Source organism: Halorubrum salipaludis, assembly GCF_002286985.1.
In the GTDB taxonomy this organism is placed as follows: Archaea; Halobacteriota; Halobacteria; order Halobacteriales; family Haloferacaceae; genus Halorubrum; species Halorubrum salipaludis.
This window is the reverse complement of the sequence record NZ_NSKC01000001.1, coordinates 392088-449758: the sequence shown is the minus strand read 5'-3', so window position 1 is coordinate 449758 and position 57671 is coordinate 392088. Positions and strand designations below refer to the sequence as shown.

Below are 57671 nucleotides of genomic sequence, written 5' to 3'. Positions count from 1 at the left end.
CACGCTCGACTTCTCGGGATCGATGCTGTACGACCAGTACGGCGGCGTGATCAGCGACGACGACATCACCGTCGACGGAACTACCTACGGCGAGACGACGAAGATCGACCTTGTCGAACTCGGCACCCGACAGTTCGTCGATTACCTCCAGACGCAGGGCGCCGACGTTCAGGTCGGCGTCGCCTACTTCGACGGCGAGGGGAGCGACGACTCGGTGCCGCGCACGGGTATCCTCGAACCGTTGACGACCAACCTCTCAGCAGTCGACACCGCGCTGTCGGACCTCCGGCAGAAGCTCGCGAACGTCGTGAGCGGCGGGGCGGGCTCGACGCCCTTCGACGGCGACGGGGACCCCGACCCGTACTCGAACGCAAACGGGATCGCGACGGGGACCTACATCAGCGAGGGCCTCGACGATGCCCAGACCGAGCTCGCGAACAACGGCCGCTCCAACGCCGAGAAGCGGAACATCGTCCTCTCGGACGGGGAGTCGTTCAACGGCGACGGCAGCACGCAGTACGCGCCGCCCGCGAGCGCGGCGGCCGACGCCCGCGCGGCGTCGCCGGCGCCCGCCACCGACGTGTACACGATCAACGTGAACGGGAGTGCCAGCGTGCTCCAGGCGATGGCCGGCCCGGCGGGCGGATCCGGCGGCGATCCGGTGTTCTTCAACGACGTCGACGACCCGCTCAACATCCCGACGGTGTTCGGAAACCTCGCCGCGCAGACGGTCGCGGAGAAGGTCATCATGGAGGACAGCCTCGGCAACGTCCTCGACGCGCTCGCCGACGGCAACGGTATCCCGCTCGACGGCAACCGCTCGACGATCTACGACGAGTTCGCGGACCCGGCGGACGACGCCGACCGCGAGGCGTTCCGCGGCGACGGCGTGATGCACTGCATCGCGCTCTCGTGGGAGCTCCCGTTCGACGTGGGCAACGAGATCCAGGGCGACACGCTCGGCTTCGATCTCGGGTTCTACACCGAACAGGAGCGGCACAACGACGGCTCCGGCCCGGATATCGCGGCCTGATCGCACGCTCGGGCGACCGCGATTCCCCCGGCGATCCCTCCCGGGAACGCTCGAGTAGGGACACCGAACCGCGGGGTACGCTCGGCGAACCGGCCGGGTAGGGCGCCCATACATACGGGCCGAGACGACGTGGGAAGCACATCGACGACACGGCCGTTCGGAGCCGCGAAGACGCACATGACACGCAAAGGACCGACAGAATCGACACTCACGCGGCGGGAGGCGCTCGCGGGCGCCGGAGCCCTCGGCTTCGCGACCCTCGGGGCCGCCTCCGGACGACCGACGGGAACCGACAGCTGGGGCGAATACTCCGACTACACGCTCGCGCAGTCGGACACCCCGTGGAACCTGCTCGTCGGGTGGCGGCGCACCGAAAACGGGGTCGTCGTCGGATCGAGCCCGACCGATTCGGAGGACGACGTCGAGGCGGCCGGGATCCGCATCGTCGACGTCGCCAACACGCTCCCGGGGGACAGCGGGACCGCGAGCGTCGGGCTCCGGCTCGACGACCCCGCGAACACGGCCCCGGACGGCGTCCGGGTGTGGCTCCGTCTCGTCCCGGACTTCGACGACGGAGACGCCGCGAGCGCCGCGCTCGCGGAGCGCATCACCCTCGACGTTCGGTACGACACCGGGCTGCTCGGAATCGGGGGCTGCGCCGGCGCCGAGGGCGACTTCGCCGGCTACGGCGAGTCGATCGCGTCCGGGACGCTCGCCTCGTTCGACGGCTCCGCGCTCGCGTCCGGCGTCGAGCTCAACCCCGGCCTCTTCGACAACGGCTGTCTCACGGCCGCCGAGCGCCGGTGTCTGGTGTTCTCGTGGGCCTTCAACGCCGCGGGCGGCAACGCCGGACAGGGGGGATCGGTCGACTTCGACGTGGCGTTCGCCGCGGACGACTGCGGGTCCGAGGGGAACCCCTTCGAGTTCGAGGCCGTCGACGGGGACGGGACCGGCGCCGACGGAACCGGTACCGACGGGACCGGCGCCGACGACACCCACACCGGAGGCGGCCGATGACCCGCGACCCGAGCGAGACGGGCCGGCCGAGCGGACTGAGCCGACGCCGCCTGCTCGCCGGTATCGGCGGCGTCGGCGCCGTGGGAACGGCGAGCGGCCTCGGAACGGGGGCGTACCTCACGGACCGCGAGACGTTCGCGAGCAACGGTTTCGGCGCCGGCGAGGTGGAACTGACGGTCGACGGAGCGCCGGCCGGCGGGACCGTCTCCCTCGGCGTCTCCGGGATCGACCGCGGGGAGTCGGGCCGCGAGGCGTTCGACGTGGGCGTGCGCGCGAACCCCGTCCGGGTCTGGCTCGCGACGGACTGTCCGGCCGTCGACGACGCCCTCGCGAACGCCCTCGAAGTCGAGTTCGTCGTCGACGGGGAGTCGGTGACGGGCGGCTACCGTCCCCTCGCCGACGCCGCTCGCGACCACGTCGCCGGCGGTCGTCTCGCGGAGGGGTGTCTCGATCCCACCGGCGCGGTGACGGTCGAGGTGTTCTGGCGCCTCCCGGTCGACGCGCCGGACGGGGTCGCCGGGGCGGCGACCGATCTGACGTTCCGGCTGCACGCCGAGCAGTGTCGCCACGTCTCCGAGGCCGACGCGGCGGGGTCGAACCCCTTCGCCGGACGGGTCTGTGAGGGCCCAGAGTGTGTCCCCTGCGAGGACGAGAACGGCGTCACGATCGGTTCGCTCACGCTGCGGTACCTCGGCGACGAGGAGGCATCCGTGGCCGCGGCGGCCGTCGGGGGCGGCGCCGGCGGGAAGGGAACCGGCGGGACCGTGATCTTCGCCGGCGAGGTCGGGCCGAACGAGACGTTCGTCCTCGAGGGGAGCGACTCGCCGACGAACGGCGACCCGAACTGGCTCGGCCCGAACGTCTACGTCGACGCCGCGATCGACGGGGATCCGGGCGACGCCACCGACGGCGTCAGGATCCACACCAGCTGTTCGGTCGCGCTCGCCCCCGGCGACGTCTACGGCGCCTTCGAGGTCGTCGCGGTGACGACCACGGACGGCGAGCCGGTCTGCGGCTCGGAGGAGAACTGATGACAAACCCACTCACATCACGGCGGACGAAACGCGCGGCGAACGTACTGGGCATCGTCCTGCTGATCGCGCTCGTCGCGCCGTTCGCGGCGTTCGCGGCCCCGGAGCTCGTCGGCGCGGACGAGAGCTTCGTCGTGCTCACGCCGAGCATGACCCCCGCGATCGCGCCGGGCGACGTGGTGATCGTGGCCGAGCGCGACCCGGCGTCGATCGCCGAGGGCGACGTGATCACGTTCGCTCGCGGCACGAGCGACGTGCCGGTGACCCACCGGGTGATCGGCGTCGTCGACGAGGGCGATTCCCTCGCCTTCGAGACGCAGGGCGACGCCAACGAGGGGCCGGATCCCGGGCTCGTGCCCGCGGCGAACCTCGTCGGCGCGGTGACGCTCACGATCCCGTACATCGGATACGTGGTTCAGTTCGCCGGCACGCGGGCCGGCTTCGCGGCGCTGGTGCTGCTTCCGTTCGGCCTGCTCGCGGTCACGGAGGTCTGGTCGATCGTCCGCGGCCACGACGGCTCGGAGTCCCCGGCCTCGCCGCCCTCGGCGACCGATGCTCCGCCCGCCGCGGAGCCCCCAGCGACCGATGCTCCGCCCGCCGCGGAGCCCCCAGCGACCGATGCTCCGCCCGCCGACCGCGTTCCCGCCGACGGAGCCGTCGCGTCCGGCGGGGCCGACTCCGGCGGCGTCTCCGTCGACGCGGTCGGCGGGGCGGCCGCGGTGCTCGCGGCGTTCGCCCCCTACGCCGTCGTCGTCGCGTTCCAGCTCCGCACCGCCGTCGCGGTCGCGGTCGCGGTGGGGGCATCGACGCTTCTGCTCGGCGCCCTCGCGGCGTGGGTCCCGGCCAGCGGCGTCCTCGACCGCGGCGTCCTCGACCGCGGCGGATCGCCCCCGGAATCGGACGACTGCGACGGTACAGACGAGACGGGTCGGGAGCCCTCGGCTCCGGTCGAGGAGCCCGAGTCGCCCCCCGACCATCCGCCGGCCGTGGTCGCCGAGGCACCCGGGACGCCGCCGGCGCAGCCGGACGGCGGCGGGGAGGTGGACTGATGGCCGTGAACCGCGGGGTCGTCGGCGCCGTCGCCCTCGCCGTGTTGGTGTGGGGCGTCGCGTTCGGCGGGGGGCTCACCGTCGCCGTGCTCACGTCGAGCGGCAACGTGACGGTGGCGTTCGAGGCCGCCGAGGAACTCACTCCGACCGACGACCTCGTCGCACCCGAGCCCCCGCCGAGCGACGGCCCGGCCGCCGCGACCGCGCCGATCGCGAACGGGACAAGCGACGCCGAACCGCCCGGGAACGGCTCGTCGCCACCGGGGAACGTCTCGTCGCCGGCGCCGCAAAACGAGTCGGTCCCGCCCGAGAGCGGTTCGCCCCCGAGCGAGAACGCGTCGGAACCGTCCGGGAACGCGTCGGAACCGTCCGGGAACGCGTCGGAACCATCCGGGAACGCGTCGGAACCGTCCGGGAACGCCTCGGAACCGTCCGGAAACGCGTCTGCCGCGGGCGCTCCGGGACCGAACGAGCCGGTCCACGCGGGAAACGCGACCGCCGGAGGCGCGCCGTCGCTCGGTGATAGCGACTCCGAGGCGCCGGGTGCCGACGTCCGTCGGTCCGTCGCCGCCGCCGCGATCCGCGGGTGAGAGGCGACGTGACCTCCTCGATCAGGCCGCGAGGGCCGGCGGAGAAGCGCGTCACGGAGCCGTCCGATCGCCCCTGTCGGCTCGGAGCCAAGCTCGCGGTGTTGCTGTCGCTGGCCGTGCTGCTCCTGTTCGCCCTGCTCGTCGGAACCGCCCGCGGGATCGCGTAGCGCGTCCGCGATTGTTTAGTGCCGGCCGGCCGAACCGCAGACCGTATGGTCGCGCTCGACGCGTTCGCGTTCGTCTTCGTCGCGGGGCTGATCACGGCGCTGGCGACGGGTGTCGGCGCGCTCCCCTTCTTCTTCTTCGACTCGATCAGCGACCGCGGCAACGTGGCGCTGTGGGGGTTCGCCTCCGGAATCATGCTGGCGGCGTCGCTGTTCGGGCTCGTCGACGAGGGGCTCGCCGAGGGGACGCCCGCGGAGATCGCGATCGGCATGGCCGCCGGCGTGGTTCTCGTCGTCCTCGCGCACGACGTGCTGATGGACGCCGAGATCGACCCGAAGGAGTACGAGGAGGCCGACTTCAAGAAGCTCGTCCTGATCCTCGGCGTGCTGACGGTCCACAGCTTCCCGGAGGGGATCGCAGTCGGCGTCTCCTTCGCGGACCTCGGACTGGAGGGCGGGACCCAGCTGCTCGGGTTCACGGTGCCGCTCCTAGCGGTGTTCATGACGGTCGCGATCTCAATCCACAACATCCCCGAGGGGACCGCGATCTCCATCCCCCTGCGGGCGATGGGCGTCTCGAAGTGGAAGATGGTGTGGTGGGCGGTGTTCTCCAGCCTCCCGCAGCCGATCGGCGCGGTCGCCGCGTTCGCGTTCGTCCGCTACGCCCGCGAGTTCCTCCCGTACGGCTTCGGCTTCGCGGCGGGCGCGATGATCTACCTCGTGCTCTCCGAGTTCGTCCCCGAGGCGCTCGACACCGGACGGGACCTCCCTCGCGGCGGGAAACCCGTGCTCGCCGGCGGGATCGCGCTCGGCGCGCTGCTGATGGTGCCGCTCAACTTCGTGTAGATCGGAACCGGAGTCGTTACGCGCCCCCGTCGAACGCGGTCGGGTTCACCGCGCCGGGCCCCTCGCCCACGTCGTAGCCGCGCCGGATCGCGGGCCCCATCCCGTCGACCGCGGCGGCGACCGCCTCGCGGAGGGGCTCGCCGCGCGCCAGCCGCGCGGCGATCGCGCTCGACAGCGCGCAGCCGGAGCCGTGGGTCGCGTCGGTCGCGACGCGGGGGTTCTCGAAACGGAGGGCGGTCGCCGAACCGGAGCCGTCCGATCCGCCGTCGCCTCCCCCCTCGCTCTCGACCACCAGCGTGTCGGTCACTGTCTCGCCGTCGCCGATGTGCCCCCCTTTCACGAGCGCGGCGTCGGCGCCTGCGGCGACCAGCTCCCGGCCCGCGCGCTCGGCGTCGGCCGGCGTCTCGACGGGGCCGTCGACCAGCACCGCTGCCTCGTCGGCGTTGGGCGTGACGAGCGTCGCCGCCTCGATCAGGCCGTCGTACGCCGCCTCCGCCTCGGGCGACAGCAGGCGGTCGCCACTGGCCGCGACCATCACCGGGTCGACGACGACCGGGGCGTCGACCGCCGCGAGCAGCCCCGTCACCGTCTCGACCGTCTCGGCCGTGGCGAGCATGCCGGTCTTGACCGCCCCCACGTCGAAGTCGTCGAAGACGGCGTCGCACTGGCTCGCGATGTGCGCCGGGGGCACCGCGTGCACGTCGCGGACGCCCCGGGTGTTCTGGGCGGTCGTCGCCGTTGCGACCGAGGTGCCGAAGACGCCGTGCGCGGTCATCGCCTTCAGGTCGGCCTGTATCCCCGCCCCGCCGCCGGCGTCGCTGCCGGCGATCGCGAGCGCGACGGGCGGTGACACGGGGTCTCGCGCGGATGCCATATCCAAATGGTACCACTCGGTTATCTTAAACCGTGGCGATCGCCGCCGCCGAACGGCCTTTGCCCCTCGCGGCCGAATCGGCGGTATGTCGAACACCGACGCCGCGGACGAACCGGACGCCGACCAGTCCGAGTCGATCACGATCTACTCCGACTACGTCTGTCCGTTCTGCTACCTCGGCCGGCAGTCGCTCGCGCGGTATCAGGAGACGCGCGATGAGCCGCTCGAGATCGACTGGCACCCCTTCGACCTCCGGGCGGGCAAGCGCGGCCCGGACGGCGAGATCGACCACGACGCGGACGACGGGAAAGACGAGGCGTACTACGAGCAGGCGCGCGAGAACGTCCGGCGGCTCCAGGAGGAGTACGACGCCGACATGGCACAGGAGCTCCGGACCGACGTGGACTCGCTCCCGGCGCAGATCGTCTCGGTGCACGTGCGAGAGACCGCGCCCGACGCGTGGCTCGCGTTCGACGAGGCCGTCTTCGCGGCGCTGTGGCAGGACGGCCGCGACATCGGCAACCGCGACGTGCTCGCCGACATCGCGGAGGACGTGGACGGGATCGACCCCGCGGTCGTCGACGAGGCGCTTGACGACGACGACCTCCGCGACCGCGTCACCGACCTGTTCACCGCGGCGAGCGAGCGCGGGGTCACCGGCGTCCCGACGTTCGCGTACGACGGCCACGCCGCGCGCGGCGCGGTGCCGCCGGAACAGATCCAGCGGCTCGTCGAAGCGTAATACCGCCGGTTTCGACCGCGGCGCGCCTCATTTCTCGGCGTCTCGGTCGCCGTCCCCCCCGTCGCCGACGACACCGGACCCGTCGCCTTCCCCCTCCTCGTCGACGAGCCGATACGACAGGTACACCGCGCCGAGCGCGAGCGCGGTCCCGCCGATCACGTCCGTGAGCCAGTGGATCCCGAGGTACATCGTCGCGATCACCACGCTGATCGCGAGCCACGCGGCGATCGGCGTCCACAGCGGGTACTCGCGGCGGGTCAGGACCGCGAACGTCCCGACGGTCACCGACAGCGACGTGTGCAGCGAGGGGAAGACGTTCGCGGGCTCGTTCACCTCCCCGGTCAGCGCCATGAACGCCGGGTTGTGGGTGAAAAGCAGCGACGTGACCATCTCGGGCATGACGTTGCGCGGGCCGTGCGCGAACACGATCGTGTAGATCACGAGGCCGATCGCGTAGTTGAGCGCGTACGCGACGATCAGCCGTTTCACCGTCGTCGTCCGCGGCAGGGCGAGGTACGCGAAGAACGGGAACGAGAGGAGGAATACGTACCCGTACACGTATATCGCGGAGAAGTACATCGTCAGCCGCGGCGAGGCGAACGTCGCCTGCACCCACGCGACGAAGTTCCCCTCCAGCGCGTAGATGGCCCACGTCAGCTGGAGCCCGAACAGCTCGGAGACCGTCTGGAGCGAGCTCCGACCGATCGCGCTCGCCAGCAGCACCACCACCAGCGCCGCGAGGGGCCGCCGGATCTCCCACAGTCGCTCGCGCAGGTCGTTCCAGAGCGCGTACAGCCGCCGCGGGCCGATGATGGCGACGCCCGCGACGAGGAGGGCGGAACCCACCCACAGCGCGAGCGACCCCGCGACCGACAGGAGCTGGCTCATGTGCTCGGCGCGAGCAGCCGCCCCTCGTCGTCGAATCGGTACCCGGCCTCGCGGAGCCGCTCGCGGGCCGTCTCGGCGTCCAGCGATCCGGACTCGCCGACGAACGGGTGGGTGGGGTCCGCTTCCCGGTCCCCCCACCGGAGGTCCGACGGCACCCACTCCGGGGTGGCGGCGAGCGGCGAGGCGGCGGGCTCGGCGTACCCGTCGAACGCGACGTCGACGAGGGTCCGCTTGTCGATCAGCGACGCGAGGACCCCGCGGAACCGCGGGTTCGACAGCGGCGCCCGCCGGGCGTTGTACCCGACGTGGTAGAACCCGCCGGACTCCCCCGTCACGAGCCGCGCGTCGGCCTCCCGCCCGATCCGCGGGACTGAGTCGGGGCCGAGGTTCGAGACGGTCGCGTCCGCGAGCCCGTCGCCGACCGCCTGCACCGCGGCGATGTCCGAGCCCATCACCTCGATCTCCAGCCGGCCGAACGCCGGCTTCCCGCGGAACCGCTCGGGGATCCCCGCCAGCGGGTCCGTCTCGTCGGCGTCCGCGCCGTCGGTCGACCCGCCGCCCGCGTCGCGCACGAGGAAGTGGTCCGGGTTGCGCTCGAAGGCGACCGACTCCTCCGGGGTCGCCTCGGCGAAGCGCACCGGGCCGCTCCCGACCGGGTCCTCGTTGTTCGTCACCACGGCCTCGGTCGTCTCCGCGTCGAACTCGATGCCGGCGATCGTCGCCACGTCGGTCCGCTCCTCCCAGACGTGCTTCGGCAGGATCGGGACCTGGAGCGCGCGCACGCCGACCGCGTCGTTGACGCCGTCGAGCGTCAGCCGGACCGTCCGGTCGTCGACGGCGGTCGCCGCCTCGACGGCGGAGACCCGACCGCGGAACGTCGGCGTCGGTACCGGCGACTCGGTGCCCCCCATCGCGGTGTCCCGGAGGAACTCGTAGGTGAACGCGACGTCTTCGGCGGTCACGGGCTCCCCGTCGTGCCAGTCGGCGTCCCGCAGCGAGACCTCGATCCCCGCGTCGCCGGTCCGCTCCCAGTCGGCGGCGAGCCAGGGGATCGCCTCCCCGCCGTCGACCAGCGCGAGCCGGTCGTACAGCAGGGAGGTGAACGTGCCGTAGCGCCGGTACTCGGCGGCGATCGGGTTCCAGTTCTGCGTGATGCGCTCGTCGGTCGTCACGAGCCGGAGGGTGTCGCCGTCGTCCGTCTCATCGTCCGTGAGCGGGTTGTCGTCGATCAGGTCCTCGTCGGTCTCGTTGCCGTCGATCGTCTCGTTGGCGTCGCCGTCGGCGGTTTCGTTCCCGGTCTCGCTCCCGTCCGCGTCGCCGCCCGCCGCGCCGACGCGCTCCAAGCCCAGCAGCCCGCCGACCGACAGCGGCTGGCGGTTCGTCCAGTTCTCGAAGCGGTCCTCGCGGACCGCCGTGAGCGGGTCGGGGAACGCCACGACGGTGAACGGCTGCAGCTCGGCGAGGGCCCGCTGGAGGTCCGCGGCCGCCTCGCGTCGCTCGTCGCCCTCGGTGCGGCGCTGGCTCGCGAGCAGGTCGTCGACGCCGTTGATGTCGGTGAACCCGAACGGGTTCTGCCACCCCGCCTCGGCGACGAACCGCGAGTGGGTGAACGCGTACATCGCGTCCGGGTCGAACGGCTCCGCCTCCCGGAACTGCCCGACGTACACGTCGAAGTTGTGGTTGATGAGCACCTTCCGCCGGAGGTCGGTGTGCCCGAGGGTGTTGATCCGGGCGTCGATCCCGACCGCGTTCAGGTTCTCAGCGAGGTGTCTCGCGATCCGGATCGCGTTGGGGTCCCTGTCGGCGGGCGGGGCGTTGATCTCCAGGGTCAGCTGCGAGGACCGGTCGCGGCCCGCGATGTTCCGCGTGCGGCCGAGACAGCCGGCGCTCAGGGCCGCGACTCCGACCCCCGCGAGCGTCTCCCGCCGGCTGATCTGCCGCGTCATGCGTTCGTCGACTCTTTCGCCCCTCGCGTATATCTCTTCTGTGGTGTCGCCGTCGGATCGAACCCCCGTATCTCCGTTAATTCGGTCGACTCACCCCCGCGAGCCGCTCAGATCACGTCTGCGAGCGGGAGCGCCAGCCCGACCGCCCACGCGGCCAGCCCCGCCGCGAGCACCGGGCGGTCGCCGGCGGCCCGTCCCAGCGCGACGACGCCGATCGCGGCGAGGAGGGCGACCCGGTGGACGAGGAGGTCGGGCGGCACCGCCACGCCGAGCGCCGCGAAGTCGATCACGAACCCCGCGCCCAGCCCGATAACGACCCCGAGCAGCGCCGCGCTCGGCTCCGAATCGGGGGCCCGCGCGACGACCAGCCCCGGGATCCCGACCGCGATGGCGAGGTACAGCGGGGCGGCGATGAGCTTCGGACCGACCCCCGGATACGCTGTCTCCAGCGCGACCCCCGCGACCCGGACCCCGACGATGACGGCCGCGAGCGCGGCGCCGAGCAGCGCGGCGTCCGCGTGTCGCCCCGCCTCCCGCCGGGCCCGACCCGCGAGCTCGACCGCCGCGGCCCGGGTCCGGCGCCGGAGCAGCGCGCCGGACAGCGTCGCCAGCGCCGCGAGCTCGATCACCGAGACCCAGCCGTCGCTCCACCCGCCCTCGATGCCGCGGTACTCGCGGCTGACCTCGGCGTCGACCCCGCCGCGGATGAACTCGTCTTCCAGCCTGACGGCGGGGGCGTCGATGCCCGGCACCGTGTGGCGGAGCCGGAACCAGTCGTAGTACTCCTCGTGGGCCTGCACCGCGGTGTAGGCGCCGTCCGGCGACTCGTACGCGCGGAGGTGGTCGCGCACGCCGAGGTACGCGCCGTCGTGGAGCTCGAACGTCTCCTCCAGCCAGACGCCGCCGTCCGGCCCCTCCACGTAGCTGTAGCGGTCGGAGCTGTGCGCGTCCGCCCAGTCGCGCTCGACGATCGCCCCCACCTGCTCGGCGTCGCTGGCGGTCGTCGCCGCCGCCTCCGCCTCCTCGGTCTCCTCCCAGTCCGCCCCGGACCGCCCCTCGATCGCCGCGCGCGTCGTCTCCGCGTCGGCGTGGAAGAGGACGTTGATCGCGAGCGTCCGGCCCGCCGGATCGGTGCTCCGGCTCGTGTACGGCCAGAGCCGGTACTCGCCCGCGACCTCGACGAGCGACGCCTCCTCGACCCCCGAGGGCGCCGGCTCCTCGACGGTCGGCGGCGGCGCCTCGTCGCCCGCCCCGGCGAAGAAGCCGGAGGCCGCGAGCCCGACGCCGACCGCGACGAGGAGCGCGACGACGATCGCCGTCCGTTTCATGGGTGGGCTGAAGACGCCGGGAGAGAAACGCCTTTGGGTGGATCCCGGGGTCCGTCGCGTCTTCTGGATCCGTCCGGTCCCCGGCTCCCCGCTCACCAGGTCTCGACGAACCCCTCCCGCACGTCCTCCGCGCACCCCTCGCAGTCGGGGTGCCCGGACTCGAAACACGACGGTCGTCCCTCGCCGTCGACGGCGACGGCCCGGCGCTCGGCGTGCCGGCGACAGACGATCCGGGCGCGCCCCTCGTCGTCGGTCGGGAGGTCGTACCGCGCCGCCCCCGCGCCGTCGCCCGCGGGATCGTCCTTCGCCTCGGCGTACGCCCGCTTGGCCTCCTCGAACTGCTTGCCCGCCTTGCGGAGCTGCTGGCGGATGACGCGTTCGAGTCGGTCGTCCATGGAGGCCGTACCGGCGCGTCGGATATAGGTCCGTTGGCGATGGGGAGATGATCGGGCCCGGAATGGCGGACCCGGCGTGAGACGTTTATAAGTGGTTGCCAGCGCGGTGAACGCCGCCAAAGCCCCAGCCGCTCGGCTGTACGTTGGTCTCGTTGTTCATAAACGGCCGATCGACGCGATCTCCTCCAAAGCCCCAGTCGCTCGGCTGTACGTTGGTCTCGTTGTTCATAAACGGCCGATCGACGCGATCTCCTCCAAAGCCCCAGCCGCTCGGCTGTACGTTGGTCTCGTTGTTCATAAACGGCCGATCGACACGAACTCCTCCAAAGCCCCAGTTGCTCGGCTGTACGTTGGTCTCGTTGTTCATAAACGGCCGATCGACGCGATCTCCTCCAAAGCCCCAGCCGCGAGGCGGGCGCACGTTCGCTGCGGTCCTCGGTCACTCGCTTCGCTCGTTCCCTGCGGTCCTTGCGTCACCTGCGCCCGCCTCGCGGCTGCCCCTTTGAGTCCCACCCGACCGCACGGCAACCGCACCTCGTACCTCCCCAGCCTCGTCGCTGGCGGCGACAGCCGCCAGCGACTCCCTCGTGCGGGCTGCTCGCGCCCTTATAAGGGCGCTCGCAGGCGCACGCCACCGCGCGTCTGTTTATAAGCGACCGTTGCGCCAAAACCCACGCCGTTTCGTGAGAGCACTTCACGTGGTATCGTTCCACTTGAAACAGCGCCCGCGCGTGGCTGACGCGCGTCAGACGCCGGGGCGATCGGTCAGCGTCCGGCGATCGGCGCGAATCGGAGATCCCGCGGTACGAGGGGTCATACGCGCCGTTTCGTTCACTTTCACCGCGGTTGCGGGATTTTTAATACCGTGAGGAACCAACCGTCGTACGCCTCCCATTGAAACACGACCGGAGGCGGAGACACCCCATGAGCGAACTGCGACAGGAAGCGGAAGCGATAGCGGAACAGTTCTCGGACCACCTAGACGTCGGCGCCGACGAGGTCGAGGAGCGACTGGAGAACCTCGTCAACGAGTACCGCGTCCCCCTCGACGAGGCGCGCCGGAGCGTCACCAACAGCTACCTCGAAGACGCCGGGATGGAGCGCGACGAGCTCGGCCGCGGCGGCAGCGAGTCCGTCCTGGTCAACGAGATCGACGAGGACGAACAGTGGGTCGACCTGCGCGTGGAACTGGTCGACCTCTGGGAGCCCCGCAGCGACTCGATCTCGCAGGTCGGGCTCTTAGGCGACGAGTCGGGCACGATCAAGTTCGTCGCCTTCGAGACCTCCGACCTCCCCGAACTGACGGAGGGGCAGGCGTACGAGCTCTCGAACGTCGTCACCGACGAGTACGAGGGGAGCTACTCGGTGAAGCTCAACCGGACGACGCAGATCACCGAGATCGACGAGGAGATCGAGGTCGGCGACAACGCCGACACCGTCGAGGGAGCCCTCGTGGATATCCAGTCCGGCTCCGGGCTCATCAAGCGCTGCCCCGAGGACGACTGCACGCGCGTCCTCCAGAACGGGCGCTGTTCGGAGCACGGGCAGGTCGAGGGCGAGTTCGACCTCCGGATCAAGGGCGTCCTCGACGACGGCGAGACCGTCACCGAGGTCATCTTCGACCGCGAGGCCACCGAGGAGCTCACCGGGATGGGCCTAGAGGAGGCCAAGGACATGGCGATGGACGCGCTCGACACCACCGTCGTCGCCGAGGAGATGGGCGACGACGTGCTCGGGCGGTACTACCGCGTCACCGGTCCCACCTTCGGCCGGTACGTCCTGGTCGACGAGATGGAGCGTCCCGGCGACGTCGACGTTGAAAGCGCGCTGATCGAAGCGAGGTCGATCTGAGATGAGTCAGAACCAGTCTACCCCCAGCCGAGAGGTCGCCCGGCGCGTGTTCGCGAGCGAGTTCAACGACGCCGGCTACACGTTCACCGAGTCCGACGACGAGCGCGCCCCCGTCTACGCGCTGTTACCGACGGGCGAGTCCTCGAACCGCGTGTTCTTCGTCGGCACCCTCACGGAGAAGGAGGACGTCGGCGAGGACGCCGAGTACTGGCGCGGCCGCATCGTCGACCCGACGGGCACGTTCTTCGTGTACGCCGGCCAGTACCAGCCCGAGGCCGCCTCCAAGCTCCGCGACCTGGAGCCGCCCGCTTACGTCGCAGTCGTGGGGAAGCCCCGGACGTACGAGACCGACGACGGCACCGTCCGGGTCTCCGTCCGCCCCGAGTCGATCACCGAGGTCGACGCCGTCACCCGCGACCGCTGGGTCGCCGAGACGGCCACGCGAACGATCGAACGCGTCGCCGCGTTCGACGACGAGGGCAACGAGTACGCGCGGATGGCCCGCGAGGAGTACGACCTCGACCCCGAGACGTACAAGGACGCCGCGCTGTCGGCCCTCGAGGACCTCGACGAGGGCGACGGCGACGAGCTCGCCGCCGACCCGGCGGACTCGCCGACCGACTCCCCCGCCGGAATCTGAGCGAATCCGTCCCGGTCAGCGACGGTCTCCCGCGGCCGATTTTTCCGAGCCGTCCGAGCCGGTTTCGTCCCCAGCGTCGGCTCCGCCGCCGACGGCCTCGACGCCAGTTATCTCGGCGCGCGCGCCGCCGTCGGGGCCGTTCGTCATCCGGAACGCCCAGCCGTGGGCCTCGACGACCGTGCGGACGATCGTCAGTCCGATTCCGGTGCCGTCGCGCCCCGATTCGTCACCGTCGGACCCGTCGCCGTCGCCGTCGAGCGCTTCCGCCTCGCTCACGTCTACCCCCACGCCGTCGTCGCTGACGGCGAACCCGCCGTCGATCGGGCTCACCGCGACCGCGCTCACCTCGTCGCCGCCGTGCTCGATCGCGTTGCGGAACAGGTTCTCGAAGACGTGCTGGAGCGTCCCCGGATCGGCCCGGATCGCTCCCTCGACGGTCACCGTCAGCGTCGCGTCGCCCGTCTCCACGTGCGACCACGCCGTCCGGGCCAGCGCGCCCAGGTCGACAGACTGCAGGTCGCCGATCGGTCGCCCCTCTCGCGCGAGCAACAGCAGCTGCGTGATGATCGTCTCCATCCGGTCGTGAGCCGCTCGAACCTTCTCGAGCGCGTCCGGCGGCCCGTCCCCCGTCTCGGCCAGCTCGAGGTAGCCCTGCGCGACGCCGAGGGGGTTCCGGAGGTCGTGCGAGACGGTCGCGGAAAACGCCTCCATCCGCTCGTTCTGCCGTTCGAGCTCGCGACGGCGCCGCTCTTGGACGGTCTCGTCCCGGAGGACGACCACCCAGCCGGCGCGGCGGCCGCCCCTGACGAGCGGCTCGACGAACGGGCGGTAGTACGCCGGCTCTCCCGCGGGCCCGGGCACCGCGAGGGGGTCACAGCTCCCTCCCGTGCCGTTCCGGCCGCCGCTTTCCCCCGCGTCGGTCGAGTCGTCGCCGGACTGCGTCTCGATCCGCGCGGCGTCGTCGAGCGAGAACCCGTCGAGCAGCGCCGACAGCCGCACGTCGCTCCCGGGCGACGCGCCGAGGCGGTCGAGGAACGCCCCGCCGCGCTCGTTCGCGTGGACGATCGCCCCGTCGTCGTCGAGGACGAGGAGAGGGTCCGGCGAGTACTTCATCGCGGTCACGTACGCCAGCGGCGGCAGGTCGAAGAGCCGGTACCGGCCGAGCAGCGCGGCGATCGCGACGGTCGAGACCGCGCCCGCGGTCGGGACGAGGTTCATCCGGTCGTCCACGAACGGCGGGACCTCGGCGGCCGTCCCCGCCGCCGCGACGAGCGGGGCCAGGAGCGCCACGCTGATGAGCGCCACCTGCGGGTAGTACGGCCGGCCGACCCGGCGCACCTCCCACACCGCGGTCCCGAGCCCCGCGAGCACGAACCCGAGGCTGTACAGCATGAAGAGGGCGAACCCCGGCCCGTCCTCGACCCGCAACACGACCGGATCGCCTTCGATCACCCGTACGCCCGCGACGACCGCGCCGCCCGGATCGGTGACGACGAGGGCGACGAAGACGGCCGGGACGAACAGGACACCGGCGACGGCCCGGAGGGACAGCCACCGCGTTCGGTCGGTGTACGCCGCGATGAACAGGAACATCAGCGCCGGCAACACCGCCGCCGGAACGTGGAGCGCGCGGTAGAACAGCAGCTTCGTCGCCGGGTCGACGTGTAACAGCTTCAACGCCGACAGCCCCGTCCACCCCGCGGCGGCGAACGCGATCCAGAACAGGAGCGCCACCGTCGGGTCGCGTCGACCGCCGCGGAACGTCGCCGCCGCGTACCCGGCGAGCGCGAAGGCGACGACCGCGGCGAACAGCATCGGTGTCGCGAGGACGGTGGCCTGCCAGCTCACTTCAGAACACTTGCCTCTACCAGCGCTCCGCTCGTACATAAAGGGGCCGTACGCGGGCGCAACGAGGCGCGAACGCGGCGATCAGTACGGTACGACCCCTGACGGTACGGCACCGTCTGACAAACGCTTAAGTGGTCCGGGAAACGAACGGTCCGATAATGGGCAACAAGAACAAGACGATCTCGTTCCGCGTCAACGAGGACGCGTTCGAGACGCTCCGCGACATCGCCGAGGAGCGAGACATCTCGCTGTCGGCGGTCTTCCGGGACTACGTGGATACGCTCGTTGCCCACGACGGTCAGGTCCGGGTCGTTCCGGAGGCGGAGCTCGACAGCATGGGTGAGAGCGGCGAGTCGTTCCCCCCGAAGATCGAGGTCCCGAAAAGCTTCGTCCGCGAACACGAGCGGCTGGAGCTCGAAGCCGATCACCTCCGCGAGCAGCTCGAAGAGCACAAACGCTACGTCAACTATCTCCGCGAGCAGTTGGAGGACGGCGACGAAGAGGTGATCCAGCTCGAGGACCTCGACGGCGAGCCCGACGAACCCTCCTTCCGACTCGGATAGTCGACGGCGCGTCGCTCCGCTCCTTTCTCTCCCTCTCCTCCCGCAGTCCCTTTTCCCCGCCAGCCGCGCCGCCGATCGCCGAGAAACCTACTCGATCGTTCGGTACTGTTCCGCGAAACGCCGATATTGGCGAAAATATTGCCGGTCGTGGGCTTGTTTGTTCAAAAACGTCCGATTCTATCCGGTTCTGATGGACGGTTTCTCACGCCTCCCATCGATTTCTGACTATAATAAACTATTTACGAAAACCATAATACCCGGGCGGCGAACCGTTCGTGTATGAAGAGGTGGGCTCGACCGTGAGCGTGTTTGACAGGGCGTACGACGATCCGGTCCGTGTACTCGACGAGGACGGCGAGGTCGTCGGCGATGTGCCCGACCTCGCCGACGAGGAGCTCGTCGGGATCTACCGGCACATGCGGCTGGCGCGGCACTTCGACGGGCGCGCCGTGAGCCTCCAGCGGCAGGGGCGAATGGGGACCTACCCGCCGCTGTCCGGGCAGGAGGGCGCACAGATCGGCTCCGCGACCGCGCTCGACGAGGGCGACTGGATGGTCCCCTCGTACCGCGAGCACGGCGCCGCCCTGGTCCGCGGGCTCCCCCTGAAACAGACCCTGCTCTACTGGATGGGCCACGAGGCGGGCAACGCGACGCCGGAGGACGTCAACGTGTTCCCGGTCGCGGTCCCCATCGCCTCGCAGGTCCCGCACGCGACCGGCGCGGCGTGGGCGTCGAAGCTCCGCGGCGAGAACGACGCGTTCCTCTGTTACTTCGGCGACGGCGCGACCAGCGAGGGCGACTTCCACGAGGGGGTCAACTTCGCGGGCGTGTTCGACACCCCGACGGTGTTCTTCTGTAACAACAACCAGTGGGCCATCTCCGTGCCGCGCGAGCGGCAGACCCGGAGCGCGACGCTGGCCCAGAAGGCGGAGGCGTACGGGATCGACGGCGTCCAGGTAGACGGGATGGACCCGCTGGCGGTGTACAGCGTCACGCGGGCGGCCGTCGAGAAGGCGCGCGACCCCGACGCGGACCGCCCGCGGCCGACGCTGATTGAGGCGGTCCAGTATCGGTTCGGCGCACACACGACCGCCGACGACCCGACCGTCTACCGCGACGACGACGAGGTCGAGCGGTGGAAGCGGAAGGACCCGATCCCCCGACTGGAGGCGTATCTCCGATCGGAGGGTATCCTCGACGACGAGCGCGTCGCCGAGATCGAGACGCTCGTCGAGACCCGGGTGGCGGAGGCCATCGAAGCGGCCGAGTCGGAGGCGCGCCCGAAGCCGGAAGAGATGTTCAAGCACGCGTACGCGGAGCTCCCGCCGGAGCTGGAGCGGCAGTACGAGGAGTTCGCGGCGTTCCGCGAAGCGCACGGCGACGAGGCGTTCCTGGAGGAGTAAATGAGCGAGACACAGAACCTCACCGTGGTACAGGCGGTCCGAGACGGATTGTACACCGAGATGCGCGAGGACGACGACGTCCTCGTGATGGGACAGGACGTGGGGAAGAACGGCGGCGTCTTCCGCGCGACCGAAGGGCTGTTCGACGAGTTCGGCGGCGACCGCGTCGTCGACACCCCGCTCGCGGAGTCGGGGATCGTCGGCTGTGCGGTCGGCATGGCCGCGATGGGCCTCAAGCCCGTCCCCGAGATCCAGTTCTCCGGGTTCATGTACCCCGGCTTCGACCAGATCGTCTCCCACATGGCCCGGTTCCGGACCCGAAGCCGGGGGCGGTTCAACCTCCCGATGACCCTCCGTGCCCCCTACGGCGGCGGGATCCGGGCGCCGGAGCACCACTCCGAGTCGAAGGAGGCGTTTTACGCCCACGAGGCCGGGCTGAAGGTCGTCATTCCCTCTACCCCGTACGACGCGAAGGGGCTGTTGGCGGCGTCGATCCGCGACCCCGACCCGGTGATCTTCCTCGAACCGAAGCTCATCTACCGGGCGTTCCGCGACGAGGTGCCCGAGGAGCCGTACACCGTCCCCATCGGCGAGGCGGCCACCCGCCGCGAGGGTGGCGACGTGGCGGTGTTCACCTACGGCGCCATGACGCGCCCGACGCTGGAGGCGGCCGAGACGCTCGCCGAGGAGGGGATCGAGTGCGAGGTCGTCGACCTCCGCACCGTCTCGCCGCTCGACCGCGAGGCGATCGTCGAGGCGTTCGAGGCCACCGGGCGCGCCGTCGTCGTCCACGAGGCCCCGAAGACCGGCGGGCTCGCCGGGGAGATCACGGCGATCATCCAGGAGGAGGCGCTGTTGTACCAGGAGGCGCCGGTGAAGCGCGTCACCGGCTTCGACGCGCCCTACCCGCTGTACGCCTTAGAGGACTATTACCTCCCGTCCGCGACCCGGATCGAGGAGGGTATCAGGGAGGCGGTGGAGTTCTGACCATGCCGGTCAAAGAGTTCAAACTGCCCGACGTGGGCGAAGGCGTCGCCGAGGGCGAGCTCGTCTCGTGGCTCGTCGCGCCCGGCGACCGCGTCGAGGAGGACCAGCCGGTCGCCGAGGTCGAGACCGACAAGGCGCTCGTCGAGGTCCCGTCGAGCTACGACGGGACCGTCGAGGAGCTGTTCGTCGAGGAGGGGGACGTCGTCCCCGTCGGCGACGTGATCATCTCGTTCCGCGTCGGGGAGGACGACGGAGACGCCGGAGGGGAGGCTGACGGCGCCGACGCGGCTCCGGGCGACGAGCCGAGGGGCGAGGCGGAAGGGTCGGAACCGGGCGCGGCTGACGCCGACCCCGACGCCGCCGACGGTGACTCCGAACCGGCCACCTCGTCCGGCCGAACCTTCGCGCCGCCCTCCGCCCGCCGGCTCGCACGCGAACTCGGCGTCGACATCGCGGCGGTCGACGGGAGCGGCCCCGGCGGCCGGATCAGCGAGGCCGACGTGCGGGCGCACGCCGAGGGCGGCGGAGGCGACGACGCGGGCGATTCCGGCTCCGACGAGGCGCCGGCGCCGACCCCGACCGACGTGGGATCCGGCGGCCGGAAATCCGCCGTGAAAAAGCGCGGCGAGGACGGCTCCGCGGGCTCCGCGTCGACTGCAGCGCCGTCTGCCGGAGCACCCGAACCAGCCGGCCGCGAGACGACGCTCGCGACGCCCGCGACTCGGAAGGTCGTCCGCGAGCTCGGCGTCGACATCGACGACGTGCCGACCGACGAGACCCGGGACGGCGAGGCGTTCGTCACCGGCGAGGACGTTCGCGCGTACGCCGAGGCGCTGGAGTCGGGGACGGCGGCCGACTCGGCCACCGAACCCGAACCGGTCGACGTCGACGCCGGCGGTGCCGCCGCGGGCTCCGCGACGGCAGGCGCCGGTGCGACGACCGGCACCGGTGTGACCGACGCCGATGCGACGACCGGTTCGGCTGACGAGACCGTCCCCTACCGCGGGGTGCGGCGCACCATCGGGAAGCAGATGGAGCGCTCAAAGTTCACCGCCCCGCACGTCACCCACCACGACACAGCCGAGGTCGATGCTCTCGTGGAAGCTCGCGAGGAGCTGAAGCCCCGGGCGGAGGAGGCGGGCGTGCGGCTCACCTACATGCCGTTCGTGATGAAGGCGATCGTCGCGGGGCTGAAGGAGTACCCGTACCTCAACAGCGAGCTCCGCGAGGACGACGAGGAGATCGTGTTGAAAAAGGAGTACAACCTCGGGATCGCCGTCGCGACCGACGCCGGGCTGATGGTGCCGGTCGTCGAGGACGTCGACGAGAAGGGGCTCTTCGAGCTGGCCGCGGAGGTCAGCGACCTCGCCGCCCGCGCCCGCGAGCGCAAGCTCAAGCCGGCGGAGATGAAGGGCGGCACGTTCTCGATCACCAACTTCGGCGCCATCGGCGGGGAGTACGCCACGCCGATCATCAACTACCCAGAGACCGCGATCTTGGGGCTGGGCGCCATCGAGGAGCGCCCCGTCGCCCGCGACGGCGCGGTCGTCGCGGCGCCGACCCTGCCGCTGTCGCTGTCGATCGACCACCGCGTGATCGACGGCGCGGTCGCGGCCGAGTTCGCGAACACCGTGATGGAACACCTTGAACACCCGCTGCTACTGTTGACTCAATAATGGTCGTCGGAGACGTCACAACCGGAACGGAGGTACTGGTGATCGGCGCGGGACCGGGCGGCTACGTCGCCGCCATCCGCGCCGCACAGGAGGGGCTCGACACGACCCTCGTCGAGAAGGACGCCTACGGAGGGGTCTGTCTCAACCGCGGCTGTATCCCCTCGAAGGCGCTGATCACGGGGTCTGGGCTCGCCCACGAGGCCGGCAACGCCGAGTCGATGGGGATCCACGCGGACCCCGCCGTCGACATGGGGAAGATGGTCGAGTGGAAGGACGGGGTCGTCGACCGGCTCACCGGCGGCGTCGAGAAGCTCTGTAAGGCCAACGGCGTCAACCTGATCGAGGGCGAGGCGTCGTTCGTCGACGAGCACACCGCCCGCGTCGCGCACGGCGGCGAGGGGCAAGGGTCCGAGTCGATCGAGTTCGAGCACGCGATCGTCGCGACCGGGTCGCGCCCGATCCAGATCCCCGGCTTCGAGTTCGCCGCGGACCACGTCTGGAGCTCCGCCGAGGCGCTCGACGCCGACACGGTCCCGGACCGGCTCGGGATCGTCGGCGGCGGGTACATCGGCATGGAGCTGGCGACCACGTACGCGAAGCTCGGCGCCGACGTGACGGTCGTCGAGATGCTCGACGACATCCTCGACCCCTACGAGGACGACGTGAAGCGGATCGTCCGCAAGCGCGCCGAGGAGCTGGGCGTCGAGTTCCACTTCGGCGAGGGCGCGAGCGAGTGGTCCGAGGGCGCCGACGGCGGCTATCTCCTCCACACGGAGACGGAGGAGGGAGAGGAGTCGACATACGGCGTCGACAAGATCCTCGTCGCGGTCGGGCGTCAGCCGGTCACGGACGGGCTCGACTTAGGGAACGCCGGGATCGAGACGGACGACCGCGGGTTCGTCGAGACGGACGACCGCACCCGCACCGCGGTCGACCATATTCACGCCGTCGGCGACGTGGCCGGCGACCCGATGCTCGCGCACGCGGCCTCGACGGAGGGGATCGTCGCCGCCGAGGTGATCGCGGGCGAGCCGGCCGCGATGGACCAGCAGGCGATCCCCGCGGCCGTCTTCACCGACCCCGAGATCGGGACGGTGGGGCTGACCGAGGAAGCGGCGGAAGCGGAGGGGTTCGAGCCCGCGGTCGGCGAGATGCCCTTCAACGCCTCCGGCCGCGCGATGACGACCGGCCACACCGAGGGGTTCGTCCGGATCGTCGCCGACGACGAGACCGGCTTCGTGCTCGGCGCGCAGATCGTCGGCCCGGAGGCTTCGGAGCTGATCGCCGAGGTCGCGCTCGCGATCGAGATGGGCGCGACGCTGGAGGACGTGGCGGCGACGGTCCACACCCACCCGACGCTCGCGGAGGCGGTGATGGAGGCCGCGGAGAACGCCCGCGGACAGGCGATTCACACGCTGAACCGGTAAGGCGGGGACCGGTCTCTGTCCGAGGGTCCGTCGGTTCAGTCTCCGCCCGCCGGAACTTTGTGACGCCGGTACGGACACGCTGTCACTGATCGTGTTCGACGAGGTTTTCGACCTGATCGCCGACGCCGTCCTCGGGTTCGTCCCGAACGTCGTCTTGGGCGCCCTGACGCTGCTCGTGGGTCTCGCGATGACCGCGATCGGGATCGCCACGGTGGGAGAGCCCGGACTGTGGGGGGAAGTGCTGACCGTCGTTGGTCTGTCGGCGGTCGTCGGCGTCCTGGCTCTCCGGTACCGATAGCGAGTCGCGTCGGTCGCGCTCGATTCGGACCCGACACTCGAAGGAGAATCCGGTGGTCACCCCAGAAACAGACGCGCCGGACCCTTTAGCCGACGCGCTGGCCGTCTAGGTCGACGCGCCGGACCGTTTACGCCGACGCGTCGTAGCCCGCCTCGCTCACCGCGCTCACCAAGGCGTCCGGGTCGGCGTCGCCCTCGACGGTCGCCGAGTCGCTCTCGCGGTCCGCGGTCGCGCTCTCGACGCCGTCGACGCCCTCCAGCGCCTCCGTGACGCTCTGTTCGCAGTGTCCACACGACATTCCCTCGACCGTGATCGTCCGGCTCATGACACGTACCGATACGGCGGGTAGATGTTTGTCGTTTTCTGCTTCGGGACTGCGGCTCGACGACCGCCTTGACTTTGGAATCCGAAGCGTCACGCCCAACCGTCTTATATATCCGGTGCGTACCGCGAGCCATGCGCGACCTCGACGAGACGGACTTGCAGATCCTGTCGCTGCTGGCCGACGACGCCCGCCGGGCGTTCAGCGAGATCGGCGAACGGGTGGGGCTCTCCGGGCCCGCGGTCTCGGACCGCGTCACGCGGCTACAGGAGGCCGGCATCATCGAGGGGTTCACGGTCGATGTCGACCGGACGAAGCTGCGCGCCGGGGTGCCGGTGCTGATCGACGTGGCGCTGCCGCCGAACCGCCCCGAGGCGCTCGACGCGGCGCGGGATCGGGTCCGGGACGCCGACGCGGTCGAGCACGTGTTCGTCACGGCCGAGGGCGACCTCCGGGTGTACGCCCGCGTGGAGGGTCGGAACGCGAGGGAGTGGGTGCAGGGATTGTTCGAGGGGGTCGCCGTCGACGACTACGCGGTCACCCTGGTCGACGAGTTCGAGTGGACGCCCTCGATCGAGGGCGTGGAGTTCGCGTTGACCTGCGCGGAGTGTTCCAACACCGTCGACAGCGAGGGCGAGACGGCGCGGATCGACGGCGAGGTGTACCACTTCTGCTGTTCCTCCTGCCTGTCGCGGTTTCGAGAGCGGTACCAGCGGTTGGAGGAAGGGGTATAATCTGACGGGCCAGTTGTTTATAAGCGGATTTTGTCGGTGACTACTGGCAAACCTCAGCCGCTCGCTTATAAATAGTCGATCGCGGATCGTCGACGAACGCCTCCAAAGCCCCAGTCGCGAAGCGGGCGCACACTCGGTGCGGTCCTCAGTCGCTCGCGGTGCTCGCTCCTTGCGGTCTTGCCGGCGGCGAAGCCGCCGGCTGTCAGAGGGACCTTCGGTCCCTCGCTACTTCCGTCGTCTGCGCCCGCTTCGCGACTGCCCCTTTGAGTCCCACCCCGCAACCACCCAGCCTCACGCCTCCCCAGCCTCGCGGTTCGCGCTCTGCGAGCGCTCACCGCGTCCAGCGAGGGACCGAAGGTCCCTCTGGCAGCCGGCGCGTAGCGCCGGCGACCTCGCGCGTGCTCCTCGCGCCCTTATCAGGGCGCTCGGAGGCACGCGCCACCGCATGACCCTTTTAAGTAATGTCGTCGATAATCCCGATTTCGCCTCACTCTCTTCCGACCGTGTCCATTACTTTCGAATCCAAGATTTCGACCCGATCGAACCCCCGATCGCGAAGCAGAAAACCGCCTAAGGGGGGAACCCGTAGTAGTACACATGCCAACGAGAACAGCCCATCTGAACGTCACGGGGATGTCCTGCGCCAACTGCTCGGCGACGATCGAGGACGCCCTCGACGGCCTCGACGGGGTGGTCTCGGCGAACGCCAACTACGCCACCGACGAGGGCTCCGTCGAGTACGACCCCGCGGAGGTGTCGCTCGGCGAGATCTACGCGGCGATCGAGTCGGCGGGCTACGGCGCCGTGAGCGAGAGCGTCACGGTCGCGATCACGGACATGTCCTGTGCGAACTGCGCGGAGACCAACGCGGAGGCCCTGGAGTCGACGCCCGGCGTGATCGAGGCGACGGTGAACTACGCGACCGACGAGGCGCAGGTCCAGTATAACCCCGCGGACGCCTCGCTCGGCGACCTCTACGACGCGATCGAGTCGGCGGGCTACTCGCCGGTTCGGGAGGGGAGCGGGAGCGGCGGTGAGGGGGACGGAGAGGGATCCGGGGACGGCGCCGGAGCGAGCGGGACGGGCGACGCCGGGCAGGACGCCCGCGACGCCGCCCGCGAGGAGGAGATCCGCAGACAGCTCCGACTGACCCTGTTCGGCGCGGTCCTCTCGCTGCCGCTGCTGGCGTTTATGACGGATCACCTGCTGTTCGGCGGCGAGGTGTTCCCCGAGACCGTCTTCGGCGTCCGGATCGGGTTGGTCCAGTTCCTGCTCGCGACGCCCGTGCAGGTCGTCCTCGGGCGCCCGTTCTACAGGAACTCCTACAAGGCGCTCGTGACGAACGGGCGCGCCAACATGGACGTGCTGATCGCGCTCGGCTCCACGACCGCGTACGTCTACTCGGTCGCGGCGCTGTCGGGCGCGATCGCCGGGAGCCTCTACTTCGACACGGCCGCGTTCATCCTCGTGTTCATCACGCTCGGCAACTACCTGGAGGCCCGCTCGAAGGGCCGGGCCGGCGAGGCGCTCCGGAAGCTGCTGGAGATGGAGGCGGACCGGGCCACCCTCGTCGAGGAGGACGGGACGGAGCGCGAGGTGCCCGTCGACGAGGTCGAAGTCGGCGACCGGATGAAGGTCCGCCCGGGCGAGAAGGTCCCGACCGACGGGGTCGTCGTCGACGGCCAGAGCGCGGTCGACGAGTCGATGGTGACCGGCGAGTCGGTCCCCGTCGAGAAGGGCGAGGGCGACGAGGTCGTCGGGGCGACGGTGAACGAGAACGGGGTGCTCGTGGTCGAGGCGACGAAGGTCGGCGCCGACACCGCGCTCCAGCAGATCGTCCGCACCGTGAAGGAGGCGCAGTCGCGCCAGCCCGACATCCAGAACCTCGCCGACCGCATCTCGGCGTACTTCGTCCCGGCGGTCATCGCCAACGCCCTGCTGTGGGGGACCGTCTGGTTCCTCTTCCCGGAGGCGCTCGCCGGGTTCGTGAACGCGCTCCCGCTGTGGGACCTCGTCGCCGGCGGTCCCGCGGTCGCCGGCGGGGCGGTCTCGGTCTCCGAGTTCGCGGTCGTCGTGTTCGCCTCCGCGGTGCTCATCGCCTGTCCCTGCGCGCTCGGGCTGGCGACGCCCGCCGCGACGATGGTCGGGACGACGATCGGCGCCGGACACGGGATCCTGTTCAAGGGCGGCGACGTGCTCGAACGCGCCAAGGACGTCGACACCGTCGTCTTCGACAAGACCGGGACCCTCACCGAGGGCGAGATGGAGCTGACCGACGTGGTCGCCTTCGACCGCGACGGCAACGTGATCCCGGACGACGACCCGGCCCCGGACGGGGGCACGGCGCAGCGGCGGGAGGGCGACGACGGCCTCATCGCCCCCGAAGCCGGCTCGGGTCCCGACCGCGACCCGGAGACGGAGGTGCTCCGGCTCGCCGCGGCCGCCGAGCGCGGGAGCGAACACCCCCTCGCCCGCGCCATCGTCGACGGGGCGCGCGAGCGCGGACTGGAGATCCCCGAGCCGGACGGCTTCGAGAACGTCCCCGGCCACGGGGTCCGCGCGACCGTCGGGTCGGACGGGCCCGACGGCGGCAGCGAGGTGCTGGTCGGCAACCGGAAGCTGCTGCGCGACAACGGGATCGATCCGTCTCCCGCCGCCGAAGAGATGGAACGCTTGGAGAGCGAGGGGAAGACGGCGATGCTCGTCGCCCGCGTGCCCGCCGGCGCGAACGAGGGCCGGCTCGTCGGGATCGTCGCCGACGCGGACACCGTGAAGCCGAGCGCGGCGGACGCCGTGGCGGCCCTCAAGGACCGCGGCATCGACGTGATGCTGATCACGGGCGACAACGAGCGCACCGCCCGCGCGGTCGCCGAGCGGGTCGGTATCGACCCCGCGAACGTCAGGGCCGAGGTCCTCCCCGAGGACAAGTCGGCGGCCGTCGAGTCGATCCAGGCCGACGGCCGGCAGGCGATGATGGTCGGCGACGGGGTCAATGACGCGCCCGCGCTCGCGGTCGCGTACGTCGGCACCGCCATCGGGAGCGGCACGGACGTGGCCATCGAGGCCGCGGACGTGACGCTGATGCGCGACGACCCGCTCGACGTGGCGAAGGCGATCCGGGTCTCGGACGCGACGCTCCAGAAGATCAAACAGAACCTCGTGTGGGCGCTCGGCTACAACACGCTGATGATCCCGCTCGCGTCGCTCGGGCTGCTCCAGCCCGCGCTGGCCGCGGGGGCGATGGCGCTGTCCAGCGTGAGCGTGCTCACCAACAGCCTGCTGTTCCGCCGGTACGACCCCGACCGCGACTACCGGCTGCTCGGTCGGCTGCGGTGAGCGAGGCGGCGGGCTCCGGTCGCAGTTCGTGTTCTCTCACGGCTCGCTTTCTCTCATGGTTTGCCCTTCGTCACGCGATACGCCTGACCGTCGTACCGGATCCGGGCCGTCTCGCCGTCGTCGACGATCCAGTCGGCCGTTCGCTCGTCCGTCCGGAGAACTACCCTATCGACGCCTTCCTCTACGAACGCGAGCAGATTTCGGTAGCCACGGTTCCGATATCGCATCACCTGTTCGGTGATGATCGGCCTCTCGGCCGTCTGTGCTCGCTCCAGTGTGAGGGTGGCTCGCTCTCCGTCGTCGTCGGCGGTCCGCCACCCGTCCGCGGTGACGGTCACCGAGATCCCGTCCGTCTCGCTCGTCGCGTCGTCGGTCGGCTCGACGGCGACCGGTGGCGCGTCGAACTCCACGAGGGCGGCGCTGTCCGAGGTCGCGTATCCGTATCCCGCGACGGCCGCGTAGCGGCCGCCACCGAGGTACGGGTAGCGATCCACGTCTCCGTCTTCGTCTCCGTCGTCCACCTCGCTGGTCGCGGCTGCCATCGTCCACGTCTCGCTCTCGCCCGCCGAGAGGTTGTAACAGATGCCGTCGTGGGCGCCCGGCCCGACGTGGAACCATCGATCGTCGTGTAGCTTGTAGAGGTTCCAGTGGCCGCAGCTGGTCGATTCCTCCGAGCGGTTGTGGTACGTGAACTCGACGCGAGCGGGTAGCTCCGCCGTCTCGGCGCTCGGACGGACGAATCCCCGAGCCGATTCGTCGGCCTCGTGGTACCACGTGACCCCGCCCTCGCCCGGCAGTTCCGGAACCGAGACGCCGTCGAACGCCGAGTCGATCGTCGGTTTCGGCTCTCCCTCCGGGTCTTCCTCCGGCTCGGACGACCCGGGGCCGGTCGATCCGTCCGTGGTGTTGCAGCCGCCGAGCACCCCGAGACCGGCCGACAGGCCAACGAGGAGGGAGCGTCGGCGCATGTCTCGTCCAGTCCGCCAGCGCGTGAAGGGTCTTGTGGGCCGATGGCTCGTAGGCGGCTCTGGGAGAGCGCGCTCGCCTGCCGGGAACACATTTAATATAGCGATATTTAGTTTATACTCATGGCTCGGCTGCACCTACGGGTCGACGGCGACGACCGCTTCGCCCGTCGGTTTCGGTCTCCTGAGCCGCGATCGACCGGCTTTTTCCCCGCCGCGCCGTCGGATCGGGTATGGCCGACGAGTTCGACCCCGAGAAGTTCGAGGACAAGTACGCGAACTACTTCAACGAGCTCCAGCGGGCGTACAAGAACGCGTTCAACCAGATGAACGACCGGTACGACTCGGAGCTGATCCACGGGATCGACCAGGCGGTGCTCAACGAGTCCGAGCCGTTCTACGAGGACGGCGAGTTCCGCGTCGAGCTCCCCGAGAACCCCCGAGAGCGCATCCGCGGCGTCGTCCCCGTCGACGACGAGACGTTCGAGGAGACGCTCGACGAGTACGTCGACCGGATCGAGACGGAACTGTACCGGACGCTCGGCGTCGACCGGCCGGAGTGAATAACCGGCGTTCGGTCCGCTTGCCCCGCTGACACGCCCGTTCTCCCGGCACGCGTCCCGCCGAACCAAAGGCATAAGCCGCCCGGACGCCAATTCGCGTGCATGAGCACGGAAACGACTGACGCGGACAACGACCTCCGCGAGCGGATCACGAACTTCCTGCGGCGCAACTTCCCGCAGATCCAGATGCACGGCGGGAGCGCCGCCATCAGCCACCTCGACCGCGAGAACGGCGAGGTCACGATCCAGCTCGGCGGCGCCTGCTCCGGCTGCGGTATCTCTCCGATGACGATCCAGGCGATCAAGTCCCGGATGGTCAAGGAGATCCCCGAGATCGAGACGGTCCACGCCGACACGGGCATGGACGCCGGCGCCGACGGCGACCTCGGCGGCACCAGCAGCGGCGGCATGTCCCCCTCCTTCCCCGGCGAGACGACCGACGACGGCGGCGACGACGAAGGCCCGCAGGCCCCGTTCTGAGCGGTTCGCTCGGTTCTCCCGAGATCGCGGTTCCGTTCTTTCGTTCTTTCCGTTCCGATAGCGATTCGCTCGGAATCTCTGAGTACAGTACGTCTCTCGCTGATTCTCTGATTGTGTGTCTGATCGGCTCGATCTGCGATTAAATCAAATAACGCTATATCAATTCGACTTCGCGGCGCGACTGAAGCCTTTTTGCCCCCGGCGGCCGTGGACGGTTCCTATGCACCATCGGGAAGTCGAGCCCACGGCGGAGTACGTCGCGCGGTTCGAGACGGGCGCCGACTGGCGCGAGGAGATCGAGGACCTCGCCCGCGCGGAGGACGTCGAGGCGGGCTGGTTCACGGCGCTCGGGGCCGTACAGGACGCGGAGGTGTGGTTCTACGACCAGGACGACACCGAGTACCGCTCGGTGACCTTCGACGAGCCGCTGGAGGTCGCGGCCTGCGTCGGCAACGTCTCGCTGCTCGACGGCAACGTGTTCGCGCACACGCACGTCGTGCTGTCGCGGCCGAGCGGGCAGGCGCTCGCGGGACACCTCGACTCCGCGACCGTCTGGGCCGGCGAGTGCCACCTGCGGGCGTTCGCGGAGCCGCTCGAACGCTCCCACGACGAGGCCACCGACCTCGACCTATGGCTCTGAGTCGGAGCGGGCGATGAGGCCCGACGACGAGCGCTACTTCGCGCGGATCGAGGACCGGCTGGACGAGGCGTGGGACGTGGCCGAGGCCGCCAAGCAGCAGGGCCACGACCCGAAACCCGAGATCGAGATCCCGATCGCCCGCGACATGGCCGACCGCGTCGAGAACATCCTCGGGATCGACGGGGTCGCGGAGCGCGTCCGCGAGCTGGAAGGCGAGATGTCCCGCGAGGAGGCGGCCTTAGAGCTCGTCACCGACTTCGTCGAGGGGACCGTCGGCGACTACGACTCCCGCGCCGGCAAGGTCGAGGGCGCGGTCCGGACCGCGGTCGCGCTCCTCACCGAGGGGGTCGTCGCCGCGCCGATCGAGGGGATCGACCGCGTGGAGCTGTTGGAGAACGACGACGGTACCGAGTTCGTCAACGTCTACTACGCCGGCCCGATCCGGTCGGCGGGCGGGACCGCGCAGGCGCTGTCCGTGCTCGTCGCCGACTACGCCCGGTCGCTGCTCGACATCGACGAGTACAAGCCGCGAGACGTGGAGGTCGAGCGCTACGCCGAGGAGATCGCCCTCTACGACAAGGAGACGGGGCTCCAGTACACGCCGAAGGACAAGGAGTCGAAGTTCATCGCCCAGCACATGCCCGTCATGCTCGACGGGGAGGCGACGGGCGACGAGGAGGTCTCCGGGTTCCGCGACCTGGAACGCGTCGACACCAACTCCGCGCGCGGCGGGATGTGTCTCGTCGCCGCCGAGGGGATCGCACTGAAGGCCCCGAAGATCCAGCGGTACACCCGCGACCTCGACGAGGTCGACTGGCCGTGGCTCCAGGACCTGATCGACGGGACGATCGGGAAGGACGGGGGCGGCGCGAGCGACGAGGACGCCGAGGGTGATGACGCGGAGGACGGCGGCGACGGCGACTCGGAGGGCGAGAGCACCGAGGGCGACGAAGACGGAGAGGACGACGCGGACGACGGGGCCGCCCCGGACTCGGACGCCACCGAACCCGACGGCCCCCTCCGCGCGAAGCCCTCCCAGAAGTTCCTCCGCGACCTGATCGCGGGCCGGCCCGTCTTCACCCACCCGAGCGAGGCGGGCGGGTTCCGGCTCCGGTACGGGCGCGCGCGCAACCACGGGTTCGCGACCGGCGGCGTCCACCCGGCGACGATGCACCTCGTCGACGACTTCCTCGCGGCGGGGACCCAGATCAAGACGGAGCGGCCCGGGAAGGCCCACGGCGTCGTCCCCGTCGACTCCATCGAGGGGCCGACGGTCCGGCTCGCGAACGGCGAGGTCCGGCGGATCGACGACCCGGAGGAGGCCAAAGAGATCCGGAACGGCGTCGAGAAGGTGCTCGATCTGGGCGAGTACCTCGTCAACTACGGCGAGTTCGTCGAGAACAACCACCCGCTCGCGCCCGCCTCGTACGTCTACGAGTGGTGGGTCCAGGAGTTCGAGGCGGCTGGCGCCGACGTGCAGGCCATGCGGGACGACCCGCACGTCGACTTGGAACACCCCGAAGTCGACGAGGCGCTCGCGTGGGCGCGCGAGTACGACTGCCCGCTCCACCCGGAGTACACCTACCTCTGGCACGACGTGTCCGTCGACGCCTTCGAGGCGCTCGCCGACGCGGTCGCCGCCGGCGACGTGGTCGAGGGCGTCCTCGCGATCGAACGCACCGAGGCGACGCAAGACGCGCTGGAGTCGCTGTTGGTCGAGCACGTCGCGACGCCCGACGCCCTCCGGATCCCCACGTGGCGCCCGCTCGCGCGGTCGCTCGGGGTCGACGACGGGCTCCGGAAGACGTGGGACGCGGGCGACCTCTCGCCGGCGGCCCGCGAGTGGGACGACGGCGGGAACGCGCTGAAGGCGGTCAACGAGGTCGCCCCTTTCGAGATACGGGAGCGCGCCCCCACGCGGATCGGCAACCGGATGGGCCGCCCGGAGAAGTCGGAGAGCCGCGACCTCTCGCCCGCGGTCCACACCCTCTTCCCGATCAACGAGGCCGGCGGCCCCCAGCGCGACGTGGCGGAGGCCGCCAGCGTCATGGACGACTCGGGCCACCGGGGGCGGCTGGAGCTGGAGGTCTCCGACCGCGTCTGTCCCGAGTGCGGCGAGCACACGTACCGGGCGCAGTGCCCGGACTGCGAGGTCCACACGGACCTCCACTACGAGTGCGGCGACTGCGGCACCGTCTGCGAGCCCGACGAGGCCGGCCGCGTCGAGTGCCCGCGCTGCGAGTGGGAGGTGACCGCGGCGACCTACCAAGAGGTCGACCTCAACGACGCGTACCGCTCCGCGCTGGAGAACGTCGGCGAGCGGGAGTCCGCCTTCGAGATCCTGAAGGGGGTCCAGGGGCTCACCTCGCGGAACAAGACCCCCGAGCCGATCGAGAAGGGCATCTTGCGCGCGAAGAACGGCGTCACGTCGTTCAAGGACGGCACCGTCAGGTACGACATGACCGACCTCCCCGTCACGTCGGTCCGCCCCGAGGAGCTCGACGTCACCGCCGACCACCTCCGGGAGATCGGCTACGAGACGGACATCGACGGCGAGCCGCTACGCCACGACGACCAGCTCGTGGAGCTCCGCGTGCAGGACATCGTCCTCTCCGACGGCGCCGCCGAGCACATGCTCAAGACCGCGGACTTCGTCGACGACCTCTTAGAGCAGTACTACGACCTCCCCCGCTTCTACGAGGTCAACGAGCGCGACGACCTCGTCGGGGAGCTCGTCTTCGGGATGGCCCCCCACACGAGCGCCGCAACTGTCGGGAGAGTGGTAGGATTCACCTCGGCGGCCGTCGGATACGCTCATCCGTACTTTCACGCCGCGAAACGGCGGAACTGCTTCCACCCGGAGACGAACGTGTGGTTCGAAGACGAAGCCGGGAAGTGGCACTACGACCCCATCGAGACGCTCGTCGAGGACCGCCTTAACGCCGAAACGGCTGACGAGGACGACTTCGGGACGCTCGTCCAGAGACTCGACGGTGACGTGTACGTGCCGTCCGTAACTGAAAGTGGCGAGGAAACGCTCCAACGAGTCGAAGCGGTCTCGAAGCATCCGTCGCCCGATCACCTCGTCCGCATCAAAACGAAGAGTGGGCAGGAGCTAACGGTGACACCTGACCACTCGATGCGTCGGTGGACCGGCGATGGAGTCGACCGCGTCTCGGCCCGAGAACTAACTACGGAAGACGCGCTCCCGGCGCCGAAACAGATACCGGTTGACGGGGAAACAGCGACGTTCGACCTGCTCGCGGAATTCCTCGACGCGGACGCCGTTCCGAACGACGACCTGATGATCCGAGGACTCGGTGAATCCGAGCTCAAGCGACTCCTCGACGACGCGACAGACGCCGAGAGCTATCTAAAGCCCGTTGCGGAACGCCTCGACGCCAGTCAGTCGACGGTGTACAACTGGGTGTCCCGCGACAGCATCCCGGCCGGAGTCCTCCTCGAACTGTACGACTACGACACCGTCGTCGAACGCGTTCCCACAGACGTGACCCTCGGAATCCGTCGCGACGGGGCCTCGGTTTCGCGCCAGTTCGAGGTCGACGAGGCCGTCGGCACGATGCTCGGATATTACGCTGCGGAAGGATTCACGCGGCGGGAAGCGGGCTCGTTCTATCAGACGACAATCTGTACCCCGGACGACGTGCCGCGCGACGAAATCATCGATGTCTTCGACGACGTGCTCGATGTCGAGGCGTTCGAGGAGAACGAGTGGAAGGTCACGGTCTCCAGTCGCCTCGTCGCGACGTTGTTCTCGGACGTTCTCGATGCCGGGAGTCGTGCGGAGACGAAACGCATCCCGGACTGTGTGCTTTCCGCACCGGATCCGGTTCTCCGAACGTTCCTCGCGGCGTACTTCTCCGGCGACGGAAGCACGTCCAGCGAACGCGTCGAGATCCGGGCAACCACCGTAAGCGACGACCTACAGTCTGACCTCGTCGCAGCGCTCAAGCGGTTCGGCATCGCTACGAAAGTATATCGCGAGGAACGTACCCCGCAGACGGGTGCAGTGGCCGAGTTCTACGACGATGAGCGCTCGTTCGATTCCTGGGTTCTCAAGGTCACGTCACAGAACGCCGTACGGTTCGCCGACCGAATTGGCTTCCATCTCGGCCGCAAGGACGAGACACTTACTGACGTGCTGGACCGTATCGACACTCGAACACAGCGACTCCTCGGTGACGGTGGTGACGTCTGGGTCGACGAAGTCGTCTCCGTTGAGACGGTCCAGTCCGACGTCGATCACACGTACTGCCTGACTGTCGATGAAACGAACACGCTCGTCGCGAACGACGTGTATTCCGGTCAGTGCGACGGTGACGAGGACTGTGTCATGCTTCTCATGGACGGTCTTCTCAACTTCTCGAAAACTTTCTTGCCGGACCAACGGGGCGGCCGCATGGACGCGCCCCTCGTGATGTCCTCGCGGATCGATCCGTCGGAGATCGACGACGAGGCGCACAACGTCGACATCGCGCGGGAGTACCCCCGCGAGTTCTACGACGCGACGCTGGAGATGGCCGATCCGGAGTCGGTCGAGGACCTGATCCAGATCGGCGAGGACACGCTCGGGACGGACGAGGAGTACCACGGGTTCGGCCACACCCACGACACGACGGACATCGCGATGGGGCCGGATCTCTCGGCGTACAAGACGCTCGGCGACATGATGGAGAAGATGGACGCCCAGCTGGAGCTGGCCCGGAAACTGCGCGCCGTCGACGAGACGGACGTGGCCGAGCGCGTGATCGAGTACCACTTCCTGCCGGACATCATCGGGAACCTCCGGGCGTTCTCGCGGCAGGAGACGCGCTGTCTCGACTGCGGCGAGAAGTACCGGCGGATGCCCCTCTCGGGCGACTGCCGCGAGTGCGGCGGGCGGGTGAACCTCACCGTCCACGAGGGCTCCGTCAACAAGTACGTCGACACGGCGATCGAGGTCGCCGACCGGTTCGGCTGCCGACCCTACACGAAACAGCGCCTGAAGGTGTTAGACCAGTCGCTGGAGTCGATCTTCGAGGACGACACCAACAAGCAGTCCGGCATCGCGGACTTCATGTGAGATCGGCGACGGCGTCCATTCCGCGCCTCTCTCCGGACGAATTTCTCTCTGTCCGACTCAGTCGTCCGCGCGCGCCGCCTCGACGACCCGCGTGAACTCGCGGGCCGTCTCGGTGATGGCCTCGTAGTCGCCGCGCTCGGCCGCGTCGTAGTCGACGAGGGCGCCGCCCGCGCCGACCGCGAACGCGCCGGCGTCGATGTAGTCCGCGGCGTTGTCGGGGCCGACGCCGCCGGTCGGCATCATCGGGATCTGCCCGAGCGGCCCCTTCATGGCGCCGAGGTGGTCCGGACCGACGGTCTTCGCGGGGAACACCTTCACGAAGTCGGCGCCGGCCTCGTAGCCGCGGACCGCCTCGGTCGGCGTCATCACGCCGGGCGCGCTGACGGCGCCGTAGCGGTTGCACGTCTCGATCACGTCCTCGTGGAGGCTCGGCGAGACGACGAACTCCGCGCCGGCCATCAGCGTCGTCCGGGCGGTCTCGCTGTCGAGGACCGTCCCCGTGCCGACGACGACCTCGTCGTCGAAGGCGCCGGCAACCTCGCCGATCTTCTCGGCCACGTCGGGCGTGTCGGCCGTGATCTCGACGGCGGTGACGCCGCCCTCGCGGAGTGCGTCCGCGATCTCGATGAGCTGGTCGGCCGGTACTCCGCGCAACACCGCGACGACGCCGCTGTCGACGATCCGCGAGAGCGTCTCGTTCATACGCACCCGTTTCCGAGCGACCACCTAAATACGCGCGGATGCCGACGAGCGTCGTCGGGTACGACCGGTTACGCTCCGCCGTTCGGCCTCCGATCGTGCGACCGATCGACACGAAAACGGCGGCGATCGCGGGTCGATCCGGTCGAAACGGCCGAGACGAAACACTACCCTTTTGACCCTGCTTTCGGTAACAAGCGGTATAATGGGCCGACGCAAGAAGATCGTTCAAGAGTGCGAGCGGCTGATGGACAGCCCGGAGAACATCCGGAACATCGCCATCGCCGCCCACGTCGACCACGGCAAGACGACGCTCTCCGACAACCTGCTGGCCGGTGCCGGCATGATCTCCCAGGACACCGCGGGCGAGCAGCTCGCGATGGACACGAAGGAGGACGAGCAGGAGCGGGGGATCACCATCGATGCGGCAAACGTCTCGATGACCCACGAGTACGAGGACACCAACCACCTCATCAACCTCATCGACACCCCGGGCCACGTGGACTTCGGGGGCGACGTCACCCGCGCGATGCGCGCGGTCGACGGCGCGCTGGTGGTCGTCGACGCCGTCGAGGGCGCGATGCCGCAGACGGAGACGGTGCTCCGGCAGGCGCTCCGCGAGGGCGTGAAGCCGGCGCTGTTCATCAACAAGGTCGACCGCCTCATCTCCGAGCTCCAGGAGGGGCCCCAGGAGATGCAGGAGCGACTGATGTCGGTCATCGCCGACGTCAACGAGCTCATCCGCGGGATGGCCGAGAACATGGACGACATCCCCGAGGACTGGACGGTCTCCGTCGAGGACGGCACCGTCGGGTTCGGGTCCGCGCTGTACAAGTGGGGCGTCTCGATGCCCTCGATGCAGCGGACCGGGATGGACTTCGGCGACATCATGGAGCTCGAACAGAACGACAAGCGCGAGGAGCTCCACGAGCGGACGCCGCTCTCGGACGTCGTGCTCGACATGGTCTGCGAGCACTTCCCGAACCCGGTCGACGCCCAGCCCCGCCGTGTCCCGCGCATCTGGCGCGGCGACGCGGACTCCGAGCTGGCCGAGGGGATGCAGCTCGTCGACGAGGACGGCGAGGTCGTCTTCATGGTCACCGACATCTCCATGGACCCGCACGCGGGCGAGATCGCGACGGGTCGCGTCTTCTCCGGCACGCTGGAGAAGGGCCAGGAGCTGTACGTCTCCGGCACCGCGGGCAAGAACCGCATCCAGAGCGTCGGGCTCTTCATGGGGTCCGAGCGCGAGGAAGTGGATCGCGTCCCGGCGGGGAACATCGCGTCGGTCACCGGCCTGCGTGACGCCATCGCCGGCTCCACCGTCTCCTCCGTGGAGATGACGCCGTTCGAGTCGATCGAGCACATCTCCGAGCCGGTCATCACGAAGTCCGTCGAGGCGCAGAACATGGACGACCTGCCGAAGCTCATCGAGACGCTCCAGCAGGTCGCCAAGGAGGACCCGACGATCCAGATCGAGATCAACGAGGACACGGGCGAGCACCTCATCAGCGGGCAGGGCGAGCTCCACCTCGAAGTGATCACCCAGCGGATCCGCGACAACCAGGGCATCCCGGTCATCACCGGCGAGCCGATCGTGGTCTTCCGCGAGCAGCCCCAGGAGTCCTCCCGCGAGGTCGAGGGGCAGTCGCCGAACCGCCACAACAAGTTCTACATCACCGTCGAGCCGATGGACCAAGAGATCGTCGACGCCATCCAGCTCGGCGAGGTCTCGATGGACATGCCCGAGCTCGAGCGCCGCGAGGCGCTCCAGGAGGCCGGCATGGACAAGGACACCTCCCAGAACGTCGAGCACATCCACCGGACCAACATCCTCATCGACGACACGAAGGGGATCCAGCACCTCAACGAGACGATGGAACTCGTCTTGGAGGGGCTCCAAGAGGCGCTCGACGACGGGCCGCTCGCCGCCGAGCCGGTCCAGGGGTCGCTGTTCCGGCTCCACGACGCGAAGCTCCACGAGGACACCATCCACCGCGGTCCCGCGCAGGTCATCCCCGCGGTCCGCGACGCGGTCCACCGCTCGCTGATCGACGGCGAGGTCCGCCTGCTTGAGCCGATCCAGGACGTCCGGATCGACGTGCCCTCGGAGCACATGGGCGCCGCCTCCGGCGAGATCCAGGGTCGCCGCGGTCGCGTCGACGACATGTACCAGGAGGGCGACCTCATGGTCGTCGAGGGCATCGCGCCCGTCGAGGAGATGATCGGGTTCTCCTCCGACATCCGCTCGGCCACCGAGGGCCGCGCCTCGTGGAACACCGAGAACGCGGGCTTCCGCGTGCTCGTCGACAACCTCCAGCGCGAGAAGATCATGGAGATCCGCGAGCGCAAGGGCATGAAGCTGGAACTGCCGCAGTCGATCGACTACTTCTAAGTCGACGACGCGGTCCGCGATCCGCTGCGGATTGACGCCCTCCGTTTTTCTCTCCGTTCGTCGCCGAGGTCTTCGCCGAGTTCCGTCTCCGGCGTCCGTGATCTGCCCTTCCGTGCACCGAGTTCACACGGTCGGAAGCGAGGCAACGCCTGCCATCGCCGAAGGCTTATACCGGATCCCCCGACACCTTTCGGGTATGCAGACGGGCACGACTCCCGCTCGGCGCACCGCGACGGAGCCAGCAAGCGACCGCTCCGCGCCGCCGACAGGACCGTGCCGGACCGCGTCGCCGACGGGATCCGGCAAACCGTCGCTCGCCGCGACGGCGACCGTATCCGAGGAGCCGGAACTCTTCGACGCGGGGGTGGCGGCGTGAGCGACGGCCGCGACGGCGTCCCCGAGGAGACGGCGGACGGCGAGGACGCGACCGCCGACGGCGGGCACGCCGCGACCACGCCCTCGACGCACACGGTGCGGCTCGAACTCGTCGACGAGCCCGGGCAGCTGCTCGCCGCGCTCCATCCGATCGCCGAGAACGGGGGGAACCTCCTCTCGATCTACCACGAGCGCGGGAACAAGACGCCCCGCGGTCGGATCCCGGTCGAGGTCGACTTCGAGGCGACACAGGAGCGATTCGAGGGGATCGTCGAGGCGCTCCGGAGCGAGGGCGTGAACGTGATGCAGGCGGGCACGGAGCGGTACGCCGAGGAGGTGACCATCCTCCTCTTCGGTCACCTCATCGACACCGACCTCTCCGACACGCTCTCGCAGATCGAGGCGTGCGAGTCCGCCTCGGTCGCCGACGTGTCCCTGGCGGCGCCGCAGGGGACCGAGGAGGTGTCGAGCGCGCGGCTTCGCCTGGAGGCGCGCGCCGGCGAGACGGAGGCGGCGCTGACCGCGGTCCGCGAGCTGGCGGCCGAGAAGGACCTGCGTCTGGTCGAGCCGCTCACGGGGGTGGAGGCGTGAGACTCGCCGTCGTCGGCGCTGGCGCGGTCGGGCGCTCGGTCGTCGACCTCGCGGGCGAGTACGGCCACGAGGTCGTCGCGGTCGCGGACTCGTCGAGCGCGGTCGTCGCGGACGGGACCGACGGCCGGGACGCCGGCGTCGACCCGGACGCGGTGGTGGCCCGCAAGGCCGAGCGGGGGATCGTCGGCGACGGCGACCCCGCGGACGCGCTGGCGGCCGACTACGACGCGCTGGTGGAGGCGACGCCCACGACGCTTGGCGACGCCGAGCCCGGGTTCTCGCACGTCCGGACCGCGCTGGAGCGCGACCGCCACGCCGTCCTGGCGAACAAGGGGCCGGTCGCGGAGCGGTTCGGCGACCTGCGGGCGCTCGTGAACGACAGCGACGGCGAGATCAGGTTCGAGGCCACGGTCGGCGGCGCGATCCCCGCGGTGTCGACGGTGGAGGACATCGAGCCGGGACACGTCACCGCGGTCCGGGGCGTGCTCAACGGGACGGCGAACTTCATCCTCACGCGGATGGCCGCCGAGGGGCTCGACTACGAGCACGTGCTCGCGGAGGCGCAGGACCTCGGCGTCGCCGAGGCCGACCCCTCCTTCGACGTGGACGGCACCGACGCGGCGCTCAAGTGCGTCATCCTCGCGAACGTGCTCTCCTTCGGCGCGGCCGACGACCCGGCCGACGCCCGGGAGTTCACCCTCGACGATGCCGACGTCTCCGGGATCCGCGACGTACCCGGCTCGGCGCTCCGGCTCGCCGCGGAGGACGGCCGGACGGTCCGGCTCATCGGCGAGGCGACGGGCGAGACGGTCCGGGTCGCGCCGCGGCTCGTCCCCGAGAACGGGACGCTCGCGGTCTCCGGGACCCAGAACATCGTCCAGATCGAGACCACCCACGCCGGTCGGCTCAACATCTCGGGGCGGGGCGCCGGCGGCCCCGAGACCGCGAGCGCGGTGCTCGGGGACGTGGGCCGGCTGGAGTAGGTCAGTCGTCTCGAACCGCACCACCGGAGCACGGGACGCGACCCGGGTCGTGCGACGCGCTGGCGTGCCCCGCGTTGTCGAGAATCGCCCGACCGCGTCGCGATCGTCTGTGGGCCGTATCGAAACCGTTTTAGTGGAATCTACCGAAACTTACTCACAGAGCGCCTTAGCGCGTGATTACCCCATGAGTGACAAACCGCACCAGAACCTGGCCATTATCGGCCACGTCGACCACGGCAAGAGTACGCTCGTGGGTCGCCTCCTCTTCGAGACGGGGAGCGTCCCCGAGCACGTAATCGAGCAGCACCGCGAGGAAGCCGAAGAGAAGGGCAAGGGCGGCTTCGAGTTCGCCTACGTGATGGACAACCTCGCCGAGGAGCGCGAGCGCGGCGTCACGATCGACATCGCCCACCAGGAGTTCGACACCGACGAGTACTACTTCACCATCGTCGACTGTCCGGGCCACCGTGACTTCGTGAAGAACATGATCACGGGCGCCTCGCAGGCCGACAACGCGGTGCTCGTCGTCGCGGCCGACGACGGCGTCGCGCCCCAGACCCGAGAGCACGTCTTCTTGGCCCGCACGCTGGGTATCGACGAGCTCATCATCGCGGTCAACAAGATGGACGTCGTCGACCACGACGAGTCCAAGTTCAACCAGGTCGTCGACGAGGTCAAGGACCTCCTCAAGCAGGTCCGCTTCCAGACGGACAACGCGAAGTTCATCCCGATCTCCGCGTTCGACGGCGACAACGTCGCTGACGAGTCCGAGAACACGCCTTGGTACGACGGGCCGACCCTGCTGGAGGCCCTCAACGACCTGCCCGAGACGGAGCCGCCGACGGACGCGCCGCTGCGCCTCCCGATCCAGGACGTTTACACCATCTCCGGCATCGGGACCGTCCCCGTGGGACGCGTCGAGACCGGGATCCTCAACACCGGCGACAACGTCTCCTTCCAGCCGTCCGACGTGGGCGGCGAAGTGAAGACGGTCGAGATGCACCACGAGGAAGTGCCCAAGGCCGAGCCCGGTGACAACGTCGGGTTCAACGTCCGCGGCATCGGCAAGGACGACATCCGCCGCGGCGACGTCTGTGGCCCCGCGGACGACCCGCCGAGCGTCGCCGAGACGTTCCAGGCGCAGATCGTCGTCATGCAGCACCCGTCGGTCATCACGGCCGGGTACACGCCCGTCTTCCACGCCCACACGGCGCAGGTCGCCTGTACGATCGAGTCCATCGATCAGAAGATCGACCCCTCGTCCGGTGAGGTCGCCGAGGAGAACCCGGACTTCATCAAGTCCGGCGACGCCGCGGTCGTCACCGTGCGCCCGCAGAAACCGCTCAGCATCGAGCCGTCCGGCGAGATCCCGGAACTCGGCAGCTTCGCCATCCGCGACATGGGTCAGACCATCGCGGCCGGCAAGGTGCTCGACGTCAACGAGCGATAATCGATGCAGCAGGCACGCGTCCGCCTCGCCGGCACGAGCCCCGAGGACCTCGACGACATCTGCGACGACGTCCGCGAGATCGCGGACTCGACGGGGGTCGCCCTGTCGGGCCCGATCCCGCTGCCGACGAAGACGCTCGAGATCCCGTCGCGCAAGTCCCCGGACGGTGAGGGGACGGCGACGTGGGAGCACTGGGAGATGCGCGTCCACAAGCGTCTGATCGACATCGACGCCGACGAACGCGCGCTCCGCCAGCTCATGCGCGTCCAAGTGCCGAACGACGTCAGCATCGAGATCGTTCTCGAAGACTGAGCGCTAGGGCGTTTCTCTTTCACCCCTTTCGTTTTTCGACGCGCCCAGCGGCGACGCCGTCCGTTCGCCGCCCGTCCGCGTGCCGTCACCGCACGTCGAGCAGCCGCGCCCGTCGTCACCGCACGTCGAGCAGCCGCGTCCGCCCGGCGACGAGCCCGCAGAACGCGCCGATCGCGTGGGCGATCAGCGCGACGCCGGGCGCCGCCGTCGTCGCGGTGAGGACGACGGCGACGACCCCGAACAGGAGGATTTGCGTCCGCGAGGAGAGCCGCAGGCGATCGAACAGCGTCGCGCTCGCGACGTTGCCCGCCAGCAGGTAGCTGCCGAGCGCGAAGACGGCGCCGCTCAGTCCCAACACGGCGGCCGAGGGGCCGAGCAGTCCGCCGAGCGTCACCTGTGCGACGCCGGCGAGCGCGCCCGTCCCGACCACGAACGCGTGGAACCGGAGCCGGGTAGTCCGGCGCTCGACGAGTGGGCCGACGAGGAGCAGCGCGAGCGCGTTCGCCAGCAGGTGGCCGATCGACCCGTGCGCGTACACGCTGGTGACGACGGTCCACGGCGCGACGGACAGCGGCGTCGACAGCGCGAAGATCCCCGCGAGGCCGACGACGCTCAACCCGAGCTGCGCGAGGCCGATGAGGAGGGCGACCGCGAGAGTTTCGAGCGTGGCGCGCATCGCGGTGGCGTTCGGGCCGAAGCGGGTTAAACCCGACCGCGGCGGTCGGCCACGCCGGCGGGGCGGTCAGATCACGTCGTCGGGGCGGTCAGATCACGTCGTCGGGGTCGTGGGCCCGGGCCATCCGCTCGGCCTCGGCCGCGTATCGCTCCCGGTCGGCCGGGTCGTCGACCGCGCCGACGTTCTCGGGGTCGGCGTCGACGGCGGCGGTCGTGTCGCGCACGTCGGTGAAGGAGGTGAGCGCCCGCTCCTTGCGGAAGTACCGTTCGCCGTCCGGCGTCGCGTACGTGAGGATCACCATGTTCTGCTCGTCGTCGGAGTAGGTGCGCTCGACGAGCCACATCCGGACGCGCTCGCCGTCGGCGTCGATATCGGCGTCGGTCACGTGCCGCTTCCGGCCGCCACGCACAAACGAGTTCCGGCGGTGCCGGGGGGCGCCCGAGGCGGGCAGGACCGTCAGCGTTAAGTAATTTAGGCTAACCTAAATCAACGTATGCGCGCCGAACGACCCCTCGAACGCCGCCGAACCGATGACTGACGGCCGCGTTCGAGACCGGCTCCGGGGGCACCTCTCGCGGGAGCGACTCACGGTCCTCGGGACGGTGCTCGTCCTCGCAGTCGGCGTCGCCGTCACGGTCCGCACCCTCGACGCCGACGCGGTCGTCGGCGCGGTGACGGCGGCGGACCCGGCGCTCCTCGGCGCCGCCCTCGCCGTCTACGCCCTCTCGTGGCCGGTCCGCGGGCGCCGGTACGCCGACGTGCTCGCGGCGATGGGGCGGCGCTGTCGGGTCGGCTTCCTCACGGCGGCGGTGTTCGCGAGCCAGACCGCGAACCTGATCGTTCCGGCGCGGGCCGGCGACGGGGTCCGCGCGTACCTGCTCAAGGAGCGCCGGGACGTTCCGTACCCGACCGGGGTCGCGTCGCTCGCGGTCGAGCGCGCGTTCGACCTCGTGGCCATCGGCGTCCTCGGCGGCGCCGCGCTCGGCGTTCTACTCTTGACCGGTCGATCGCCCGGATCCGGCGAGTCGGTCGGCGCCGTCGCGCCGTCGACCGCCCTCGCGGCCGCGGCCGGCCTCGCCGCCGTCGCCGTGGCCCTCTCGATCGCGGCCGTTGCGGTCGCCCGGAGCGACCGCCGATTTGGGCCCGCGCTCCGCGCTCGGGTCGCGCGGCCGCGCCTCTCCCGGCTCGTCGACGCGGTCGTTCGGTTCGGCGCCTCGGTTCGGGTCGTCGCCGCCGATCCCCGGCGTCTCGGCGGGGTGTTCCTCTGGAGCCTCGTCGTCTGGGCGCTGGACGTTCTCACGGCCGTCCTCGTGCTCGAAGCGCTCACGGGCGGCGTCGGCGGGCTCGTCCCGACGCCGACGCTGCTCGTCGTCGGGACGCTCGCGGTCAGCGTCGGCAACCTCGCGAAGGTGCTCCCGCTCTCGCAGGGGGGAATCGGGCTGTACGAGGCGGCGTTCACCGGGCTCGTCGTGAGCGCGACGGGGATGCCGGTCGAGACGGCGCTCGCGGCCGCGATCCTCGACCACGCCCTGAAGAACGCCGTCACCCTCGCCGGGGGCGGCGTCGCGGCGCTCGCGCTCGGCCTCTCGCCGACGGAGGGTCCCGCGGCAGACGGGGAGCCGGCCCCGTCGGTGCAGACGGACGGGGGGAGCGTCGTCGACGATTCGTCGGCGGCCTCGTCGGAGGGCGCCGACGGCGAGCGGGAGCCGTCGAATTCCGGACCGTCAAACTTTTAGGCAAGCCTAAAAACTTCTGGGTATGGAAGAACGCCGCTCAGCCGCCGCGAGCGGGGACATATGCGTTATCGTCCCTACGATCCGCGAGTACGAGTGTCTCCGCGAGTACGTCGCGAACGCCCGGGAACACGGGTTCGACGTCTCCCGGCTCCACTTCGTCCTGGTCACCGAGGACTTCTGTGACGTCGACGAGATGCGCGCCATGCTCGACGACCTCGACGTGTCGGGCGAGGTGTTCGACGGCAGCCGCCGTGAGGAGTGGTACGAGGCCAACGGGGTCGCGGAGTACGGACACGTCGTCCCGGCCGCGAGCCACGCCGAGACGAGCTTCGGGCTCCTCTACATGTGGGCCGACGACGCCTTCGAGTACGGGATCTTCATCGACGACGACACGCTCCCGCACGACGACGCGGACTACTTCGGCCGTCACATGGAGAACCTCGCGTTCGGCGGCGAGATCGAGCGCGTCAGCTCCGACGAGGACTGGGTCAACGTCCTCTACCAGAACGCCGACGAGCACGGGCTCTACCCGCGGGGCTACCCGTACTCGGCGATGGACGAGACCGTCGAGACCGACGCGGTCGACGTCGCGTCCGGCGAGGTCGTCGCCTCGCAGGGCCTGTGGACGAACGTGCCCGACCTCGACGCGGTCCGGATCCTGATGGACGGCGACTTAGAGGGGCAGGCGCAGACGCGGACGACCGCCGACGACTTCGGCGAGGACTTCGTCGCCGCGCGCGGCAACTACCTCACCGTCTGCTCGATGAACCTCGCGTTCCGCCGCGAGGTGATCCCGGCGTTCTACCAGCTCCCGATGGACGACAACGAGTGGGACGTGGGCCGGTTCGACGACATCTGGTCGGGGCTGTTCTTAAAACGCGCCGCCGACGTGCTGGGAAAGCGGATCTACAACGGCGGCCCGCTGTGCGAGCACAACAAGGCGCCGCGCTCGACGTTCGACGACCTCGCGAACGAGGTGGCGGGGCTGGAGCTGAACGAACACGTCTGGGAGGTCGTCGACGGTGCGGGCGAGGACGCGGACTCCTTCGAGGCGGTGTTCGCGGCGATGGCCGACGCGCTCGCCGAGGGCGACTTCGACGAGTGGAACAACGGCGCGTTCCTCAACCACTGCGGCGAGTACATGCGCGACTGGCTCGACTGCCTCGACGCGCTCGCCCGGACGCCGGCGGTCGCGGACGACTGAACCGACACGACTAAAAGCATTTAGGTTAGCCTAAAACACATGACGAGACACGCACGAGACGGCGTCGACCGACGACGGTTCCTCGCCGCGGCCGGCGGCGTCGGCGTCGTCGGCCTCGCCGGGTGTATGGGCGACGACGAGGAGGACGGCGGCGACGGGGAAGACGGCGAAGACGGCGACGGGGAAGACGGCGAGTCGGTTGGACAGATCGGCTCCGGACGCGAGGGGCGCGACGCCCCCGGCGGCACCCCGATGGCCGAGATGCCCGACCTGGAGGGCGAACTCACCGTCTACTCCGGTCGCGGCGAGTTCCTCGTCGGCGAGCTCGTCGGGTACATCGAGGACCAGTACGACGACTTCGACCTCACGGTCCGGTACGGCGGCGCCACCGACCTCGTGAACCAGATCGCCAACGAGGGCGAGGGGTCGCCCGCCGATGTGTTCTACTCCGTCAACGCCGGCGCGCTGGGCGCGCTCGCCGACGAGGGACGCACGCAGGCGGTCCCCGACGACGTCGCCGAGCTGGTCCGCGAGGAGTTCCGGACGGACCAGTGGATCGGCACCTCGGGGCGCGCACGCACCGTTCCGTACAACACGGAGGCGTTCGGCGACGACGAGCTCCCCGACGACATCATGGCGTACCCCGAGGAGTTCGACGGCGACCTCGGCTGGGCGCCCTCCTACGGATCCTGTCAGGCGTTCGTCACCGCGATGCGGCTCATCGAGGGCGAGGAGGCCACCCGCGAGTGGCTCGAGGCCGTCGTCGAGTCGGGCATCACCCCGTACAACAACGAGTTCGCCGCCTGTCAGGGGATCGCCGACGGCGAGATCGACGCGGCGTTCACGAACCACTACTACATCCAGCGCGTCCTCGACGGCAACCCCGACGCGTCGATCGGCACCGCGTTCACCAGCGGCGACGCCGGCGCGGTGTTCAACGTCGCCGGCGCCGCGGTCGTCGACACCGCGAGCGACGCGACGCTCGCCGGGAACTTCGTCCGCCACCTCCTGTCGGCCGAGGCGCAGGACTACTTCGCTCGGTCGACGTTCGAGTACCCGCTCATCCCCGGCGTCGAGCCGGTCGGCGACCTGCCGACGATCGACGAGCTCGACGTCCCCGACATCGACCTGGCGGAGCTGTCCGACCTCGAAACGACGATCGACCTCATGCGCGACGCCGGCGTCGAGGTCTGAGGCCACCTCTCACCGACTCCCGTGTCGCCCCGTCCGGACCCCTCTTCTCCGCGCTCGCTCGCGCGCCGACTCGCGAGCCGCGGCCGCGCTCGGGTCGCCCGCGCGGACCGTCTCACGCTCGTGGCCGGCGTCGTCGCCGCGGCGTCCGGCGTCCTCGTCTTCGCCGTCGCCGCGACCGTCTTCGCGTACCACTCGACCAACCACGACGAGGGGGTGTACCTCATGCAGGCCGCGATGCTGCGCTCCGGGCAGCTGGAGCTGCACGCCGGCGCGCTCGCGGACGCCTTCCACCCGTGGTTCTTCGTCGAGGACGGCGGCCGGCTCTACCCGAAGTACAGCCCCGTTCCCGCGGCGATGTACGCGGTCTCGATGGCGCTGTTCGGCGAGCCGCGGGTGACGCTCGCGGCGGTCGCCGCCGGCAACGCGGCGCTCGTGTACCTGCTCGGCGCGACGGTTTTCGACCGCCGCGTCGGCCTCGCGGCCGCCGTCCTGTTCGCGGCCTCGCCGATGGCGGTGGCCTCCTCCGCGGTCTTCCTCCCGTACGCGCCCACGACGTTCTTCAACCTCTGTTTCGCGGTCGCGTACCTCCGGAGCGTGCGGGACGAGTCGATCGCGGCGGCCGGCGTCGCCGGGACCGCGATCGGAGTGGCGTTCTTTGCGCGGCCGTTCACGGCGGTGCTGTTTGCCGCGCCGTTCATCTGCCACGCGCTGGTCCGGGTCGGTGTCGCGGTCCGAGACGCCGGCGTTCTGCCACTTCCGCTCCCCGGCGCCGTGCGCCGTCACGGGCTCACGGCGCTGCTCGGAACCCTGTTCGTCGGGGTCACGCTCGCGTACAACCTCCGGATGACCGGGTCGCCCCTCACGTTCCCGTACGAGGCGTTCGCGCCGATGGACGGCCCCGGCTTCGGCGAGCGTCGGCTCCTCGGCCATTCGGCCGACTACACCCCCGAGCTCGCGGCGCGCTCGAACGGCTACGCGCTGTGGTTCCTCCTGACGCGGTGGGTGGCGGGCGGTCCGATCGGGTCCGCGCTCGCGCTCGCGGGGGGCGCGCTAGCCGCGCGGCGCTGGCTGTCGGGACGGCGCGCGGTCGGCGGCGTCCGGGGCGCCGGTGGGAGCGACGCGGTCGACTCGGCGGCGCCCGGTGATCCCCGGTTCGAGCGCACCGCCGGGCTCCTCGTCGGCGGCGTCGCGGTCTCCGTCGCCGTCGGGAACCTGTTCTTCTGGGGGACGCACAACGCGCTCGCGACGCTCTCCGACCCGACCGACGGGTTCGTCTCGCAGTTCGGCCCGTTCTACCACTTCGACCTGCTCGTCCCGCTGTCGGTGTTCGGCGGCGTCGCGGTCGCGGCCGCGTGGCGGGCGCTCCCCGCGGTCCGCCGGCGGCTCGCCGACGCGCTCTCGCCGCGGTCCGCTCGCGCGGTCGTCGCGGTCGCGGTCGCCCTCGCACTGGTCACTGCCGGCGTCGCGGGCGCCGCGGCCGTCTCGACGCCGATCGAGCGGAACGCGCCGCTCGCCGACAAGTACGAGACGGCCTACGAGCCGATCGAGGCGACCGAGTTCGACGAGGACCTCGTCTTCATTCCGACGCCGTACGGCGAGTGGCAGAACCACCCGTTCCAGTCGCTCCGGAACGATCCCGGCCTCGACGGCGAGGTGGTGTACGCGCTCGACCGCGACCCGGCCGAGGACTTCGCGGTGATCGACGCGTATCCCGACCGCGACCTCTACCGGTACGCGTATCAGGGAGAATGGACGCCGGATCCGACCCGCCACGTCGCCCCGAAGCTCGAACCGCTCGACGTTCGCGAGGGGGCGCGTATCGAGGCGACGACCACCGTCGGCGTCCCCGACCGGGTCGAGACCGCACACGTCCGGGTTGAGACCGTGCGCGGCGCTGACGGGGAGAGTACGGGGACCGGCGGGTCGACTACGGGAGACGACTTCGCGCGCTACGTCGTCGACGATCCGGCGGGCTCGCTCTCGGTTGACTGGTCGATCGGTCCCGACGGCGTCCGGCTGGCGGGCGCGCCGAACGCGACCGTCCCGTTCGACCCCGCGGGCGACGAGGCGATCGTGACGGTGACGCTCGTCGACCCGACCGGCTCGACGTTCACCTATCGGCAGGAGGCGACGATCCGAGCCGCGGGAGCCGGCGGCGACGGCGACGCGGAGATCGGAGACGGCGCGGGCGTCGAGGTCGTCTGGCCGCCGGAGCGCTCCGTCTGCCGACTGGTCACCGAGTGTGGCACCGAGGGGACGTACCTCCCCGACGACCCCGACGCTCACGCCGAGTGGGTCGCCTTCGAGACGGACGCCGAGGCGAGCGCGGACCGGTGACCCGCTGTCTCGGAGAAACCGTTTCGCCCCGGCGCCGCTTCGGAAGGGCCTTTTAGGCCGACCCACGAACGGACGGTATGTTCCGGCAGTTCCGGTCGGAGGTCGAGGCCGCGCTCGGCGACGCGCTCGACGCCCTGGACCTCCCGACCGACGACCTCGGCATCGAACGCCCGCCCGACGACATGGACGCGACGCTCGCCTCCAGCGTCGCCTTCCGGCTCGCGGGCGAGGTCGGCGACGCGCCCCCGAACGTCGCGGCGGATGTCGCCGAGGCGGTCGACGTGACGGACACGGCCTACGTCGCCGATGTCGACACCGCGGGCCCGTACGTCAACTTCCACGCGAACGACCGATACCTCGCCGACACGCTCGACGCGGCCGCCCCCGACGCTGACTACGGGGCGCTCCCCGACCGGGACACCTCCGTCGTCGTCGAGCACACGAGCGCGAACCCGACCGGTCCGGTCCACGTCGGCCGCGCGCGCAACCCGATCGTCGGCGACGCGGTCGCGAACCTCATGGAATACGCCGGCTACGACGTCGACCGCCACTACTACGTCAACGACGCCGGCCGCCAGATGGCGGTGTTCACGTGGGCGTACGAGCGGTTCGACGAGTCTGACCTCGACGCCGAGCCTGCCCGCGACCGCGCCGAGTACGACCTCGTGCGCTACTACCGCAAGGGGAACGCCTTCTTGGAGGAGGCCGACCCCGACGCGGTCGAGGCCGCGGAAGACGAAATCGCCGCGATCCTCCAGGGCCTCGAAGCGGGCGACGAGGAGACGTACGAGCGCGTCGGCGAGGTCGTCGATACGGTGCTCGGCGGGATGAAAGACTGTCTCGCCCGCCTGCCCGCGGAGTTCGACGAGTTCGTCAAGGAGACGCGGTTCATGCGCGACGGCTCGACCGACGAGATCGCGGCCCGCCTGAAGGAGACCGACCACGCCGTCTACGAGGAGGACGCCTGGCAGCTGGAGCTCGACGACTGGGGGATCGACAAGAACCTCGTCTTCCTCCGCTCCGACGACACGAGCCTCTACACCACCCGCGACCTGGCACACCACGAGTGGAAGTTCGACAACTACGACCGCGCCGTCACCGTGCTCGGCGAGGACCACAAGCTGCAGGCCGACCAGCTCGACGCGACCCTCGAACTCCTCGGCAACGACACCGACCGGCTCGGTCACGTCATCTACTCGTACGTGAATCTCCCCGAGGGGAAGATGTCCACGCGGCGGGGGACCGGCGTGATGCTCGACGACTTGCTCGACGAGGCGATCGACCGCGCCCGCGAGGCCGTCGAAAGCCGGATGGACGACCGGATCCGCGACGACGACCTCACCGAGGACGACGTCGAGCGCATCGCCCATCAGGTCGGGATCGGCGCGGTCCGGTACGACATCGTCTCGAAACAGCCCGCGAAAGCGATCACCTTCGAGTGGGAGGACGCGCTCGACTTCGAGGGGCAGTCCGCCCCGTTCGTCCAGTACGTCCACGCGCGCTGTTGCGGGATCTTAGACGAGGCGGCCGACGCCGGGATCGCGGTTCCCGAACCGGGCGACCCGCTCGACGTCGACGCCTCGGCGCTGGAGACCGCGGAGGCCCGCGACCTCCTCCGCGAGGTCGCCCGGTTCCCGGCCGCGATCGAGTCGGCAGCCGACGACCTGGAGCCGCACACAATCGCCACGTTCACCCGCGAGTTCGCCGACGCCTACAACGCCTTCTACCGGGAGTGTCCGGTGGTGTCCGCCGAGAACGCGGAGCTGCGGGCCGCCCGCGTCGCGGTCGTCGCGGCCGCGAAGCACACGATGGCGAACGCCCTCGACGTGCTCGGGGTCGAGGCGCCGGAGTCGATGTAGGATCGAGGCGGCAACTCGTTTCTTTCCGGTTGAGGGGTCGTCGACTCACTTATAAGCATTTCTGACAGATCAGCGGTGACCACTTCCAAAGCCCCAGCCGGCGAGGCGGGCACACGCTCGCTGTCGTTCGAAAGGCGCTCCGCCCCTTTCGTGATGACGAGAGAGCTTCGCTCTCTCGAACCACGCGCTTCAGTCGCTCGCGGTGCGCTCCTTCCAGTGCTTGCGTCGCCTGTGCCCGCCTCGCCGGCTGCCCCTTTGGGTCCCACCCACCCGCACGGCACCGCACCACACCTCACGCCTCCCCAGCCTCGTCGGTCGCCCTCCGCGTTGCTCCGGACGACCGACTCCCTCGCGCGTCGCCGCTCGCGGGCCGAAGGCCCGCTCACGGGCGCGCGCCACCGCAGATCATTTATAAAAGATCCCGCGATCGACGGTCCATGCGACGCGGTACCGCCGCGCCGGCGGGAAGGTCAAAGCTTACTTACACGCACGCCGCCGTAGTTTGGGTAATGAGTAGCGACGCCCAAGAGACGAGCAAGGACCGGCGGAAGTACGAGTTCCGCAAGGTCATCGAGGAGCTCCGCGACTTCGAGGGCTCCGGCACGCAGCTCGTCACCATCTACATCCCCGAGGATCGGCAGATCTCCGACGTGGTCGCCCACGTCACGCAGGAACACAGCGAGGCGTCCAACATCAAGTCCAAGCAGACGCGGACAGCCGTTCAGGACGCGCTCACCTCGATCAAGGACCGCCTCCGCTACTACGACACCTTCCCGCCGGAGAACGGGATGGTGATCTTCTCGGGGGCGATCGACGCCGGCGGCGGCCAGACCGACATGGTCACCCGGACGCTGGAGTCGCCGCCCCAGCCCGTCGAGTCGTTCCGGTACCACTGCGACTCCGAGTTCCTCACCGAGCCGCTCGAACACATGCTGGAGGATTCCGGACTGTTCGGGCTCATCGTCCTCGACCGCCGCGAGGCGAACGTCGGCTGGCTGAAGGGCAAGCGGGTCGAGGCCGTCAAGTCCGCCTCCTCGCTCGTCCCCGGCAAACAGCGGAAGGGGGGTCAGTCCGCACAGCGGTTCGCCCGCCTGCGGCTGGAAGCGATCGACAACTTCTACCAGGAGGTCGCGGGGATGGCCAACGACCTGTTCGTCGACAAGCGCCACGAGCTCGACGGCATCCTCGTCGGCGGCCCCTCCCCGACCAAAGACGAGTTCCTCGACGGCGACTACCTGCACCACGAGCTGCAGGATAAGGTGCTCGGGAAGTTCGACGTGGCGTACACCGACGAGTCCGGACTGAAGGATCTGGTCGACAACGCCAGCGAGGCGCTCGCCGACCAGGAGATCGTCGAGGACAAACGCCACATGGAGACGTTCTTCGAGAACCTCAACACCGGCGACGAGGCCACCTACGGCTTCGATCAGACCCGCCGGAACCTCATCATGGGCTCGGTCGACCGCCTGCTCATCTCCGAGGACCTCCGCTCCGACGTGGTCGTCTACGAGTGTCCGAACGGCCACGAGGAGTACGAGGTGATCGACTCGCGACACTCGACCCCGGACCACGAGTGCTCGGAGTGCGGCGAGGAGGCGGAAGTCGACGAGCGCGAGGACGTGATCGAACACCTGATGGCGATCGCCGAGCAGCGCGGCACCGACACCAAGTTCATCTCCACCGACTTCGAGAAGGGCGAGCAGCTGCTCGACGCGTTCGGCGGTATCGCCGGCATTCTACGGTACTCGACGGGCGTCTAGAAACGGCTTCTACGGGCGTATTTCCGCTACTGCTCCGGTTCTACTGCTCCGGTTCGACCGGTGCCGCCGCGATCTCCAGACACGAACAGGCGTCGGTCTCTGGGTCGAAACAGTCCGGACACTCCGGCTCCCGGTCGATGATCGTGTCGAGCCGCTCGGCGACGGTGTCGTCGATGACCGCCTCCAGCTCGCGGGCCTCCGCTTGGAAGTCCTCGACGGCGAGCACGTTCGCGAGGAAGCGCTCGATGATACAGTAGGTCTGGAGCGCGTCTCGCGCACGCACGATCCCGTCGTCCGTGAGCGTGACGCCCTTGTACTTCTCGTGTTCCGCGAGCCCGCGCTCCTCGAGCTTCCCGATCATTTCGTTCGCGCTCGCCGGGCTGACGCCGAGGGCGTCGGCTATCGATCCGGTCGAGGCGGGGCCGTCCTCCTGGTCCTGTACGACGTATATCGTCTTGAGGTACTGGTCTGCGGTGTTCACGGCTCCCCTCCGTCGGGACTCGTCGGCTGCTCCTCAGTTCGGTTCATCGTCGTTCCATGACCTCGGTCACTTCGCGCACCCCCTCGGCCTCCTCGTCGCGGATCGCCGTCAAGGTCGCGACCAGTTCCTCGCGGTCGATCGAGAACTCGACGTCCGAGTCCTCGATCGCCCCGATGAGGTCGTCGTAGAACTTGTAGGCCGTCTCCTCGTTACACAGCTGGTCGTACAGCACGTCGTCGAAGTCCTCCGGCCGGGTCCGACCGTACCGGGCGTCGACGAGCGACTCGATCTCGCCGAACGGGACGCTGTCGACGCCGAGGTCCTCGATCAGCGTCTCTAACCGTTCGCGGTGGGCCGCCGATTCCTCGGCGGCGTCCGCGAGCAGCTGTTCGACCTCCTCGTCGAGCTCGGCGTCCAGCTGCTGGTAGTGCCGGTGGGTCCGCGCCTCGACGACCTCTTCGAGCACGATTCCGATCTGGAGCAGCCGCGCGAGCTGGTCGTCCGAGGCGACCCGCTGGCTCACGCTCACGACGACCACCCGAGACGGACCGATACGCGTCGCATACGTCAACAGTTCCGAGCCTCTCCGACTTAAGGTGTTCCCTCTCACGGTTCGGTCCGTCTCCGCGCGCTGGCGGGGGCAGTGGGCGGTCGGCGCACCGAACCCGCCGTCCGGATCGGTTCGCGGCCGAGAGACCCGTTATCCCGAATTATCCCGCGTTAAATCGGAATAAACGCGGAACGACGCCGACGAATTCGGATAAAATCGGGTTGAGCGCTTCCACCCCTTATTTCCCGGCGGTCGATACGGGAAGACGCGATGAACGCGAAAACACTCGCGACGGTCGCGCTCGCCGTGACCGTCCTGATCGGTGGCGTGGCGGCGGTCGGCGCCGCCGCCCCCGCAGACGCACAGGCGAACGACAACGCGACGGCGGCCGACGAGAACGCTCCGTCCGACGCGCCCGTGGACGACGCGGCCGACGGCGACGAGGACGACGACGCCGAGGACGACGACGGCGCAGCCAGCGAGGCGTCCGGCGACCGCGGCCCGCCGTCCGCCCTGCCGGATCAGGCGCCCGATCACGTCAGTCAGATCCACGAGCAGATCAGCGCCTACCTCGACGGCGAGCTCGACGACCTCGGTGACGCCGTGAGCGACGTCGCGTCCGATGCGGACGCAGACGACGAGGACGAGGGGGCTGACGATGACGACGAAGAGGAAGACGCTGACGACGAAGACGCCGACGCGTAACCCTTCCCCGTAGCCGCCGGACGGGCCCTTTTCTTCGAACCCTCACTGATCGACGAGCCGTCGGAGACTCGTCTGTAGCCGCAGCCGGCGCTCCCGGTTGCGCTGCGTCAAAAAACGGGAACCGAACGCGGCCGTTACTGCAGGCGCTCGAAGACGAGCTCCTCGACGTCGTCGCGGAACTCGTCGACGGCGATCTCTTCGAGGACGGGCACGAAGAAGCCCTCGACGAGCATGTTCCGCGCCGTGCGGGAGTCGATCGAGCGGCTTTCGAGGTAGAACAGGTCCTCGGCGTCGACCTGCCCGACCGTCGCGGAGTGCGACGCCTCGGTGTCGTGGTTGTGGATGATCAGCTTCGGCGACGCGTCCGCCTCGGCGTCGTCCGACAGCATCAGCGTGTTCTCGCGCTGGTAGCTGGAGGTGTTCCACGCGTCGTTGCCGACGTCCTGAACCCCCTCGTAGACGGAGCGGGCCACGTCGTCGAGCACGCCGCGCGTGACCAGGTCGGCGGTCGTGTGCTCGGCCTGGTGCCAGACGCGGGCGTTGATGTCGAAGTGCTGGTCGTCGGTTCCGAAGAACGTCCCGACGATCTGGCTCTCGGCGCCGTCGCCGTTCAGCTCCGACTCGACGTCAGAGCGCGTCAGCTTCGACCCGAAGTTGCTCTCGATCCAGTCGACGGTGCCGTAGGTGCCCACGTCGGCGCGCTTCAGCGAGTAGGTGTACGTGTCGTCGTCGAGGTTCTGGAGCGAGCCGAACTGGACGCTCGCGTTCTCGCCCGCCGCGATCTCGACGAGGTTCGAGAAGTACCGGTCGTCGCCGGCCTCGCTGCCACCCGACTCGATCGACTCGAGGATCGTCACCGACGACGACTCCTCGGCGACGACGAGCGTCTGGCTGAACAGCGAACGGGAGTTCATCTCCGCGCGCACCGTCACGTCCTCGACGTCGACGCCCTCGGGGACGTAGACGAACGTGCCGGTCGTGAACAGCGCGACCGACAGCGCGGTGAGGTAGTTCTCTTCGGGGTCGAGTACCGAGCCGAAGTTCGTCTCGATGACGTCGCCGTACTCCTCGAACGCCTCGGTGAAGGGGAGGACGACGACCTCGTCGTCGCCGACCGACCGTTCCGTGGCGTCCGACTGGTTCAGCGGATCGACCAGCGACTCGAAGTCGAGCGCTTCCAGGTCGGTCCAGCGACGCCCGGGCGTCTGGATCACGTCGGGGAGGTCGGCCGTCTCCAGCGCCGACAGCGCGTTCAGACGGGTCTCGAGGAGCCACTCGGGCTCGTCGCGTTCGTCGGCGATGCGTCGTACCGTGTCCTCAGAGAGGCTCTCGATTGCTTGCGTGCTCATGTTATCCGAGCGAGCCCTCCATCTCGAGCTCGACGAGCCGGTTGAGCTCGACGGCGTACTCGATGGGCAGCTCCTCCGTGATGGGCTCGATGAAGCCCGAAACGATCATCTGCTTGGCGTCGTCGTCGTCGAGGCCGCGCGACTGCAGGTAGAAGATGTCCTCGTCGCCGATCTTCCCGACGGTCGCCTCGTGGGCGACGTCGACCTTCGACTCGTTGATTTCCATGTACGGCATGGTGTCGGAGGTCGACTCGTTGTCGAACATCAGCGCGTCGCACTCGACGGCGGTCGAGGAGTTCTCGGCGCCGTCGGCGATGTGGACGAGCCCGCGGTAGTTCGTGCGGCCGCCGTCCTTCGAGATCGACTTCGACTCGATGGTCGACTTGGTCTCGGGCGCGTTGTGGTACACCTTCGCGCCGGTGTCGATGTCCTGCCCCTCGCCCGCGAAGGCGATGGTGATGTGGTTGTCGGAGGCGCCGCGCCCCTTCAGGATCGTCGAGGGGTACAGCATCGTCGCCTTCGACCCCATCGACCCGGAGATCCACTCCATGCGCCCGCCCTTCTCGGCGATGGCGCGCTTCGTGTTCAGGTTGTAGGTGTTCTTCGACCAGTTCTGCACCGTGGAGTACTGGACGTGGGCGTCCTCGCCGACGAACACTTCGACGCCGCCGGAGTGGAGGTTAAACGCCGAGTACTTCGGGGCGGAACACCCCTCGATATAGTGGACCTCGGAGCCCTCCTCGGCGATGATGAGCGTGTGCTCGAACTGGCCCATCCCCTCGCTGTTCATCCGGAAGTACGCCTGCACCGGCATGTCGACGGTGGTGTTCTCCGGCACGTAGACGAACGAGCCGCCGGACCAGATGGCGCCGTGGAGCGCCGCGAACTTGTTGTCGCTCGGGGGGACGCACTTCGTCATGAAGTGCTCGCGGACGAGTTCCTCGTGCTCCTGGACGGCCTCGTCCATGTTACAGAAGATGACGCCCTTCTCCTCCCAGCGCTCCTGCATGTTCTGGTAGACGACCTCCGACTCGTACTGCGCGCCGACACCGGAGAGCGCGTTCTTCTCGGCCTCCGGGATGCCCAGCTTGTCGAAGGTGTCTTTGATCTCGTCCGGGAGTTCGGTCCAGTCGTCCACGCCGGCGCGGACGTCCACGTCCGGCCGGATGTACGGGATGATCTCGTCGACGTCGACCTCGCTCAGGTCCGGCTGTCCGGGCCAGTCGGTCGGCATCGGCATCTCCTGGAACTGCTCGAGCGCGCGCAGGCGCCGCTCCAGCATCCACTCCGGTTCGTCCTTGTCCTCCGAGATGACGCGGACCGTCTCCTCGGTGAGGCCCTTGTCGGTCTGGAAGGCGGACTTCTCCTCCTTCTTGAACTCGAAGCGGGCCTCGGTGTCTGTCTCCTTCAGTTCGTCCTGTTGTGAGCTCATAGTATCTTGTTACGGATTCTCGTGTTTACGTGTATCGCGTGCCCGGATTCGGTTACGCGGTCTCGAATGCGTCCTCGCGGACCCAGTCGTACCCCTTGTCCTCGAGCTTCTCGGCGAGCTCCGCGCCGCCGCTTTTGACGACCTCGCCGTCTAGCATGACGTGGACGTGGTCGGGCTCGACGTAGTCGAGAATCCGCTGGTAGTGGGTGATCTGGAGGACGCCCGTGCCCTGCTCGTCGCGGAGCGCGTTGATCCCCTTCGAGACGTCCTGGAGCCGGTCGATGTCCAGCCCGGAGTCGATCTCGTCGAGCACCGCGATCCCGGGCTCGAGCATCGCCGCCTGCAGGACCTCGTTCTGCTTCTTTTCGCCGCCGGAGAAGCCGGCGTTGAGGTATCGCTGCATGAACTTCTCGTCCATGTCGAGCAGCTCCATCTTCTCCGAGAGGATCTCCTGGAACTCGGCGACGCCGATCTCGCCGTCGTCCGCGGGACCCTCCATCGGGGAGGTCTCGTAGCCTTCGTCGTCCGCGTCGGCCTCAGCCTCCTCGTCTTCGTCCTCCTCCTCGAACAGCTCCTCGCGCTCGTCCGCCTTGGCGTTGAGCGCCTGTCGGAGGAAGTTCGTCATGGTGACACCCTCGATCTCCGCCGGGTACTGGAACCCGAGGAAGATCCCGAGCGCGGCGCGCTCGTTGGGTTCGAGCTCCAACAGCTCCCAGTGGTAGTCCTCGTCGTCGAGCTCGGCGTCGATGTCGGCGACGTCCTCTTCGTCCAGGTGCAGGAGGACCTCGCCGCCGGTGACCTCGTAGGCGGGGTGGCCGGCGATGACCTTCGCGAGCGTCGACTTCCCGGAGCCGTTCGGACCCA

At 69.6% G+C, this 57671-nt stretch carries 52 protein-coding genes (2 of these 52 cut by a window edge); 35 read left to right on the top strand and 17 right to left on the bottom strand.

Annotated features, from left to right (window positions below; genetic code table 11):
* The 7 genes from CK500_RS02035 to CK500_RS02010 form a co-directional block, all read left to right on the top strand.
* Positions 1-1033: the 3' portion of a vWA domain-containing protein gene (locus CK500_RS02035; RefSeq protein WP_095635586.1), read on the top strand. The gene continues 683 nt to the left of window position 1, outside the view; 1033 of the gene's 1716 nt are visible here — the last part of the coding sequence; its start codon lies beyond the left edge, outside the window; it ends in the stop codon at positions 1031-1033.
* 177 nt (positions 1034-1210) lie between these two features.
* Positions 1211-2050: a hypothetical protein gene (locus CK500_RS02030; RefSeq protein ID WP_233138645.1), complete on the top strand. Its 840-nt coding sequence runs from the start codon at positions 1211-1213 to the stop codon at positions 2048-2050.
* Positions 2047-3081: a DUF7467 domain-containing protein gene (locus tag CK500_RS02025; protein ID WP_095635585.1), complete on the top strand. Its 1035-nt coding sequence runs from the start codon at positions 2047-2049 to the stop codon at positions 3079-3081. The genes CK500_RS02030 and CK500_RS02025 overlap by 4 nt, the downstream gene beginning before the upstream one ends.
* Positions 3081-4130, top strand: coding sequence for a signal peptidase I (locus CK500_RS02020; RefSeq protein ID WP_095635584.1), 1050 nt, complete (start codon positions 3081-3083; stop codon positions 4128-4130). Before CK500_RS02025 ends, CK500_RS02020 begins: the two co-directional genes overlap by 1 nt.
* Positions 4130-4720, top strand: coding sequence for a hypothetical protein (locus CK500_RS02015; protein ID WP_095635583.1), 591 nt, complete (start codon positions 4130-4132; stop codon positions 4718-4720). Before CK500_RS02020 ends, CK500_RS02015 begins: the two co-directional genes overlap by 1 nt.
* A gap of 8 nt (positions 4721-4728) precedes the next feature.
* On the top strand, positions 4729-4887 hold the full coding sequence (locus CK500_RS17135; RefSeq protein WP_158224017.1) for a hypothetical protein: 159 nt from the start codon (positions 4729-4731) through the stop codon (positions 4885-4887).
* Between the two features lie 45 nt (positions 4888-4932).
* The gene (locus CK500_RS02010; RefSeq protein WP_095635582.1) at positions 4933-5730 is read left to right on the top strand and encodes a ZIP family metal transporter; all 798 of its coding nucleotides are present in this window, start codon (positions 4933-4935) and stop codon (positions 5728-5730) included.
* Positions 5731-5746: 16 nt separating this feature from the next.
* Here the strand turns inward: CK500_RS02010 and thiD are convergent, their stop codons facing one another.
* Entirely contained in the window at positions 5747-6604 is an 858-nt protein-coding gene (thiD, locus tag CK500_RS02005; protein ID WP_095635581.1) for a bifunctional hydroxymethylpyrimidine kinase/phosphomethylpyrimidine kinase, read from the bottom strand.
* Positions 6605-6689: 85 nt separating this feature from the next.
* Here thiD and CK500_RS02000 point away from each other — a divergent pair, with 85 nt between their 5' ends.
* The gene (locus CK500_RS02000; protein WP_095635580.1) at positions 6690-7346 is read left to right on the top strand and encodes a DsbA family oxidoreductase; all 657 of its coding nucleotides are present in this window, start codon (positions 6690-6692) and stop codon (positions 7344-7346) included.
* A gap of 27 nt (positions 7347-7373) precedes the next feature.
* Here the strand turns inward: CK500_RS02000 and CK500_RS01995 are convergent, their stop codons facing one another.
* The 5 genes from CK500_RS01995 to CK500_RS16745 form a co-directional block, all read right to left on the bottom strand.
* A complete protein-coding gene (locus CK500_RS01995) occupies positions 7374-8234 on the bottom strand; it encodes a phosphatase PAP2 family protein (protein WP_095635579.1) in 861 nt (286 codons plus the stop codon).
* Positions 8231-10180, bottom strand: a complete 1950-nt coding sequence (locus CK500_RS01990) for an ABC transporter substrate-binding protein (RefSeq protein WP_095635578.1) — start codon at positions 10178-10180, stop codon at positions 8231-8233. The genes CK500_RS01995 and CK500_RS01990 overlap by 4 nt, the downstream gene beginning before the upstream one ends.
* A gap of 107 nt (positions 10181-10287) precedes the next feature.
* Positions 10288-11508, bottom strand: a complete 1221-nt coding sequence (locus CK500_RS01985) for a hypothetical protein (RefSeq protein ID WP_095635577.1) — start codon at positions 11506-11508, stop codon at positions 10288-10290.
* 92 nt (positions 11509-11600) lie between these two features.
* Entirely contained in the window at positions 11601-11903 is a 303-nt protein-coding gene (locus tag CK500_RS01980; protein WP_095635576.1) for a DUF7091 family protein, read from the bottom strand.
* Positions 11904-11988: 85 nt separating this feature from the next.
* Positions 11989-12270: a hypothetical protein gene (locus CK500_RS16745; RefSeq protein ID WP_144049509.1), complete on the bottom strand. Its 282-nt coding sequence runs from the start codon at positions 12268-12270 to the stop codon at positions 11989-11991.
* 557 nt (positions 12271-12827) lie between these two features.
* Between CK500_RS16745 and CK500_RS01975 the strand changes: the two genes are divergently transcribed.
* Positions 12828-13754, top strand: a complete 927-nt coding sequence (locus CK500_RS01975; protein ID WP_095635575.1) for a replication factor A — start codon at positions 12828-12830, stop codon at positions 13752-13754.
* 1 nt (position 13755) lies between these two features.
* Complete coding sequence (locus tag CK500_RS01970) at positions 13756-14394, top strand: RPA family protein (RefSeq protein ID WP_095635574.1); 639 nt, start codon at positions 13756-13758, stop codon at positions 14392-14394.
* A 15-nt stretch (positions 14395-14409) separates the two neighbouring features.
* On the opposite strand, the gene CK500_RS01965 is transcribed toward CK500_RS01970, so the two are convergent.
* On the bottom strand, positions 14410-16242 hold the full coding sequence (locus tag CK500_RS01965) for a sensor histidine kinase (RefSeq protein ID WP_158224016.1): 1833 nt from the start codon (positions 16240-16242) through the stop codon (positions 14410-14412).
* A 158-nt stretch (positions 16243-16400) separates the two neighbouring features.
* Between CK500_RS01965 and CK500_RS01960 the strand changes: the two genes are divergently transcribed.
* The 6 genes from CK500_RS01960 (at position 16401) to CK500_RS01935 (ending at position 22596) form a co-directional block, all read left to right on the top strand.
* Positions 16401-16805, top strand: coding sequence for a hypothetical protein (locus CK500_RS01960; protein WP_004048800.1), 405 nt, complete (start codon positions 16401-16403; stop codon positions 16803-16805).
* Positions 16806-17104: 299 nt separating this feature from the next.
* The gene (pdhA, locus tag CK500_RS01955; RefSeq protein ID WP_095635723.1) at positions 17105-18208 is read left to right on the top strand and encodes a pyruvate dehydrogenase (acetyl-transferring) E1 component subunit alpha; all 1104 of its coding nucleotides are present in this window, start codon (positions 17105-17107) and stop codon (positions 18206-18208) included.
* Positions 18209-19195 (top strand): alpha-ketoacid dehydrogenase subunit beta, encoded by a 987-nt coding sequence (locus tag CK500_RS01950; protein ID WP_095635572.1) that lies wholly within the window; start codon positions 18209-18211, stop codon positions 19193-19195.
* 2 nt (positions 19196-19197) lie between these two features.
* On the top strand, positions 19198-20871 hold the full coding sequence (locus tag CK500_RS01945; RefSeq protein ID WP_095635571.1) for a dihydrolipoamide acetyltransferase family protein: 1674 nt from the start codon (positions 19198-19200) through the stop codon (positions 20869-20871).
* Complete coding sequence (lpdA, locus tag CK500_RS01940) at positions 20871-22298, top strand: dihydrolipoyl dehydrogenase (protein WP_095635570.1); 1428 nt, start codon at positions 20871-20873, stop codon at positions 22296-22298. The genes CK500_RS01945 and lpdA overlap by 1 nt, the downstream gene beginning before the upstream one ends.
* Before the next feature lie 91 nt (positions 22299-22389).
* On the top strand, positions 22390-22596 hold the full coding sequence (locus CK500_RS01935) for a hypothetical protein (RefSeq protein ID WP_095635569.1): 207 nt from the start codon (positions 22390-22392) through the stop codon (positions 22594-22596).
* A 127-nt stretch (positions 22597-22723) separates the two neighbouring features.
* Here the strand turns inward: CK500_RS01935 and CK500_RS01930 are convergent, their stop codons facing one another.
* On the bottom strand, positions 22724-22921 hold the full coding sequence (locus CK500_RS01930; RefSeq protein ID WP_095635568.1) for a CopZ family metallochaperone: 198 nt from the start codon (positions 22919-22921) through the stop codon (positions 22724-22726).
* A 131-nt stretch (positions 22922-23052) separates the two neighbouring features.
* Here CK500_RS01930 and CK500_RS01925 point away from each other — a divergent pair, with 131 nt between their 5' ends.
* The gene (locus CK500_RS01925) at positions 23053-23652 is read left to right on the top strand and encodes an AsnC family transcriptional regulator (RefSeq protein WP_095635567.1); all 600 of its coding nucleotides are present in this window, start codon (positions 23053-23055) and stop codon (positions 23650-23652) included.
* Positions 23653-24249: 597 nt separating this feature from the next.
* Positions 24250-26988 carry a heavy metal translocating P-type ATPase gene (locus CK500_RS01920; RefSeq protein ID WP_095635566.1) on the top strand — a complete coding sequence of 913 codons (2739 nt, stop codon included), beginning with the start codon at positions 24250-24252 and terminating at the stop codon, positions 26986-26988.
* Positions 26989-27041: 53 nt separating this feature from the next.
* Here CK500_RS01920 and CK500_RS01915 read toward each other — a convergent pair whose 3' ends face one another.
* Positions 27042-27956, bottom strand: coding sequence for a hypothetical protein (locus CK500_RS01915; RefSeq protein WP_095635565.1), 915 nt, complete (start codon positions 27954-27956; stop codon positions 27042-27044).
* Between the two features lie 230 nt (positions 27957-28186).
* Between CK500_RS01915 and CK500_RS01910 the strand changes: the two genes are divergently transcribed.
* From CK500_RS01910 to polC, 4 genes are all read left to right on the top strand, one after another.
* Positions 28187-28516, top strand: coding sequence for a DUF5783 family protein (locus CK500_RS01910; RefSeq protein WP_095635564.1), 330 nt, complete (start codon positions 28187-28189; stop codon positions 28514-28516).
* 102 nt (positions 28517-28618) lie between these two features.
* Positions 28619-28996: a NifU family protein gene (locus CK500_RS01905; RefSeq protein ID WP_095635563.1), complete on the top strand. Its 378-nt coding sequence runs from the start codon at positions 28619-28621 to the stop codon at positions 28994-28996.
* Between the two features lie 220 nt (positions 28997-29216).
* Positions 29217-29636: a PPC domain-containing DNA-binding protein gene (locus CK500_RS01900; RefSeq protein ID WP_095635562.1), complete on the top strand. Its 420-nt coding sequence runs from the start codon at positions 29217-29219 to the stop codon at positions 29634-29636.
* Positions 29637-29649: 13 nt separating this feature from the next.
* Positions 29650-34719, top strand: coding sequence for a DNA polymerase II large subunit (polC, locus tag CK500_RS01895; protein WP_095635561.1), 5070 nt, complete (start codon positions 29650-29652; stop codon positions 34717-34719).
* Between the two features lie 57 nt (positions 34720-34776).
* Here polC and CK500_RS01890 read toward each other — a convergent pair whose 3' ends face one another.
* Positions 34777-35421 carry a bifunctional 4-hydroxy-2-oxoglutarate aldolase/2-dehydro-3-deoxy-phosphogluconate aldolase gene (locus CK500_RS01890; protein ID WP_095635560.1) on the bottom strand — a complete coding sequence of 215 codons (645 nt, stop codon included), beginning with the start codon at positions 35419-35421 and terminating at the stop codon, positions 34777-34779.
* 202 nt (positions 35422-35623) lie between these two features.
* Between CK500_RS01890 and CK500_RS01885 the strand changes: the two genes are divergently transcribed.
* The 6 genes from CK500_RS01885 (at position 35624) to rpsJ (ending at position 41524) form a co-directional block, all read left to right on the top strand.
* The gene (locus CK500_RS01885) at positions 35624-37813 is read left to right on the top strand and encodes an elongation factor EF-2 (protein WP_095635559.1); all 2190 of its coding nucleotides are present in this window, start codon (positions 35624-35626) and stop codon (positions 37811-37813) included.
* A gap of 196 nt (positions 37814-38009) precedes the next feature.
* The gene (locus CK500_RS01880; RefSeq protein WP_095635558.1) at positions 38010-38189 is read left to right on the top strand and encodes a hypothetical protein; all 180 of its coding nucleotides are present in this window, start codon (positions 38010-38012) and stop codon (positions 38187-38189) included.
* The gene (locus CK500_RS01875; RefSeq protein ID WP_095635557.1) at positions 38186-38779 is read left to right on the top strand and encodes an amino acid-binding protein; all 594 of its coding nucleotides are present in this window, start codon (positions 38186-38188) and stop codon (positions 38777-38779) included. The genes CK500_RS01880 and CK500_RS01875 overlap by 4 nt, the downstream gene beginning before the upstream one ends.
* Positions 38776-39762 carry a homoserine dehydrogenase gene (locus CK500_RS01870; RefSeq protein WP_095635556.1) on the top strand — a complete coding sequence of 329 codons (987 nt, stop codon included), beginning with the start codon at positions 38776-38778 and terminating at the stop codon, positions 39760-39762. Before CK500_RS01875 ends, CK500_RS01870 begins: the two co-directional genes overlap by 4 nt.
* A 184-nt stretch (positions 39763-39946) precedes the next feature.
* Positions 39947-41212, top strand: coding sequence for a translation elongation factor EF-1 subunit alpha (gene tuf, locus CK500_RS01865; protein ID WP_095635555.1), 1266 nt, complete (start codon positions 39947-39949; stop codon positions 41210-41212).
* Between the two features lie 3 nt (positions 41213-41215).
* Positions 41216-41524: a 30S ribosomal protein S10 gene (gene rpsJ, locus CK500_RS01860; protein ID WP_004048854.1), complete on the top strand. Its 309-nt coding sequence runs from the start codon at positions 41216-41218 to the stop codon at positions 41522-41524.
* 115 nt (positions 41525-41639) lie between these two features.
* Here the strand turns inward: rpsJ and CK500_RS01855 are convergent, their stop codons facing one another.
* Both CK500_RS01855 and CK500_RS01850 read right to left on the bottom strand, forming a co-directional pair.
* Complete coding sequence (locus CK500_RS01855; RefSeq protein WP_095635554.1) at positions 41640-42200, bottom strand: rhomboid family intramembrane serine protease; 561 nt, start codon at positions 42198-42200, stop codon at positions 41640-41642.
* A gap of 88 nt (positions 42201-42288) precedes the next feature.
* A complete protein-coding gene (locus CK500_RS01850; RefSeq protein ID WP_095635722.1) occupies positions 42289-42543 on the bottom strand; it encodes a hypothetical protein in 255 nt (84 codons plus the stop codon).
* A 187-nt stretch (positions 42544-42730) separates the two neighbouring features.
* Here CK500_RS01850 and CK500_RS01845 point away from each other — a divergent pair, with 187 nt between their 5' ends.
* The 6 genes from CK500_RS01845 to prf1 all read left to right on the top strand — a co-directional run bounded on the left by CK500_RS01845 (position 42731) and on the right by prf1 (position 52290).
* Positions 42731-43936 (top strand): lysylphosphatidylglycerol synthase transmembrane domain-containing protein, encoded by a 1206-nt coding sequence (locus CK500_RS01845; RefSeq protein ID WP_095635553.1) that lies wholly within the window; start codon positions 42731-42733, stop codon positions 43934-43936.
* A 22-nt stretch (positions 43937-43958) separates the two neighbouring features.
* Positions 43959-45140 carry an alpha-1 4-glucan-protein synthase gene (locus tag CK500_RS01840; RefSeq protein WP_095635552.1) on the top strand — a complete coding sequence of 394 codons (1182 nt, stop codon included), beginning with the start codon at positions 43959-43961 and terminating at the stop codon, positions 45138-45140.
* Positions 45141-45179: 39 nt separating this feature from the next.
* Positions 45180-46334 carry an extracellular solute-binding protein gene (locus CK500_RS01835; protein ID WP_095635551.1) on the top strand — a complete coding sequence of 385 codons (1155 nt, stop codon included), beginning with the start codon at positions 45180-45182 and terminating at the stop codon, positions 46332-46334.
* A gap of 21 nt (positions 46335-46355) precedes the next feature.
* Entirely contained in the window at positions 46356-48671 is a 2316-nt protein-coding gene (locus tag CK500_RS01830; RefSeq protein WP_095635550.1) for an ArnT family glycosyltransferase, read from the top strand.
* Positions 48672-48748: 77 nt separating this feature from the next.
* Entirely contained in the window at positions 48749-50530 is a 1782-nt protein-coding gene (gene argS / locus CK500_RS01825; RefSeq protein WP_095635549.1) for an arginine--tRNA ligase, read from the top strand.
* A 509-nt stretch (positions 50531-51039) separates the two neighbouring features.
* Positions 51040-52290, top strand: a complete 1251-nt coding sequence (gene prf1 / locus CK500_RS01820; protein ID WP_095635548.1) for a peptide chain release factor aRF-1 — start codon at positions 51040-51042, stop codon at positions 52288-52290.
* A gap of 40 nt (positions 52291-52330) precedes the next feature.
* On the opposite strand, the gene CK500_RS01815 is transcribed toward prf1, so the two are convergent.
* Both CK500_RS01815 and CK500_RS01810 read right to left on the bottom strand, forming a co-directional pair.
* The gene (locus CK500_RS01815; protein ID WP_095635547.1) at positions 52331-52771 is read right to left on the bottom strand and encodes a metal-dependent transcriptional regulator; all 441 of its coding nucleotides are present in this window, start codon (positions 52769-52771) and stop codon (positions 52331-52333) included.
* Between the two features lie 43 nt (positions 52772-52814).
* The gene (locus CK500_RS01810; protein WP_095635721.1) at positions 52815-53300 is read right to left on the bottom strand and encodes a rubrerythrin; all 486 of its coding nucleotides are present in this window, start codon (positions 53298-53300) and stop codon (positions 52815-52817) included.
* 291 nt (positions 53301-53591) lie between these two features.
* Between CK500_RS01810 and CK500_RS01805 the strand changes: the two genes are divergently transcribed.
* Complete coding sequence (locus tag CK500_RS01805) at positions 53592-54026, top strand: hypothetical protein (RefSeq protein ID WP_095635546.1); 435 nt, start codon at positions 53592-53594, stop codon at positions 54024-54026.
* A 134-nt stretch (positions 54027-54160) separates the two neighbouring features.
* On the opposite strand, the gene sufD is transcribed toward CK500_RS01805, so the two are convergent.
* The 3 genes in view from sufD to CK500_RS01790 are tightly spaced (at most 52 nt apart) and all read right to left on the bottom strand, a layout consistent with a single transcriptional unit that may run on beyond the window.
* Positions 54161-55375, bottom strand: a complete 1215-nt coding sequence (gene sufD, locus CK500_RS01800) for a Fe-S cluster assembly protein SufD (protein WP_095635545.1) — start codon at positions 55373-55375, stop codon at positions 54161-54163.
* Between the two features lies 1 nt (position 55376).
* Positions 55377-56807, bottom strand: a complete 1431-nt coding sequence (sufB, locus tag CK500_RS01795) for a Fe-S cluster assembly protein SufB (RefSeq protein WP_095635544.1) — start codon at positions 56805-56807, stop codon at positions 55377-55379.
* 52 nt (positions 56808-56859) lie between these two features.
* Positions 56860-57671: the 3' portion of an ABC transporter ATP-binding protein gene (locus CK500_RS01790; RefSeq protein WP_095635543.1), read on the bottom strand. Its footprint extends 112 nt past the window's final position; 812 of the gene's 924 nt are visible here — the last part of the coding sequence; its start codon lies off the right edge, out of view; its stop codon occupies positions 56860-56862.

Bases quoted from the DNA above. Each gene is read 5' to 3' on its own strand.
- CK500_RS01970 (WP_095635574.1), top strand. From the start codon at position 13,756: ATGAGTCAGAACCAGTCTACCCCCAGCCGAGAGGTCGCCCGGCGCGTG.
- CK500_RS02015 (WP_095635583.1), top strand. From the start codon at position 4,130: ATGGCCGTGAACCGCGGGGTCGTCGGCGCCGTCGCCCTCGCCGTGTTG.
- CK500_RS01930 (WP_095635568.1), bottom strand. From the start codon at position 22,921: ATGAGCCGGACGATCACGGTCGAGGGAATGTCGTGTGGACACTGCGAA.
- CK500_RS16745 (WP_144049509.1), bottom strand. From the start codon at position 12,270: ATGAACAACGAGACCAACGTACAGCCGAGCAACTGGGGCTTTGGAGGA.
- CK500_RS01880 (WP_095635558.1), top strand. From the start codon at position 38,010: ATGCAGACGGGCACGACTCCCGCTCGGCGCACCGCGACGGAGCCAGCA.
- rpsJ (WP_004048854.1), top strand. From the start codon at position 41,216: ATGCAGCAGGCACGCGTCCGCCTCGCCGGCACGAGCCCCGAGGACCTC.
- sufB (WP_095635544.1), bottom strand. From the start codon at position 56,807: ATGAGCTCACAACAGGACGAACTGAAGGAGACAGACACCGAGGCCCGC.
- CK500_RS01835 (WP_095635551.1), top strand. From the start codon at position 45,180: ATGACGAGACACGCACGAGACGGCGTCGACCGACGACGGTTCCTCGCC.
- CK500_RS01920 (WP_095635566.1), top strand. From the start codon at position 24,250: ATGCCAACGAGAACAGCCCATCTGAACGTCACGGGGATGTCCTGCGCC.
- CK500_RS01915 (WP_095635565.1), bottom strand. From the start codon at position 27,956: ATGCGCCGACGCTCCCTCCTCGTTGGCCTGTCGGCCGGTCTCGGGGTG.
- CK500_RS01985 (WP_095635577.1), bottom strand. From the start codon at position 11,508: ATGAAACGGACGGCGATCGTCGTCGCGCTCCTCGTCGCGGTCGGCGTC.
- CK500_RS01990 (WP_095635578.1), bottom strand. From the start codon at position 10,180: ATGACGCGGCAGATCAGCCGGCGGGAGACGCTCGCGGGGGTCGGAGTC.
- CK500_RS01840 (WP_095635552.1), top strand. From the start codon at position 43,959: ATGGAAGAACGCCGCTCAGCCGCCGCGAGCGGGGACATATGCGTTATC.
- CK500_RS01900 (WP_095635562.1), top strand. From the start codon at position 29,217: ATGCACCATCGGGAAGTCGAGCCCACGGCGGAGTACGTCGCGCGGTTC.
- CK500_RS01910 (WP_095635564.1), top strand. From the start codon at position 28,187: ATGGCCGACGAGTTCGACCCCGAGAAGTTCGAGGACAAGTACGCGAAC.
- CK500_RS02030 (WP_233138645.1), top strand. From the start codon at position 1,211: ATGACACGCAAAGGACCGACAGAATCGACACTCACGCGGCGGGAGGCG.
- CK500_RS01905 (WP_095635563.1), top strand. From the start codon at position 28,619: ATGAGCACGGAAACGACTGACGCGGACAACGACCTCCGCGAGCGGATC.
- CK500_RS01975 (WP_095635575.1), top strand. From the start codon at position 12,828: ATGAGCGAACTGCGACAGGAAGCGGAAGCGATAGCGGAACAGTTCTCG.
- sufD (WP_095635545.1), bottom strand. From the start codon at position 55,375: ATGAGCACGCAAGCAATCGAGAGCCTCTCTGAGGACACGGTACGACGC.
- CK500_RS01885 (WP_095635559.1), top strand. From the start codon at position 35,624: ATGGGCCGACGCAAGAAGATCGTTCAAGAGTGCGAGCGGCTGATGGAC.
- CK500_RS01850 (WP_095635722.1), bottom strand. From the start codon at position 42,543: ATGTGGCTCGTCGAGCGCACCTACTCCGACGACGAGCAGAACATGGTG.
- CK500_RS02020 (WP_095635584.1), top strand. From the start codon at position 3,081: ATGACAAACCCACTCACATCACGGCGGACGAAACGCGCGGCGAACGTA.
- CK500_RS01950 (WP_095635572.1), top strand. From the start codon at position 18,209: ATGAGCGAGACACAGAACCTCACCGTGGTACAGGCGGTCCGAGACGGA.
- CK500_RS02000 (WP_095635580.1), top strand. From the start codon at position 6,690: ATGTCGAACACCGACGCCGCGGACGAACCGGACGCCGACCAGTCCGAG.
- CK500_RS01945 (WP_095635571.1), top strand. From the start codon at position 19,198: ATGCCGGTCAAAGAGTTCAAACTGCCCGACGTGGGCGAAGGCGTCGCC.
- CK500_RS01925 (WP_095635567.1), top strand. From the start codon at position 23,053: ATGCGCGACCTCGACGAGACGGACTTGCAGATCCTGTCGCTGCTGGCC.
- CK500_RS02025 (WP_095635585.1), top strand. From the start codon at position 2,047: ATGACCCGCGACCCGAGCGAGACGGGCCGGCCGAGCGGACTGAGCCGA.
- CK500_RS01845 (WP_095635553.1), top strand. From the start codon at position 42,731: ATGACTGACGGCCGCGTTCGAGACCGGCTCCGGGGGCACCTCTCGCGG.
- tuf (WP_095635555.1), top strand. From the start codon at position 39,947: ATGAGTGACAAACCGCACCAGAACCTGGCCATTATCGGCCACGTCGAC.
- argS (WP_095635549.1), top strand. From the start codon at position 48,749: ATGTTCCGGCAGTTCCGGTCGGAGGTCGAGGCCGCGCTCGGCGACGCG.
- CK500_RS01805 (WP_095635546.1), top strand. From the start codon at position 53,592: ATGAACGCGAAAACACTCGCGACGGTCGCGCTCGCCGTGACCGTCCTG.
- CK500_RS02010 (WP_095635582.1), top strand. From the start codon at position 4,933: ATGGTCGCGCTCGACGCGTTCGCGTTCGTCTTCGTCGCGGGGCTGATC.
- CK500_RS01855 (WP_095635554.1), bottom strand. From the start codon at position 42,200: ATGCGCGCCACGCTCGAAACTCTCGCGGTCGCCCTCCTCATCGGCCTC.
- CK500_RS01960 (WP_004048800.1), top strand. From the start codon at position 16,401: ATGGGCAACAAGAACAAGACGATCTCGTTCCGCGTCAACGAGGACGCG.
- prf1 (WP_095635548.1), top strand. From the start codon at position 51,040: ATGAGTAGCGACGCCCAAGAGACGAGCAAGGACCGGCGGAAGTACGAG.
- CK500_RS01995 (WP_095635579.1), bottom strand. From the start codon at position 8,234: ATGAGCCAGCTCCTGTCGGTCGCGGGGTCGCTCGCGCTGTGGGTGGGT.
- lpdA (WP_095635570.1), top strand. From the start codon at position 20,871: ATGGTCGTCGGAGACGTCACAACCGGAACGGAGGTACTGGTGATCGGC.
- CK500_RS01980 (WP_095635576.1), bottom strand. From the start codon at position 11,903: ATGGACGACCGACTCGAACGCGTCATCCGCCAGCAGCTCCGCAAGGCG.
- thiD (WP_095635581.1), bottom strand. From the start codon at position 6,604: ATGGCATCCGCGCGAGACCCCGTGTCACCGCCCGTCGCGCTCGCGATC.
- CK500_RS01890 (WP_095635560.1), bottom strand. From the start codon at position 35,421: ATGAACGAGACGCTCTCGCGGATCGTCGACAGCGGCGTCGTCGCGGTG.
- polC (WP_095635561.1), top strand. From the start codon at position 29,650: ATGAGGCCCGACGACGAGCGCTACTTCGCGCGGATCGAGGACCGGCTG.